General features: G+C 72.3%; 50 protein-coding genes (1 of these 50 cut by a window edge). 20 read left to right on the top strand and 30 right to left on the bottom strand.

The genetic code is table 11. The annotated features are described in order from the left end of the window. Positions 1 to 570 precede the first annotated feature (570 nt). On the top strand, positions 571 to 1608 hold the full coding sequence (trpS, locus tag AOQ37_RS36115; RefSeq protein WP_062651097.1) for a tryptophan--tRNA ligase: 1038 nt from the start codon (positions 571 to 573) through the stop codon (positions 1606 to 1608). On the opposite strand, the gene AOQ37_RS36120 is transcribed toward trpS, so the two are convergent. Next, complete coding sequence (locus tag AOQ37_RS36120) at positions 1536 to 2546, bottom strand: GlxA family transcriptional regulator (protein ID WP_062651099.1); 1011 nt, start codon at positions 2544 to 2546, stop codon at positions 1536 to 1538. The genes trpS and AOQ37_RS36120 overlap by 73 nt on opposite strands. A 75-nt stretch (positions 2547 to 2621) precedes the next feature. On the opposite strand from AOQ37_RS36120, the gene AOQ37_RS36125 reads away from it, so the two are divergent. Next, complete coding sequence (locus tag AOQ37_RS36125) at positions 2622 to 3209, top strand: cysteine hydrolase family protein (protein ID WP_062651101.1); 588 nt, start codon at positions 2622 to 2624, stop codon at positions 3207 to 3209. Between the two features lie 14 nt (positions 3210 to 3223). Here AOQ37_RS36125 and proC read toward each other — a convergent pair whose 3' ends face one another. From proC to AOQ37_RS36140, 3 genes are all read right to left on the bottom strand, one after another. Beyond that, a complete protein-coding gene (gene proC / locus AOQ37_RS36130; protein ID WP_062651104.1) occupies positions 3224 to 4036 on the bottom strand; it encodes a pyrroline-5-carboxylate reductase in 813 nt (270 codons plus the stop codon). A gap of 275 nt (positions 4037 to 4311) precedes the next feature. After that, entirely contained in the window at positions 4312 to 5151 is an 840-nt protein-coding gene (locus AOQ37_RS36135; protein WP_107085392.1) for an ABC transporter permease, read from the bottom strand. Beyond that, on the bottom strand, positions 5148 to 6062 hold the full coding sequence (locus AOQ37_RS36140; RefSeq protein ID WP_062651107.1) for an ABC transporter ATP-binding protein: 915 nt from the start codon (positions 6060 to 6062) through the stop codon (positions 5148 to 5150). Before AOQ37_RS36140 ends, AOQ37_RS36135 begins: the two co-directional genes overlap by 4 nt. A 553-nt stretch (positions 6063 to 6615) precedes the next feature. Between AOQ37_RS36140 and AOQ37_RS36145 the strand changes: the two genes are divergently transcribed. Then, entirely contained in the window at positions 6616 to 8079 is a 1464-nt protein-coding gene (locus AOQ37_RS36145; protein ID WP_078890560.1) for a SulP family inorganic anion transporter, read from the top strand. Here the strand turns inward: AOQ37_RS36145 and AOQ37_RS36150 are convergent. From AOQ37_RS36150 to AOQ37_RS36160, 3 genes are all read right to left on the bottom strand, one after another. Then, positions 8043 to 8891: a class I SAM-dependent methyltransferase gene (locus AOQ37_RS36150; protein WP_062651109.1), complete on the bottom strand. Its 849-nt coding sequence runs from the start codon at positions 8889 to 8891 to the stop codon at positions 8043 to 8045. The genes AOQ37_RS36145 and AOQ37_RS36150 overlap by 37 nt on opposite strands. Positions 8892 to 9120: 229 nt before the next feature. Further along, complete coding sequence (locus AOQ37_RS36155) at positions 9121 to 9705, bottom strand: hypothetical protein (RefSeq protein ID WP_062651111.1); 585 nt, start codon at positions 9703 to 9705, stop codon at positions 9121 to 9123. An 826-nt stretch (positions 9706 to 10531) separates the two neighbouring features. After that, positions 10532 to 10852, bottom strand: a complete 321-nt coding sequence (locus tag AOQ37_RS36160; RefSeq protein WP_062651113.1) for an SH3 domain-containing protein — start codon at positions 10850 to 10852, stop codon at positions 10532 to 10534. 182 nt (positions 10853 to 11034) lie between these two features. Between AOQ37_RS36160 and AOQ37_RS36165 the strand changes: the two genes are divergently transcribed. Continuing rightward, the gene (locus tag AOQ37_RS36165) at positions 11035 to 13218 is read left to right on the top strand and encodes a serine/threonine-protein kinase (protein ID WP_062651115.1); all 2184 of its coding nucleotides are present in this window, start codon (positions 11035 to 11037) and stop codon (positions 13216 to 13218) included. 108 nt (positions 13219 to 13326) lie between these two features. Here AOQ37_RS36165 and ilvD read toward each other — a convergent pair whose 3' ends face one another. The 4 genes from ilvD to AOQ37_RS36185 form a co-directional block, all read right to left on the bottom strand. Further along, positions 13327 to 15180, bottom strand: coding sequence for a dihydroxy-acid dehydratase (gene ilvD, locus AOQ37_RS36170; RefSeq protein WP_062651118.1), 1854 nt, complete (start codon positions 15178 to 15180; stop codon positions 13327 to 13329). 260 nt (positions 15181 to 15440) lie between these two features. Then, positions 15441 to 16046: a TetR/AcrR family transcriptional regulator gene (locus AOQ37_RS36175; protein ID WP_062651119.1), complete on the bottom strand. Its 606-nt coding sequence runs from the start codon at positions 16044 to 16046 to the stop codon at positions 15441 to 15443. Continuing rightward, positions 16043 to 16924: a sugar phosphate isomerase/epimerase family protein gene (locus AOQ37_RS36180; protein ID WP_062651121.1), complete on the bottom strand. Its 882-nt coding sequence runs from the start codon at positions 16922 to 16924 to the stop codon at positions 16043 to 16045. The genes AOQ37_RS36175 and AOQ37_RS36180 overlap by 4 nt, the downstream gene beginning before the upstream one ends. 326 nt (positions 16925 to 17250) lie before the next feature. Continuing rightward, a complete protein-coding gene (locus tag AOQ37_RS36185) occupies positions 17251 to 18183 on the bottom strand; it encodes a Ppx/GppA family phosphatase (protein WP_062651123.1) in 933 nt (310 codons plus the stop codon). Between the two features lie 71 nt (positions 18184 to 18254). Here AOQ37_RS36185 and AOQ37_RS36190 point away from each other — a divergent pair, with 71 nt between their 5' ends. Then, positions 18255 to 19139, top strand: coding sequence for a DUF3109 family protein (locus AOQ37_RS36190; RefSeq protein ID WP_078890552.1), 885 nt, complete (start codon positions 18255 to 18257; stop codon positions 19137 to 19139). Positions 19140 to 19255: 116 nt separating this feature from the next. Here the strand turns inward: AOQ37_RS36190 and AOQ37_RS36195 are convergent, their stop codons facing one another. Beyond that, positions 19256 to 21127: a BACON domain-containing protein gene (locus tag AOQ37_RS36195; RefSeq protein ID WP_063781228.1), complete on the bottom strand. Its 1872-nt coding sequence runs from the start codon at positions 21125 to 21127 to the stop codon at positions 19256 to 19258. Between the two features lie 277 nt (positions 21128 to 21404). Here AOQ37_RS36195 and radA point away from each other — a divergent pair, with 277 nt between their 5' ends. Beyond that, complete coding sequence (gene radA / locus AOQ37_RS36200) at positions 21405 to 22814, top strand: DNA repair protein RadA (RefSeq protein WP_062651127.1); 1410 nt, start codon at positions 21405 to 21407, stop codon at positions 22812 to 22814. Between the two features lie 80 nt (positions 22815 to 22894). After that, on the top strand, positions 22895 to 24019 hold the full coding sequence (disA, locus tag AOQ37_RS36205) for a DNA integrity scanning diadenylate cyclase DisA (RefSeq protein ID WP_062651129.1): 1125 nt from the start codon (positions 22895 to 22897) through the stop codon (positions 24017 to 24019). 297 nt (positions 24020 to 24316) lie between these two features. Here the strand turns inward: disA and AOQ37_RS36210 are convergent, their stop codons facing one another. Next, positions 24317 to 25159: a hypothetical protein gene (locus tag AOQ37_RS36210; RefSeq protein ID WP_199825144.1), complete on the bottom strand. Its 843-nt coding sequence runs from the start codon at positions 25157 to 25159 to the stop codon at positions 24317 to 24319. A 271-nt stretch (positions 25160 to 25430) separates the two neighbouring features. On the opposite strand from AOQ37_RS36210, the gene AOQ37_RS36215 reads away from it, so the two are divergent. From AOQ37_RS36215 to cseC, 5 genes are all read left to right on the top strand, one after another. Then, positions 25431 to 26363: an HhH-GPD family protein gene (locus tag AOQ37_RS36215; protein ID WP_062651131.1), complete on the top strand. Its 933-nt coding sequence runs from the start codon at positions 25431 to 25433 to the stop codon at positions 26361 to 26363. A gap of 299 nt (positions 26364 to 26662) precedes the next feature. Then, positions 26663 to 27205 carry a SigE family RNA polymerase sigma factor gene (locus AOQ37_RS36220; RefSeq protein ID WP_062651133.1) on the top strand — a complete coding sequence of 181 codons (543 nt, stop codon included), beginning with the start codon at positions 26663 to 26665 and terminating at the stop codon, positions 27203 to 27205. Beyond that, positions 27190 to 27855, top strand: a complete 666-nt coding sequence (locus tag AOQ37_RS36225; RefSeq protein WP_062651135.1) for a hypothetical protein — start codon at positions 27190 to 27192, stop codon at positions 27853 to 27855. The genes AOQ37_RS36220 and AOQ37_RS36225 overlap by 16 nt, the downstream gene beginning before the upstream one ends. Positions 27856 to 28306: 451 nt before the next feature. Next, the gene (gene cseB / locus AOQ37_RS36230) at positions 28307 to 29008 is read left to right on the top strand and encodes a two-component system response regulator CseB (protein WP_062651137.1); all 702 of its coding nucleotides are present in this window, start codon (positions 28307 to 28309) and stop codon (positions 29006 to 29008) included. Positions 29009 to 29042: 34 nt separating this feature from the next. After that, entirely contained in the window at positions 29043 to 30383 is a 1341-nt protein-coding gene (cseC, locus tag AOQ37_RS36235) for a two-component system sensor histidine kinase CseC (RefSeq protein WP_107085393.1), read from the top strand. A 155-nt stretch (positions 30384 to 30538) separates the two neighbouring features. Here cseC and AOQ37_RS36240 read toward each other — a convergent pair whose 3' ends face one another. Further along, positions 30539 to 32125: an MDR family MFS transporter gene (locus AOQ37_RS36240; RefSeq protein WP_062651256.1), complete on the bottom strand. Its 1587-nt coding sequence runs from the start codon at positions 32123 to 32125 to the stop codon at positions 30539 to 30541. Positions 32126 to 32291: 166 nt separating this feature from the next. Here AOQ37_RS36240 and AOQ37_RS36245 point away from each other — a divergent pair, with 166 nt between their 5' ends. Further along, positions 32292 to 32879: a TetR/AcrR family transcriptional regulator gene (locus AOQ37_RS36245; protein ID WP_062651142.1), complete on the top strand. Its 588-nt coding sequence runs from the start codon at positions 32292 to 32294 to the stop codon at positions 32877 to 32879. A gap of 11 nt (positions 32880 to 32890) precedes the next feature. On the opposite strand, the gene AOQ37_RS36250 is transcribed toward AOQ37_RS36245, so the two are convergent. Beyond that, positions 32891 to 33475: a M23 family metallopeptidase gene (locus tag AOQ37_RS36250; RefSeq protein ID WP_062651144.1), complete on the bottom strand. Its 585-nt coding sequence runs from the start codon at positions 33473 to 33475 to the stop codon at positions 32891 to 32893. Positions 33476 to 33991: 516 nt separating this feature from the next. Here AOQ37_RS36250 and AOQ37_RS36255 point away from each other — a divergent pair. Next, complete coding sequence (locus AOQ37_RS36255) at positions 33992 to 34657, top strand: HAD family acid phosphatase (protein WP_062651146.1); 666 nt, start codon at positions 33992 to 33994, stop codon at positions 34655 to 34657. Positions 34658 to 34775: 118 nt separating this feature from the next. On the opposite strand, the gene AOQ37_RS36260 is transcribed toward AOQ37_RS36255, so the two are convergent. Next, positions 34776 to 37301, bottom strand: coding sequence for an ATP-dependent Clp protease ATP-binding subunit (locus tag AOQ37_RS36260; RefSeq protein WP_062651148.1), 2526 nt, complete (start codon positions 37299 to 37301; stop codon positions 34776 to 34778). 430 nt (positions 37302 to 37731) lie between these two features. Between AOQ37_RS36260 and AOQ37_RS36265 the strand changes: the two genes are divergently transcribed. Then, positions 37732 to 38418: an SCO3374 family protein gene (locus AOQ37_RS36265; RefSeq protein WP_199825145.1), complete on the top strand. Its 687-nt coding sequence runs from the start codon at positions 37732 to 37734 to the stop codon at positions 38416 to 38418. On the opposite strand, the gene AOQ37_RS36270 is transcribed toward AOQ37_RS36265, so the two are convergent. The 10 genes from AOQ37_RS36270 to AOQ37_RS36315 all read right to left on the bottom strand — a co-directional run bounded on the left by AOQ37_RS36270 (position 38397) and on the right by AOQ37_RS36315 (position 46731). Then, positions 38397 to 38732, bottom strand: coding sequence for a histone-like nucleoid-structuring protein Lsr2 (locus AOQ37_RS36270; RefSeq protein WP_020132476.1), 336 nt, complete (start codon positions 38730 to 38732; stop codon positions 38397 to 38399). The two genes, AOQ37_RS36265 and AOQ37_RS36270, sit on opposite strands and share 22 nt — an antisense overlap. Positions 38733 to 38958: 226 nt before the next feature. Next, positions 38959 to 39507: an amino-acid N-acetyltransferase gene (locus AOQ37_RS36275; RefSeq protein WP_062651150.1), complete on the bottom strand. Its 549-nt coding sequence runs from the start codon at positions 39505 to 39507 to the stop codon at positions 38959 to 38961. 9 nt (positions 39508 to 39516) lie between these two features. Further along, positions 39517 to 39966: a BlaI/MecI/CopY family transcriptional regulator gene (locus AOQ37_RS36280; RefSeq protein WP_267888030.1), complete on the bottom strand. Its 450-nt coding sequence runs from the start codon at positions 39964 to 39966 to the stop codon at positions 39517 to 39519. A 146-nt stretch (positions 39967 to 40112) separates the two neighbouring features. Next, complete coding sequence (locus AOQ37_RS36285; RefSeq protein WP_062651153.1) at positions 40113 to 40292, bottom strand: hypothetical protein; 180 nt, start codon at positions 40290 to 40292, stop codon at positions 40113 to 40115. Between the two features lie 52 nt (positions 40293 to 40344). Next, complete coding sequence (locus AOQ37_RS36290) at positions 40345 to 41034, bottom strand: hypothetical protein (protein WP_062651155.1); 690 nt, start codon at positions 41032 to 41034, stop codon at positions 40345 to 40347. A 206-nt stretch (positions 41035 to 41240) separates the two neighbouring features. Next, positions 41241 to 42038 carry a type III pantothenate kinase gene (locus tag AOQ37_RS36295; RefSeq protein ID WP_020132481.1) on the bottom strand — a complete coding sequence of 266 codons (798 nt, stop codon included), beginning with the start codon at positions 42036 to 42038 and terminating at the stop codon, positions 41241 to 41243. A gap of 16 nt (positions 42039 to 42054) precedes the next feature. Further along, complete coding sequence (gene nadC / locus AOQ37_RS36300) at positions 42055 to 43050, bottom strand: carboxylating nicotinate-nucleotide diphosphorylase (RefSeq protein ID WP_062651157.1); 996 nt, start codon at positions 43048 to 43050, stop codon at positions 42055 to 42057. A 5-nt stretch (positions 43051 to 43055) separates the two neighbouring features. Continuing rightward, the gene (locus AOQ37_RS36305) at positions 43056 to 44771 is read right to left on the bottom strand and encodes an L-aspartate oxidase (protein WP_062651159.1); all 1716 of its coding nucleotides are present in this window, start codon (positions 44769 to 44771) and stop codon (positions 43056 to 43058) included. Next, positions 44768 to 45769 carry a pantoate--beta-alanine ligase gene (gene panC, locus AOQ37_RS36310; RefSeq protein ID WP_062651161.1) on the bottom strand — a complete coding sequence of 334 codons (1002 nt, stop codon included), beginning with the start codon at positions 45767 to 45769 and terminating at the stop codon, positions 44768 to 44770. Before panC ends, AOQ37_RS36305 begins: the two co-directional genes overlap by 4 nt. Beyond that, positions 45766 to 46731 carry a Rossmann-like and DUF2520 domain-containing protein gene (locus AOQ37_RS36315; protein WP_062651163.1) on the bottom strand — a complete coding sequence of 322 codons (966 nt, stop codon included), beginning with the start codon at positions 46729 to 46731 and terminating at the stop codon, positions 45766 to 45768. The genes panC and AOQ37_RS36315 overlap by 4 nt, the downstream gene beginning before the upstream one ends. Before the next feature lie 290 nt (positions 46732 to 47021). Between AOQ37_RS36315 and AOQ37_RS36320 the strand changes: the two genes are divergently transcribed. Both AOQ37_RS36320 and AOQ37_RS36325 read left to right on the top strand, forming a co-directional pair. Further along, positions 47022 to 48200, top strand: coding sequence for a threonine aldolase family protein (locus AOQ37_RS36320; RefSeq protein ID WP_062651165.1), 1179 nt, complete (start codon positions 47022 to 47024; stop codon positions 48198 to 48200). A 125-nt stretch (positions 48201 to 48325) separates the two neighbouring features. Further along, positions 48326 to 49432, top strand: coding sequence for a DUF5937 family protein (locus AOQ37_RS36325; protein ID WP_062651167.1), 1107 nt, complete (start codon positions 48326 to 48328; stop codon positions 49430 to 49432). A 15-nt stretch (positions 49433 to 49447) separates the two neighbouring features. On the opposite strand, the gene AOQ37_RS36330 is transcribed toward AOQ37_RS36325, so the two are convergent. After that, the gene (locus AOQ37_RS36330) at positions 49448 to 50119 is read right to left on the bottom strand and encodes a response regulator (protein WP_062651259.1); all 672 of its coding nucleotides are present in this window, start codon (positions 50117 to 50119) and stop codon (positions 49448 to 49450) included. Between the two features lie 88 nt (positions 50120 to 50207). Continuing rightward, complete coding sequence (locus AOQ37_RS36335; protein ID WP_062651168.1) at positions 50208 to 51410, bottom strand: sensor histidine kinase; 1203 nt, start codon at positions 51408 to 51410, stop codon at positions 50208 to 50210. A gap of 118 nt (positions 51411 to 51528) precedes the next feature. Between AOQ37_RS36335 and AOQ37_RS36340 the strand changes: the two genes are divergently transcribed. After that, entirely contained in the window at positions 51529 to 52590 is a 1062-nt protein-coding gene (locus AOQ37_RS36340) for an SAM-dependent methyltransferase (protein ID WP_062651170.1), read from the top strand. Positions 52591 to 52617: 27 nt separating this feature from the next. Here AOQ37_RS36340 and AOQ37_RS36345 read toward each other — a convergent pair whose 3' ends face one another. Next, entirely contained in the window at positions 52618 to 53769 is a 1152-nt protein-coding gene (locus AOQ37_RS36345; protein WP_062651172.1) for an NADH-quinone oxidoreductase subunit D, read from the bottom strand. A 43-nt stretch (positions 53770 to 53812) separates the two neighbouring features. Between AOQ37_RS36345 and AOQ37_RS36350 the strand changes: the two genes are divergently transcribed. Beyond that, the gene (locus tag AOQ37_RS36350) at positions 53813 to 54316 is read left to right on the top strand and encodes a PH domain-containing protein (RefSeq protein WP_062651174.1); all 504 of its coding nucleotides are present in this window, start codon (positions 53813 to 53815) and stop codon (positions 54314 to 54316) included. A 308-nt stretch (positions 54317 to 54624) separates the two neighbouring features. Continuing rightward, on the top strand, positions 54625 to 55899 hold the full coding sequence (locus tag AOQ37_RS36355) for a PH domain-containing protein (protein WP_063781230.1): 1275 nt from the start codon (positions 54625 to 54627) through the stop codon (positions 55897 to 55899). Positions 55900 to 55944: 45 nt separating this feature from the next. Here the strand turns inward: AOQ37_RS36355 and AOQ37_RS36360 are convergent, their stop codons facing one another. Continuing rightward, positions 55945 to 56869 carry the 3' portion of a hypothetical protein gene (locus AOQ37_RS36360; protein WP_062651176.1) on the bottom strand. It continues 779 nt past the right edge of the window, so only the last 925 of its 1704 coding nucleotides appear in the window; its start codon lies off the right edge, out of view — the gene reads right to left on this strand; it ends in the stop codon at positions 55945 to 55947.

Genomic DNA, 56869 nt, shown 5'->3' on the forward strand with positions numbered 1-56869 from the left:
TCGATCCGATTTCCTCGGTGCTTTCCAGGTTCTCGCTTTCGCGTTTCCCTTTCCGGCGGTTCCGACTCTATCAGATCCTTTCGGGCCTGATTCCCAGTCAGCGGGGGTTTGTCTTCCCGGCCGTTGGGCCGTTCCGACGAGTGAGACTTTAGCGGATTCCCGCCCACCGAAGCCAATCGGGGGCTGCGTCCTTTCGAACGCGGATTCTCATTCGCGAATACACATGCCAACAACACGACGGCAGACGAATCGACTGCCTGTCGAGAGGTGGTGGGTACCTGCGGAATGGCTGTCCGGGGACCGACCGGGGTCGGCGCTCACGTCGAACAACTCGGAGAACACTACGTAGCCGGTCGGGGTGTGTCAACTCATGCCCCTCGGGCACCCCTGAGGCGTACGCTGACGGACATGACTACGCGTACGTGCACCCAGCTGTGGTGGGCCGCCTGACGGCGGCCGCACTCACGTATGCACTCAACGGCCGCCGCTTCGGCGGCCGTTCTCGTTTCTCCCTCCAGGGTCACAGGGGGTCGGCCGGCGGATCGGCGGTCCCGACCAGGAGGTGGAGAGATGAAGCGGGTCTTCAGCGGGGTCAAGCCGACCGGGCATCTGACGCTGGGGAACTACCTGGGAGCTCTGCGACAGTGGGCCGAGGTCGACCAGCACCGGGCGGACTCGCTCTTCTGCGTCGTCGATCTGCACGCGCTGACCGTGGACCACGATCCGGCGCGGGTGCGCCGGCTGAGTCGGCAGGCGGCGACGCTGCTGTTGGCGGCGGGACTGGATCCCCGGCTGTGCACCGTGTTCGTACAGAGTCATGTGGACGAACACGCGCGGTTGTCGTATCTGCTGGAGTGCGTGGCCACGGACGGCGAGATGCGGCGGATGATCCAGTACAAGGAGAAATCCGGGCGGGAGCGGGAGCGCGGGGGTGGTGTGCGGCTGTCGTTGCTGACCTATCCCGTGCTGATGGCGGCGGACATCCTCGCGTACGGGTCCGACGAGGTGCCGGTCGGTGACGACCAGGCTCAGCACGTCGAGCTGACGCGCGATCTCGCGGTGCGGTTCAACCAGCGGTACGGGCACACGTTCGTGGTGCCGAAGGCGACGCATCCGGCGGTGGCTGCGCGGGTCATGAACCTCCAGCGGCCGACGTCGAAGATGGGCAAGAGCGACGACTTCGGGCCGGGGATCGTCTATCTGCTGGACGAGCCCGAGGCGGTGCGCAAGAAGGTCATGCGGGCCGTCACCGACAGCGGGCGGGAGGTCGTCTACGACCGGGAGGAGCGGCCGGGGCTCGCCAATCTGCTGGAGATCCTCGCCGCGTGCACGGGCGGCGAGCCGGAGGCGCTGGCCGACGCCTACGGGTCGTACGGGGCGTTGAAGAGGGACACGGCCGACGCGGTGGTCGAGGTGCTGCGGCCGCTCCAGGCCAGGCACCGGGAGCTGTGCGCGGACCCCGTCCATGTGGACGAGGTGCTGCGGGACGGGGCGGCGAGGGCCCGGGCGATGGCGCGGCCGGTCGTGGACAGCGCCTATCGCGCGATCGGGCTGCTGCCGCCCGCGACGGAGCCGGTCGCCGACCGGGTGCTGAACGCGGTGCGGTAGGCGCGTGGGCTGGTGGCGAGGCGCGATGCGAAGTGCTGGCGCATCGTGACCTCGCTGCCGAAGCCGGCGCGGCGGGCCACCTCGGGCATGGGGAGGTCGGTGCGTTCGAGGAGTTTCTGGGCCGCGGCGATGCGCTGGTCGAGGAGCCAGCGCAGCGGGGTGGCGCCGGTCTCCGCCGTGAAGTGGCGGGCGAAGCTGCGGGCGGACATGCCGGCCCGCGCCGCCAGGTCGGCGACGGTGAGTGGTTCGTGCAGGTGGCGCAGGGCGTGTTCGCGTACGGCGGCGAGGGTGTCGGCGTCGCGGTCGGTGCGGGGCGTCGGGTGCTCGATGAACTGGGCCTGGGTGCCGGTGCGGAAGGGGGCGGTGACCATCGAGCGGGCGATGGTGGCGGCCGCTTCGGCGCCGTGGGAGCGGCGGACCAGGTGGAGGCAGAGGTCGATGCCGGCTGCCGTGCCGGCGGCGGTCCAGATGTTGTCGTCCTCGATGAAGAGGGCGTCGGGGACGACGTTCACCCGGGGATGGTGGGTGCGGAGGAGGTCGATCAGGCCCCAGTGGGTGATCGCCCGCCGGTCGTCGAGGAGGCCGGCCTGGGCGAGGGTGAAGGCGCCGCCGCACAGGGCCGCGAGGGTGGTGCCACGGGCGTGGGCGCGTCGGAGGGCGTCCAGGACGGGGGCGGGTGCGGGGGTGAGGTGGTCGTCGAGGCCGGGGACCAGGATCAGGTCGGCCCGGGAGAGCCAGCTCAGGGTGCGGTCGGGCAGGAGGGCCAGCCCTCCGCGCATGGGGATGGGGGTGGTGCGGTCGGTGGCGGCTCTGCGCAGGTCGAAGGCGGGGGCGCCGCGGTCGGTGCGGTCGGTGCCCCAGACCTCGGTGATCACGGAGACGTCGAAGGCGCGGATGCCGGGGAAGGCGACGAGGGCGACCCGGTACGCAGGCTTCATGGGTGGCAGTAAATCATCGATCGCTGTCTTCCGGCCTGCTGGGGCGCGAGTGCCTGCGGCGGCAGGATCGACGGCATGGATATCGCGGAGAACGCAGCGCTGGTGGTCGTCGATGTGCAGAAGGGCTTCGAGGAGCTGGACTTCTGGGGGGCGCGGAACAATCCCGGGGCGGACGACAACATCGCCGCCCTCGTCGACGTATGGCAGGGGACGGGGCGGCCGGTCGTGTTCGTGCGGCACGACTCGGTGAAGCCGGGGTCGCCGTTGCGGCTGGGGTACGAGGGGAACGAGTTCAAGGAGTACGTGGAGGAGCGGCGCGGGAAGGGCGCCGGGGCCGAGCTGTTCGTCACGAAGACGGTGAACTCGGCGTTCCTCGGCACGCCGGATCTCGGGGCCTGGCTGACCGCCGAGGGGATCTCGCAGATCGTGGTCGCCGGGATCCAGACCAACATGTGCGCGGAGACGACGGCGCGGATGGGCGGCAATCTCGGGTACGACGTGCTGTTCGCGTACGACGCGACGTACACGTTCGACCTGGAGGGTCCGTTCGGCTGGCGGCGGAGTGCGGAGGAGATCGCGCAGGCGTCGGCGGTGTCCCTGCACGGGGGTGGGTTCGCGCGGGTGGTGACGACCGAGGATCTCGTGGGGGCGGCCGGTGCCTGACCGCCCCGGCGGCGTCAGTCCTTCTTGCCCGAGGCCAGTTCGCGGCTGCGGTCGCGGGCGGCCTCGAGGGCGGCGATCAGGGCGGCTCGTACGCCGTGGTTCTCGAGTTCGCGGATGGCGTTGATGGTGGTGCCGGCGGGCGACGTGACGTTCTCACGGAGTTTGACCGGGTGTTCGCCGCTGTCGCGGAGCATCGTCGCGGCGCCGATCGCGGACTGGACGATGAGGTCGTGGGCCTTGTCGCGGGGCAGGCCGAGCAGGATGCCGGCGTCCGTCATCGCTTCGACCAGGTAGAAGAAGTACGCCGGGCCGGAGCCGGAGAGGGCGGTGCAGGCGTCCTGCTGGGACTCGGGGACGCGCAGGGTCTTGCCGACGGCGCCGAAGATCTCCTCGGTGTGGGCGAGGTGGGCGGCGGTGGCGTGGGTGCCGGCGGAGATGACGGACATGGCCTCGTCCACGAGGGCCGGGGTGTTCGTCATGACGCGGACGACCGGGGTGCCGTCGGCGAGGCGTTCCTCCAGGGAGGCGGTGGTGATGCCGGCGGCTCCGCTGATGATCAGGCGGTCGGCGGGGACGTGCGGGGCGAGCTCGTCGAGGAGGGTGCCCATGTCCTGCGGTTTGACCGTGAGGATCAGGGTGTCCGCGGTCTTGGCGGCCTCGGCGTTGGTGACCGGGGTGACTCCGTAGCGGGTGCGGAGTTCTTCGGCGCGTTCCGGGCGGCGGGCGGTGACGAGGAGGTCGGCGGGGGGCCAGCCGCCTCGGATCATGCCGCTGAGGAGGGCTTCGCCGATCTTGCCGGTGCCGAGGACTGCGACTTTCTGGGTCATGGCTGGAGGGTCCTCCGGAGGTGTGCGTCGTCCGTCGTCCTCGGCCATCCTCGCACCGGGGATGGGGGGTCGGTCCGCGTGTCCGGTGGGCGGACTGCGGGTCTGTCGCCCCTGCCGCCCCTGCCGCCCCTTCCCTTCCCGTCCCATCGCGTCCTGTCCCTTCCTTCCCGTCCTGTCCCTTCCTTCCCGTCCTGTCCTGTTCCTGGGGGCCGCGCCCCCGGCCCCCCGCCTTTGGCCGGACGGCTCGGTCCTCCAGCGCCGGACGGGTCCGGTGGTCATGCCGTGCGGCGGCGGAGGGTCGCCGCGCCCAGGCACAGGACCAGGAGGGCGCAGCCGCCGACGATGAGGACGTCCCGTACGAAGGTCGCCGTCATGTCGGTGTGGGTGAGGACCTCGTTCATGCCGTCGACCGCGTACGACATCGGAAGGACGTCGGAGACGGCCTCCAGGGCGGGGTGCATGGTGTCGCGGGGCGCGAAGAGGCCGCAGAGGAGGAGCTGCGGGAAGATCACCGCCGGCATGAACTGGACGGCCTGGAACTCCGAGGCCGCGAAGGCGGAGACGAAGAGGCCGAGGGCGGTGCCGAGGAGCGCGTCGAGGAGGGCGACCAGGAGGAGGAGCCAGGGGCTGCCCGTGACGTCCAGGTCGAGGAACCAGACCGCCAGGCCGGTGGCCAGGGCCGACTGGATGATCGCGAGGGTGCCGAAGGCGAGGGCGTAGCCGGCGATCAGGTCGCCCTTGCCGAGGGGCAGGGCGAGGAGGCGCTCGAGGGTGCCCGAGGTGCGTTCGCGCAGGGTCGCGATGGAGGTGACCAGGAACATCGTGATCAGCGGGAAGATGCCCAGGAGGGACGCGCCGATGTTGTCGAACGTGCGCGGGCTGCCGTCGAAGACGTAGCGGAGCAGGAACAGCATCACGCAGGGGATGAGGACCAGCAGCGCGATGGTGCGGGGGTCGTGGCGCAGCTGGCGCAGGACCCTGGCCGCCGTGGCGGTGGTGCGGGAGACGCTCAGGGCGCTGGTGGGGGCGGGGGCAGGGGGCTGAGCGGGGGTGGCGGCGGCGGTGGTGGACTTGGCTGTGGGCGCGGGTGCCGGTGTGGGCGTGGGCCTGGTCATCGGGTGGTCTCCTTCGTGCGGGTCTCGTTCGTGCCGGAACCCTGCGTGCCGGTCTCCTTCGTGCGGGCCGCCTGCGTCGCCTCGTCCACCAGGTGCAGGAACGCCGACTCGACCGTGTCGGCTCCGGTGCGGGTGCGCAGGGCCTCGGGGGTGGCGTCGGCGAGGATCTCGCCCTCGCGCATGAGGAGCAGGCGGTGGCAGCGCTCGGCCTCGTCCATGACGTGGGAGGAGATGAGCAGGGTCGCGCCCCGGGTGGCGGCGATGTCGTGGAAGAGGTTCCACAGGTCGCGGCGCAGGACCGGGTCCAGGCCGACGGTGGGTTCGTCGAGGACCAGGAGCTCCGGGGTGCCCAGGAGGGCCACGGCCAGTGAGACGCGGTTGCGCTGGCCGCCGGAGAGGTTGCCGGCGAGGGCGTCGGCGTGGGTGGTGAGGTCCACGTCGGCGATGGCCCGGGTGACGTTCTCGTGGCGGCGGTCCGCCGCCGCGCGGCCCGGGTCGAGGATCGCGGCGAAGTAGTCGAGGTTCTGGCGGATCGTCAGGTCGTCGTAGACGGAGGGAGCCTGGGTGACGTAGCCGATGCGGGTGCGGAGGGTGGGGTGGCCCGCGGGGTGGCCGAGGACGTCGAGGGTGCCGGTGACCTTGTCCTGGGTGCCGACGATCGCGCGCATGAGGGTCGACTTTCCGCAGCCGGACGGGCCCAGCAGGCCGGTGATCTGGCCACGGGGGACGGTGAAGTCGAGGGTGCGCAGGACCGTGCGGGGACCTCGGACGACGGTCAGCTTCTCGGCTCGAACGGCGGGCGCGGAGGGTTCGGCGAGTCCGGAGGGTTCGGTGGGTTCGGTGGTTCCGACAGGCGGGGCCTGGGTCGTGGCCTCGCCGGGTGGGCGGGACTCCGGCTTGGAATTCATCATGCGATGAATAATGCTCCGGGGGGTGTCGGGGCGTCAAGGGGGGTGGAAGGGAGGGGGTGCGAGGGTGCCCCGGCGGGGCGGGGTCACGGGGATGGCGCGGGGGCCACGGGGGGGCGGGGTAGTGCGGGGCCACCGGGGCGGCGCGGGGTCACGGGATGGCGCGGGGTCGTGGAGGTGGCACGGCGGCGCGGAGTCGTGGAGGTGGCACGGCGGCGCGGGGTCGTGGAGGTGGCACGGCGGCGCGGAGTCGCGAGGGTGGCGCCGGGTCATGGGGGTGGTGCGGGGGCGCGCCGGTGGCGCGGGGGTGCGGGGTGGTGTTGGAAGCGGAGGTTTCGGTTCTTTCGCTTCCGTGTTCACCGGGTCACCACAGGAACCTCCCGCCCGGGCCGTCATTTCGACGGACAATGGCATCGACCGACAATGAAATTCATGCGCTGCCCGAGCGTCGGCCCCGCTCTCGCTCCGGTCCGCGCAGCTTCGTCGCCGTGCCCTCCCCCGGTGCGGCGCGCCCGCGCATCTCCCGTTTCCTTCCGGAGGTGCCGCTTTGTTTGCCGTGTTGCTCCGTGGTGTCCGTAAAGCCGATCTGTTCGCTTCCTTCACCGTGTTCCTCGTCGCGCTCCCCCTCTGTACGGGCATCGCCGTGGCCTCCGGTGTGCCCGCCGAGCTGGGGCTGGTCACCGGCATCGTCGGTGGGCTGGTCGTCGGGGCGCTGCCCGGCGGCAGTCTTCGGGTGAGCGGGCCGGCGGCCGGGCTGACCGTGCTCGTCCACGAAGCCGTACAGCGGTACGGCCTTCCGGCGCTCGGGGTGCTCGTCCTCACCGCCGGGCTGGTGCAGTGGGGGCTCGGTGCGCTGCGGCTGGGGCGATGGTTCCGGGCCGTGTCGGTGGCCGTCGCGCGCGGGATGCTCGCCGGGATCGGGCTGGTGCTGGTCGCCGGGCAGGTGTACGCCCTCGGGGACGTGGCCGCGCCGGCGGACGGTCCCGGTCGCCTCACCGGGTTGGTGTCACTGCCCGGGCGGGTGGATCCGGTGGCGTTGTCAGTGGGGGCTGCCACCATGGTCGTGTTGCTGCTGTGGGGGCGTTGGCGGCGCGGTGCGCGGCTGGTTCCGGCGCCGTTGGTCGCGGTGGCGTCCGCGGCGGGCGTCACATGGGTGTTCGACCTGGAGGTGCGGCGGGTCCAGGTGCAGGGGGTGTGGGATGCCGTGCGGGTGCCGGAGGCGGCGGCCCTCGGACGGCTGACGGAAGTGGGGGTGATCGGGACCGTGGCGGCGTTCGCGCTGATCGCGTCGGCGGAGTCGCTGTTCGGCGCGGCGGCGGAGGACCGGCTGCCCGAGGGACGGGGGACGGACTACGACCGGGAGTTGATGACCCAGGGCGCGGGCAACGTCGTGTGCGGGGTGCTGGGGGCGTTGCCGATGACGACCTTCCTCGTGCGCAGTGCGGTCGCGGGAGCCGGGGGTGCCGTCCGCGCGGGGGCGGGGGCGGGCGCGCGGACCAGGGCGGCGCGGGTGCTGCACGGGGTGTGGCTGCTGCTGTTCGCGGCCGCGCTGCCCGGGGTGCTCGGAGCCGTTCCGGTCGCGGCGTTGGCCGGGCTGCTGATGTACGTCGGCGGCGGGCTGGTGCCCTGGCGGGAGGCACGGAAGCTGTGGCGCGGACAGCGGGCGGAGGCCGTCGTGCTCGGGGTGACGGCGGTGTCGATCGTGGTGGGGAACCTGTTCGAGGGGGTGTTGGTCGGGCTGGCGCTGGCCGTGGCGAAGACGGCGTGGGAGATCAGCCATGTGCACGTCGAGACGGAGGACCGGGGAGACGCCGGGCTCGTCGTGCGGGTGCGGGGGCACGCGACGTTCCTGCGGCTGCCGAAACTGCTGGACGCATTGGACGCGCTGCCCCGCGACCGCGCGGTGCGGCTGGAGTTGGGCGGGCTGCGGCACGTGGATCACGCGTGTGCGGCGGCGCTGGAGGACTGGGCCGCCGCGCGCGGTCAGGCTCTGGTCGCGAGCAGCAGGATGACGTCGTAGACCTCTTCGACGTAGCCGTCGGGGAAGGCCCGCATCAGGTGGTCGCGCTCCTCGGCGAGGAAGGCGGTGCTCGCCTCCTCGCCGTGGACCAGGAACAGCGAGTGGCTGCCGAGGTTGGCCAGGTGCGTGTCTACGGGGACGCGGCGGCTCCAGCGGACCTCACGGCGGGTCAGTCCGAGGCGGCCGGTGGGGTCGACGACGCGGACGTCCACGTTCCTGGTGTGTGCGGGGATGCTCTCCCCGAAGCGCCGGTCGATGCGCCGGGCCGCCTCCGCCAGCCAGGGCACGTCGAGGGCGCCGGTGTTCCACCACAGCGCCAGCGCGCCGCCCGGGCGCAGGACCCGCAGGGCCTCCGGGACCGACTGGACCGGGTCGGTCCAGTGCCAGGACTGGGCGTAGGTGAGGAAGTCGAGGGAGGCGGTGGCCAGGGGGAGGCGGTTGCCGTCGCCCCGGACGAGCGGCACGCCGGGGAGGCCGCGGCGGAACTGTGCGGCCATGCCGTCCCCGGGCTCGACGGCGATGACGTCGGCGCCGCGGGCGTGCAGGAGGGCGGTCGCTAGGCCGGTGCCCGCCCCGACGTCCGCGACCCGCGCCCCGGCGAGGGGTCGGCCGGCGAGGTCCTCGATCGTCTCCAGGAGGGCGGTCGGGTAGGAGGGGCGGTTGGCGGCGTATTGCGCAGCGGCGGAGTTGAAGGAGAAGGCTCGGGTGGCGTGGGAGGGGCTGTGAGAGGGGGTGGGGGAGGCTGCGTCGGAGGGGGTGGGGGAGGGGCGCTGGGAGGAGGCATCGGACGAGGGCTGGGGGGAGGCCGTCATGGGGCCATGGTGGAGGGAGAGGGACGGGGAGAGAAAGGGGGGACGGGTCGCCTGGTCTGTGGACAGGGGCCAGGGTCCGCGGGTCACGAGCCGGGTGCCACCAGCCACGGGCCACGGAGCGGATCTGGTGCCATCGGGGCGGATCCGCAGGTCATGGCGGTCGCGGGGCGTCGGTGCTTGTCGTTCGTGTCCCGCTCCCCCGGGCGGCGTCGGGTCCGGGCGGGGGAGGTCAGCCGCGGCGGCGTTTCTTCGACGGGTTGCCGGTGCGGCGGGTGGAGCGGCGTTCGTACTGTTCGCGAGCCGTGTCGTACTCCTCGCGGTGGAGCCTCTCACCGGGTGCCTCGGTGAAGGTGCGGAAGAAGTACGCGAGCAGCGAGCCGACGAAACCGACGGCCAGCAGACCGCGCAGGGAGGCCTGGCGGTCGGGGTCGGGTCGCTTGGTGAAGCCTTCCCAGGTGTGGCGGAAGGCGAGTGCGGTGCAGACCGCGAACATGACGACGACCAGGAGCGTCACGAAGCTGCCCAGGTCGGCGATCGCGATGCCCTCGTAGGCGAAGCGGAGTACGAGGCAGGAAGCGGCGACGGCGGCCAGGGAGCCGACGGCCACGGCGATGCGGCGGACCGCGTAGCCCTGGCGGCCGGGGTCGTGGTCCACCCAGGTGGTGCCGAAGAAGCGGAGGGGCTCCGGGCGGGGGCCTGCGCCGGCGGAGCTTCCCGGTCGGCCGGTGCCGCTGCCGGTGGGGGTGCCCGCCGCGCCGGTCGGGGTGTCCCCGGAGCCGGCCGAGGTGTCCGGGGTGCCGTTTTCGTCGCTCACGGGACGATTATGGCTCCGGCCGGGGGCGGGCTTCCGGGTGGGCCGCCCCGGGGCGGCCGGCGGTGGATCCGAGGCCGGTCAGTGGGGCCGTCCGAGGCCAGACAGAGGGGTCGTCCCGGGGTGTGCCTCTGGTCTGATCCGGCGCGGGCGCGGTCCGGTGCGGCTCGGCTTGATGCGGTGCAACCCGGCCTCGTCCGGCCCGGCCCGGTCCGGTCCGGTGCAACCCCGCGCGGTGCGGTGCCACGCGGACCCGTTCGGCACGGCCCGGCCCGGTCCGGTGCGGTGCCACCCGACCTGGTGGCCCGGCCTCGTCCGGCGCGACCCGGCCTCGTCCGGCGCGACCCGGCCTCGTCCGGCGCGACCCGGCCTGGTGCGGCGCAACCCCGCGCCGTGCGATGCAACCCGGCCCCGTTCGGTACCGCCCGGCCCGGCGTCGTCCGGCGCAGGGCAGCTCGGTGCAGTGCGAAATGGTCCGGCCGGGCGGGGATGCGGCCGAGGTCGGCGCACCGGGGTCGGGGCCGGTCCGAGTGAGCGCCCGGCCTGAATCCGCGTGCGATTCAGCTCCGAGCCCGAGCCCGAGCCGAGCGCGAGCCCGGCCCGGGGCGGCCCGAGTCCCTGTCGGCGTCCGAGCCAGTGCTCCGGGTCGGGCCGGGGTCCAAGCCCGCGCTTCGCCCCTCCCCCGCCCCGGCCCTTCCCCCGTCCCTGGACCCAAACCCCTAACCCGACCCAAAGCCCTACCCCGACCCGGGCCCTCCCCCGGCCCCGGCCCCGGTGTGAACACCTGCCCCGAACCCCTGTCCGGGCCCGGCGCCCGGCCGGTCGGAGCTCAGGCGCAGCGGGCGGCGACGTAGCCGTCGCTGCCTGTCCTGACGTAGGCGTCCGAGACGAACTGGCTGTCGGCGATGTTGTCCCAGATGTTCGTCGTGCCGTACGGGCCGCTCACCGAGGTGCCCGGGGTCTGGCAGAAGATCGGCACCTTGGTGCCCTCGGCCAGGACCCTGACGACCGGGTAGCTCGTACCGGGGCCGCTGCGGACGTTCAGCCGGACGCCCGGAGCGATCGGGTAGTAGGTGAGAGCCGCCGCGGCCGTCGTGACGGCCTCCGCCGGCTCGCCGCTCGCGACCTCTTCCACGCGGTCAACAGACATGAAAAAACCTCCCCCGTCGAACCCCATGACTGCCATGGGGTCACGTTGATTCCCCTAAACCACGCAATGAAACACATGTGCAGAATTCGCACACGGAGGCTAGCAAGTCGCCTCGGTCCCGTACGAGTCATCGACTAGGCTCCGTGCGTCGCGCGCGCGGTTGAACAGCACGGGGGTGGTCCATGACGCCACAGCGCAACACCGGGGCGGGCGCGGAAGCGGAACTTCCGGAGTACGCCGGCCACTACCGCCTGGAGGAGCGTCTGGGCTCCGGTGGCATGGGCGTGGTGCACCTGGCCCGGAGCACCTCCGGGATGAAGGTCGCGGTGAAGGTCGTCCATGCCCAATTCGCCCTGGATCCCGAGTTCAGGGGCCGTTTCCGCCAGGAGGTGGCCGCCGCTCGACGGGTGAGCGGGGCGTTCACCGCACCCGTCGTCGACGCGGATCCGGAGGCCGAACGACCCTGGATGGCCACCCTGTTCATCCCCGGCGCGACGCTCGCCGAGCAGGTGAAGCGGAACGGACCCATGCGCGCGGGCGAGTTGCGGCGGCTGATGGCCGGGCTCGCGGAGGCGCTGCGGGACATCCACCGGGTCGGGGTGGTGCACCGGGATCTGAAGCCGAGCAACGTCCTGCTGGCCGAGGACGGACCGAAGGTCATCGACTTCGGCATCTCCCGGCCGAAGGACAGCGAACTGCGCACCGAGACAGGCAAGTTGATCGGCACGCCGCCGTTCATGGCACCGGAGCAGTTCCGGCGGCCGCGCGAGGTGGGACCGGCCGCCGACATCTTCGCGCTCGGGTCGGTGATGGTGCACGCGGCGACGGGACGCGGGCCGTTCGACTCCGACAGCCCGTACGTCGTCGCGTACCAGGTCGTGCACGACGAACCGGATCTGACCGGCGTCCCGGGGAACCTCGCGCCGCTGGTGGTGCGTTGTCTGGCCAAGGAGCCCGAGGACCGTCCCACACCGGACGAGTTGATGCGGGAACTGCGCTCGGTGGCGGCCTCGTACGACACCCAGGCGTTCATACCGTCCCAGCGGGCGCTGGAGGAGGCCGGAGCAGGGACGGAGGAGACCGCCGGGCGCGCTGAGCGGCCCCCGGGGGCCGGGGAGGCCTCGCGGGCGCCGGGCCAGGCGGGAGTACGGGCGGGCGGGCGGCGTCGCCGGGTGGCGCTCGCGGTCGGTGCGCTGGTCGTCGTCCTGTCGGGTGGCGCGCTCCTCGCCACGCAGCTGCCCGGCGCGGCCGACCCGGGCCGGGACGCACGGGGTGACGCGGGCGCGCGGTCCACGTCGCCGGCCTTCGCTCCCTGGAGCACGCGGCCGGTGAAGGGCAGCACCGGCGCGGGGACCGGTGCGGGCACGGGCGGCATGCCCCAGTGCGCCTACGACGCTCAGCGGCTGCTCTGCGTCCAGTCGGGGCTGGTGTCGGCGCTGGACGCGTCCGACGGCCGGGTGCTGTGGCGGCATGTCCTCACCGACGACGACGGGCCGAGTCAGGCGCCGGTGCTCGCGGGCGGCCTGGCCCAGGTGATCACGCACTCGGGCAAGCGGCTGGAGGCGCTCGACCCGGCGACGGGCGCCACCCGCTGGCAGCGCGACCTGTCGGACTACCCGGGTGTCCGCACCGTCGGCGGCACCCTGTTGCTGACGGCGGCCGACGGCACGGTGACCGGGGTGGACGCCGCGACGGGCGAGCCGTTGTGGAGCCGGCGCATCCCGGGGCTGAGCGAGCCGTACTTCACGGCGTTGCCGAAGGATCCGCTGGCGTACGCGTCGAGCACTTCGGACGACGGGCACACCCGGATCACGGCCGTGGATCCCACGACCGGGAAGGTGCGGTGGGACGAGCGGCTCAGCGGCACGCTGGATCTCGTGGGCACCGCGGACGGCAGCCTCGTCCTGCTGTCCCAGGGCGACGACTACGGCACCGTCGACGCCGTGGTCCGCTACTCGCCGCGGGACAAGGTGTCGCTGCGGGTGAAGCTGGGCGTCGAGCTCCTGGAGGCGGTCGCCACCGTGCAGGGCGACCGGGTCTACCTCCTGGCCTTCGACGGATCACTCGTGGCCGTCGACACGGGTCTGGGCAAGCAGGTGTGGTCCCTGCAGACGGCGGTGAGCCGGGGTTCGGTGCCCGCCGCCGACGGTGAGCACGTGTACTTCAGCGCGGCCGACGGACGGCTCCTCGCCGTGGACGCCGAGCGGGGCAAGCTCGTCGGGCAGACCGCGCTGCGGCTGGGCGCGAACTCGGACGAGGTGGTGGCGACCCTGCCCGCGCCCGAGGCGGTCGACGGCCATGTCTACGCCGGCGCCCCCGACGGAACCGTCTTCGCCGTGGACGGCCGGGACCCCGCGGGCTGGTGAGACACGGCCGGGACCCGGCGGGCTGGTGAGACACGTCGAGGGCCGCCTCCGTACCGCGGAGACGGCCCTCGCGTCAGCGTTCGCCCCTGAAGGGGTCGCCGGATGGCGTCAGCCCAGCTTCGACACGTCCCGCACCGCGCCCTTGTCGGCGCTCGTCGCCATCGCCGCGTAGGCCCGCAGCGCGGCGGACACCTTGCGCTCGCGGTTCTTCGGGGCGTAGACGCCGCCGAGGGCCGCCTCGCGCCGCGCCAGTTCGGCGTCGTCGACGAGGAGCTCGATGGTGCGGTGGGGGATGTCGATGCGGATGCGGTCGCCGTCCTCGACGAGGGCGATGGTGCCGCCGGAGGCCGCCTCGGGCGAGGCGTGGCCGATGGACAGGCCCGAGGTGCCGCCGGAGAACCGGCCGTCGGTGATCAGGGCGCAGGTCTTGCCGAGGCCGCGGCCCTTGAGGAAGGACGTCGGGTAGAGCATCTCCTGCATGCCGGGACCGCCCTTGGGACCCTCGTAGCGGATGACGACGACATCGCCGTGCGTCACCTGCTTGTTGAGGATCTTCTCGACGGCCTCCTCCTGCGACTCGCAGACGACGGCCGGGCCCTCGAAGGTCCAGATCGACTCGTCGACGCCGGCCGTCTTGACCACGCAGCCGTCGACGGCGATGTTGCCGCGCAGGACCGCGAGGCCGCCGTCCTTGCTGTAGGCGTGCTCGGCGGAGCGGATGCAGCCGCCCTCGGCGTCCACGTCCAGCGCCTCCCAGCGCTCGGACTGGGAGAAGGCCTCGGCGGAGCGGACGCAGCCGGGGGCCGCGTGCCACAGTTCGACCGCCTCGGGCGAGGGGGAGCCGCCGCGGACGTCCCAGGTCTTCAGCCAGTCCGCCAGGGACGGGCTGTGGACCGAGTACACGTCCTCGTTGAGCAGGCCCGCGCGGTGCAGCTCGCCGAGCAGGGCGGGGATGCCGCCGGCGCGGTGCACGTCCTCCATGTAGTACGTGCGGTCCTTCGCGACGTTCGGCGCGACCTTGGCCAGGCAGGGCACGCGGCGCGAGACCTCGTTGATCTCCTCCAGGCCGAACGGGACGCCCGCCTCCTGGGCGGCGGCGAGGAGGTGCAGGATCGTGTTGGTCGAGCCGCCCATCGCGATGTCGAGGGCCATCGCGTTCTCGAAAGCCGCCATGGTGGCGATGTTGCGGGGCAGGACGGTCTCGTCGTCCTGCTCGTAGTAGCGGCGGGTGATGTCCATCACCGTGCGCCCCGCGTTCTCGTACAGCGCCTTGCGGGCCGTGTGGGTGGCCAGCACCGAGCCGTTGCCGGGGAGCGAGAGACCGATGGCCTCGGTCAGGCAGTTCATCGAGTTGGCGGTGAACATGCCGGAACAGCTGCCGCAGGTCGGACAGGCGTTCTCCTCGATCCGGAGGATGTCCTCGTCCGAGATCTTGTCGTTGACGGCGTCGGAGATCGCGTCGACCAGGTCGAGCGTGCGGACGGTGCCGTCGACCAGGGTGGCTCGGCCGGACTCCATCGGGCCGCCGGAGACGAAGACCGTGGGGATGTTCAGGCGCAGGGCCGCGTTCAGCATGCCCGGGGTGATCTTGTCGCAGTTGGAGATGCAGATCAGGGCGTCGGCGCAGTGCGCCTCGACCATGTACTCCACACTGTCCGCGATCAGGTCGCGGGAGGGCAGGCTGTAGAGCATGCCGCCGTGGCCCATGGCGATGCCGTCGTCGACGGCGATCGTGTTGAACTCGCGCGGGATGCCGCCGGCCGCGGTGATGGCCTCGCTGACGATCCGGCCGACCGGCTGGAGGTGCGTGTGGCCGGGCACGAACTCGGTGAAGCTGTTCGCCACCGCGATGATCGGCTTCCGGCCGATGTCCGCACCGGGTACACCGGAGGCGCGCATAAGGGCGCGGGCGCCCGCCATGTTGCGGCCGTGGGTGACTGTGCGGGACCTCAGCTCGGGCATCGTCGCTCGCTCCTTCAGAGACTGCGATCAGAGACTTCTGACTGCTAACGAGCGTACGCCGGTCATCCAGGGGTCGGACACGGTGTCCGTATATCGGGACGGATGTCTCACCTCCGAGCCCGCGCCAGGAGCCCGGGCGGGCCCTCGTCCGGATACCGTCCGGCTCTCGTCGGACCCGCGTCAGGACCTCGGACGGGCCTCGTCGGGCCCGCGTCCGGCTCGCTTCGGGTCCGAGCCGGAACCCGGACCGGGGCCGCGTCTCACGGCCCGGTCAGGTGTCCCTGCACGACCGGTGCCACGCGCGCGATGATCAGCTCCAGGTCCACCGAGGCCAGCGGCTCCACCTTGATCACGTACCGCAGCATCGCGCAGCCCACCAGCTGCGCGGCGGCCAGTTCGGCGCGCAGCTCGGCGTCCGGCAGGTCGAGCCGGCCGGCGATCCGGCGCAGCACCTGGGAGGCGACCAGGCGGCGGAAGACGGCGGCCGCGGTCTCGTTGTTCACGGCGGAGCGGACGATCGCCAGCAGGGGCTTACGGGTCGTGGGGTTCTCCCACACGCCGAGGACGAAGCGGGCGAGCCGCTCGCCGACCTGGTCCAGCGGGCCGTCGGCGATCGCCTCCGGGGCGCCCAGCGTGGGGGCGAAGGCGACCTCGATGGCGGCCTCGAAGATCTGCTCCTTGGTGCCGAAGTAGTGGTGCACCAGCGCCGGGTCCACCCCGGCCGCCTTCGCGATGCCGCGTACGGACGTCTTGTCGTAGCCACGCTCGGAGAACTCCTCGCGGGCGACCGTCAGGATGCGGTCCCGGGTGTCCGCCGACTCCGTACGAGGGGGGCGACCGCGCCTGCGGGCCGTGACGCCGGTCATCGGCGGGGCACCTTCGTCCCGGGGGACGGGGTCGGGTTCGTCCCGGGGGACGGGGTCGAGGAGGCCGACGACGAGGCGGAGGCCAGGTGCAGGCGCGTGAAGGCGAGCGCCTCCGCCAGGTCGGCCTCACGTTCGGCGCTCGACATCGCGCGCCGCGTGTTGACCTCGATGACGACATGCCCGTCGAAGCCGGTCAGCGCGAGCCGTTCCAGCAGCTCGGCGCAGGGCTGGGCGCCCCGGCCGGGGACCAGGTGCTCGTCCTTCGCCGAACCGTTTCCGTCGGCGAGGTGGACGTGGCCCAGGCGGTCGCCCATGCGGTCGATCATCTGCATCGCGTCCGCGCGGGCCGTGGAGGCATGGCTGAGGTCGATCGTGAAGTGCCGGTAGTCGTCCTTCGTGACGTCCCAGTCGGGCGCGTAGGCGAGCATCTCGCGGTCGCGGTAGCGCCACGGGTACATGTTCTCGACGGCGAACCGTACGTCCGTCTCGTCCGCCATCCGCCAGATGCCCGTGACGAAGTCCCGCGCGTACTGGCGCTGCCAGCGGAACGGCGGGTGGACGACGACCGTGCTCGCGCCGAGCTTCTCCGCCGCCGCGCGGGCCCGCTGGAGCTTGGTCCACGGGTCGGTCGACCACACCCGCTGCGTGATGAGCAGGCAGGGAGCGTGGACGGCGAGGATCGGGATCCGGTGGTAGTCGCTGAGTCTGCGCAGCGCGTCGATGTCCTGGCTGACGGGGTCGTTCCAGACCATGACCTCGACGCCGTCGTAGCCGAGGCGCGCGGCGATCTCGAAGGCCGTCGCCGTCGACTCCGGGTAGACCGAGGCCGTCGACAGGGCGACCTTCGCTTCCGGGATCCGCACGACTGGCTCTGCCATGGGGGACAGGTTACGGGGTGCGGTCACCCGGGTGCCGGGCCCCCGGCCGCCGTTGTGGTGTTCGCCACGGAGGGGCGGGCGTGCGTCCCGGCCGCTCGCGCCCGCGCGGCGAGGCCGGCCCTGTCACGTCCACGCGCGCCCCGCACGCCCCGCGCGCCCCGCACGCCGTCACCGCGCTCACCCCGCGTCCATCACCGCGAGCGTCCCGCGTCCATCACCACGCGCGTCCGCGCTCGTCCCGCGTCCTCCCCACGACCGTCCGCGCCCGTCACCGCGACCGTCCCGCGTCCATCACCGCGACCGTGCCGCGCCCGTCATCGGGCTCGTCACTCCGACGCCATGTGATCGAGTTTGCGCAGGATGACGCCCTCCCTGAGCGCCCAGGGGCAGATCTCCAGCTCCTCCACGCCGAAGAGGTCCATCGCGCCCTCCGCGACGAGCGCGCCCGCGAGGAGTTGGTTGGCGCGCCCCGCGGAGACGCCCGGCAGTTCCGCCCGCTGGGCGGTCGTCATGCCGGCCAGCCGGGGCACCCAGGCCTCGAGCGACTCGCGCTTGAGCTGCCGCTCGACGTAGGGGCCGTCGACCGAGCGCGCGGCGCCGGCGATACGGGCGAGCTGTTTGAACGTCTTCGACGTGGCGACGACGTGGTCGGGGGCGCCGAAGCGCTTGAACTCCCCGACCGTGCGGGCGATCTGCGCGCGGGCGTGACGGCGCACGGCCCGTATGTCCTCAGGGTCGGGCGGGTCGCCGGGCAGCCAGCCCGCGGTGAGCCGGCCGGCGCCGAGCGGCAGCGAGACGGCCGCGTCGGGCTCCTCGTCGATGCCGTAGGCGATCTCCAGGGAGCCGCCGCCGATGTCCAGGACCAGCAGCTTTCCGGCGGACCAGCCGAACCAGCGGCGGGCGGCGAGGAAGGTGAGCCGGGCCTCCTCGGCGCCGGTGAGCACCTGGAGCTCGACGCCGGTCTCGGCCTGCACGCGCGCGAGGACGTCGTCGGCGTTGCTGGCCTCGCGCACGGCGGAGGTCGCGAACGGCAGCAGGTCCTCCACGCCCTTGTCCTCGGCGGCCTGGAGCGCCTCCTGGATCACGGCGATCAGTTTGTCGATGCCCTCGGGGCCGATCGCGCCGTCGTCGTCGAGGAGTTGGGCAAGGCGGAGTTCCGCCTTGTGCGAGTGCGCGGGCAGGGGGCACGCGCCGGGGTGCGCGTCCACCACCAGCAGATGCACCGTGTTCGATCCCACGTCGAGGACACCGAGTCTCATGTAGGGAACGCTACTGCCCAGAGCGCCCCTGGCCGTCCCCGAAGCGGCGCCGGGCGACTTACCCTGGACGAGTGCCAAAGACGAACAAGGCGAAAACCGACAAATCTACCGACGGTTCTTCGCGGGCGAAGCCGGTGAAGCCATCGAAGAGGTCGAACAAGGCCCAGGCCGCGGATGCGAAGGCCCTGGCGGCGGAAGCTCTGGCCGCGGACGAGAAGGGTCTGGACTTCGCGCGCGCGTGGGTGGAGTTCCCCGACCCCGCGGACGACGAACAGATCTTCCGGTGCGACCTGACCTGGCTGACCTCCCGCTGGAACTGCATCTTCGGCAGCGGCTGCCAGGGCATCCAGCCGGGCCGCGCGGCCGACGGCTGCTGCACCCTGGGCGCCCACTTCTCCGACGAGGACGACGAGAAGCGCGTCGCCGGACACGTGGCGCGGCTGACGCCGGACATCTGGCAGCACCACGACGAGGGCGTCCGGGACGGCTGGGTCTCGGAGGACGAAGAGGGCTCGCGCCAGACCCGCCCGTTCAACGGCTCGTGCATCTTCCAGAACCGCCCCGGCTTCGCGGGCGGCGCGGGCTGCTCGCTGCACATCCTGGCGCTCAAGGAGGGACGCGAGCCGCTGGAGACCAAGCCGGACGTCTGCTGGCAGCTGCCGGTCCGCCGGACGTACGACTGGATCGACCGGCCCGACGACACCCGCGTGCTCCAGGTGTCGATCGGCGAGTACGACCGCCGCGGCTGGGGGCCGGGCGGTCATGACCTGCACTGGTGGTGCACGTCCGCGACCTCGGCACACGGCGCGGGCGACCCGGTGTACGTCTCGTATCGTCCGGAGCTGACCGAGCTGATGGGCAAGGCCGGCTACGACCGTCTGGTCGAGCTGTGCGAACAGCGCCTGGCCTCGCAGCTCCCGCTGGTGGCCCCGCACCCGGCGGACCCGACACGCTGAGGAGCACCCGGTACGGCGACGCCGGCCGCCGGGTTTCCGGGTTCCGGGCCGCCCGCCAGGCGCCGACCTGACGGGCGTCCGGCCGACCCCTACTGCCCTTACGGCCCCTGCGGCCCCTACGACGTCTCCGGGCTCGGGGGGTCGCTGTCGTCGGGCGGTGCGGGCGGGCCGTCCGAGGCCGTCGGGGACGGGTCGCCCGGCGTGGGCTCCGGGTCGGCGGAGGACGGCGGATCGGTCGGGGCGGGGTCCGGGGACGACGGCGCCGTGGGCGTCGGCTCCGGGCCGGACGACGTGGGCGGACCGCCGGGACGGCCCGGGCCGGGGCCGTTGCCCGGGTCCGAGGGGCCGGGCGCGCTGCCGTAGCCCTCGATGGTGACGACGGCGCCCGCCGGAGCGACGGCCACGCGCGCGTGCCAGCGCCCGGAGGGCTCGCGCAGATGATCGACGAACACCTTGATCGTCACCGACTCGCCGGGCTTCAGCGTGCCCGTGGAGCGGCTCAGATAGAGCCAGGAGGACGCGGTGGTGGCCGACCAGCGGAGCGGGCCGTCGCCGTCGGCGGCCGCGGTGAGGGTGATGAGGGTGGTGTCGCCGCTGTTGGCGGCCGTCACCGAGAGCTTTCCCGCGCCCCGGCCGAGCCCCGTGACGCTGACGACCTCCACGGAGACGTCCGGTCCGCCGGCCTTGGGAAGGCCGGTGCCGGGGCGGGTGCTGGCGTTGCCCGCGTTCTCGTAGCCGCCGACCGTCTCGCCGTCGAGACTGTCGGAGCCGTGCGCCTCACTGGCGCTGGCCGAGCGGCCCTCGGCCCCCTCCCCCGTCGGCGTCCCCCGGTAGGCCGCCCACAGGGCGAGCACGGGAGCGGCGACGACGGTGGCGACGACGGTCGTGGTGACGGCACGCGCGCGGAGCCGCTCCCGGCGGGCGGCCCGGTCCTTGGGGTCCATCGGGAAGCCGCGCCGGTCGTAGCGCGGTGCGGCGGCGCCCCGCGCGCGCGGGAGGTGGCTCATGGCCATGTGCAGCTCCGCGCGGGGTGCCGACAGGACGGGCAGCTCGGCGGGGGTGACACCGGCGCCGGGCCAGCGGCCGGGGACGGCGCGTTCGGCGGCCCGGCGGCAGTGCGGGCAGTCGTCGACATGGCGGACGAGCTCACGGCGCAGGGCGGCGTTGAGCACGAGCCGGCGCTCGCCGGTGAGACGGGTCACACCGGGACAGCCGCCGGTCTCGACGACGGCGAGCGCCGCGCGGGTCCGCTCGACCTCGCAGGCGGCGGAGGCGAGCAGCTCGCGGGCCGCGGCGAGGTCCTTGCCGAGGACGGCGGCCACCTCGTGGGGGGCGAGGTGGTGGCGTACGGCGAGTTCGAGCGCCTCGCGCTGTTCCGGGGTGGTGCCGGCGGCTTCCGGCCAGGCGAGCTGGGTCAGTTCGTGCCGCCGCCGCTCCCCGGCCTCGTCGGCGACGGGCGGGCCGGGCGGGCCGGGCGGGCCGGGCGGGCCGGGCGGGCCGGGCGGGCCGGGCGGTGTACTTCCGCCCGTGGCGTCGGAGGCGCCGGTGGCACTGATGGCACTCGCGGCCGTCCCGGGCTTGGTGCCGGGCTGCCGGTGGGCGCCGTCGCGGGCCGCGGCGTGCGTGCCCTGACGTTTCTGCGCGCCCCGCAGTCTCTGCGCGCCCTGACGTTTCTGCTTGGCCTCGGTGAGCTTGCGCAGACACGCCCAGCGGGCCAGCGCGTACAGCCAGGCCCGGCGGTCGCCCTCCGCGTCGGGACCGCGCTGGCCACGCCGTTCGGCGAACGTGAGGACGTCACCGAGAGCGGCGGTGGCCGCTTCGTGATCGCACAGGACGGACAGGCAATAGGTGAACAGGCCGTCCAGGTAGGGCTCGTAGCGTGCGGGGGGTCGCTGCGCGAGCGTGCGCGCCGCGGCGCCGTCGCGCGCCTCCCGGTGCGCCCGGTGTGCACCGGTCGTGCGGGTCGAGGTTTCCGGGCTGCTGCTCATCACCCGTGCGACCGTAGGCGGCCCGGAACCAGGTCTTCTTGTCCCTTGAGTCCTTTTAATCCGTACGGGTGAAACGATCCCTCATAAGGGGACAGCGGAGGGGGGTCCCATGGCTCGTTCGTGACGGGGCGTGGCCGGAACCCAAGGGGTGCCTGCCCTCTCCGGGAGGGCGCGGGTCCGCGCGGAGCTGCGAAAAGGCACGCGGGACGGGCGTCCGGCGAGGCCGCTCGTCCACAGGCGCGTCCGGTTGTCGGTGGCGGCGGCTACGGTTTCCCCCATGGCTGCCCGTACGAAGACCACCAAGGACCGTCCGTCCTACCGCTGCACCGAATGCGGCTGGCAGACGGCCAAGTGGCTCGGCCGCTGCCCCGAGTGCCAGGCCTGGGGGACGGTCGAGGAGTACGGCACGCCCGCGGTCCGTACGACGGCACCGGGCCGCGTCACCACGTCCGCCCTGCCCATCGGCGAGGTCGACGGGCGGACGGCCACCGCCCGCCCCACCGGCGTGCCCGAGCTGGACCGCGTCCTCGGCGGCGGACTCGTACCGGGCGCGGTCGTCCTGCTGGCCGGCGAGCCGGGCGTGGGCAAGTCGACCCTCCTGCTGGACGTGGCGGCCAAGTCGGCGAGCGACGAACACCGCACGCTGTACGTGACCGGTGAGGAATCCGCCTCCCAGGTCCGCATGCGCGCCGACCGCATCGGCGCCATCGACGACCACCTGTATCTGGCCGCCGAGACCGATCTCGCGGCCGTCCTCGGACACTTGGACGCGGTGAAGCCGTCCCTGCTGATCATGGACTCCGTGCAGACCGTGGCCTCCCCGGAGATCGACGGGGCGCCCGGCGGCATGGCGCAGGTCCGCGAGGTCGCCGGCGCCCTGATCCGCGCCTCCAAGGAACGCGGCATGTCCACGCTTCTGGTGGGCCATGTCACCAAGGACGGCGCGATCGCCGGCCCCCGCCTCCTCGAACACCTCGTGGACGTCGTGCTGAGCTTCGAGGGGGACCGCCACGCGCGCCTGCGCCTGGTGCGCGGCGTCAAGAACCGTTACGGCGCCACCGACGAGGTCGGCTGCTTCGAGCTGCACGACGAGGGCATCACGGGCCTCGCCGACCCGAGCGGACTCTTCCTGACCCGACGTGACGAACCGGTCCCGGGCACCTGTCTGACGGTCACCCTCGAGGGCCGGCGTCCCCTGGTCGCCGAAGTGCAGGCCCTCACGGTCGACTCGCAGATCCCCTCACCCCGCCGCACGACGTCCGGCCTGGAGACCTCCCGGGTCTCGATGATGCTGGCCGTCCTGGAGCAGCGCGGCAAGATCAGCGCCCTGGGCAAGCGGGACATCTACTCGGCGACGGTGGGCGGCGTGAAGCTCTCGGAGCCCGCCGCCGACCTGGCGATCGCCCTCGCCCTGGCCTCCGCCGCGAGCGACACCCCGCTGCCGAAGAACCTGGTCGCGATCGGCGAAGTCGGCCTCGCGGGCGAGGTCAGGCGCGTCACGGGTGTCCAGCGCAGGCTCTCCGAGGCGCACCGCCTGGGCTTCACGCACGCGCTCGTGCCGGGCGACCCCGGCAAGATCCCCGCGGGCATGAAGGTCCTGGAAGTCGCGGACATAGGGGACGCTCTGCGGGTGCTGCCGCGTTCCCGTCGGCGAGACGCCCCACGGGAGGCGGAGGAGCGCCGGTAGACTTTGCCCTGGTCTCGCCCGTCCGTACGAAACGAGTGCGCGGAACGGGAGCGTCCCAGACCTGTGACCGGAGGAGTGCAGTGGCAGCCAACGACCGGGCGGCAGCTCCCGGAAAGTCCGGTGGGAGTTCCGGTGCAGACGGCCTGATGCGTGCCGCGCTGAGCGCGGTGGCTCCCGGCACGGCCCTGCGCGACGGCCTGGAGCGGATCCTTCGCGGCAACACCGGCGGGCTCATCGTGCTGGGCTCCGACAAGACCGTCGAGGCGATGTGCACGGGCGGATTCGTCCTGGACGTGGAGTTCGCGGCCACCCGCCTGCGTGAGCTGTGCAAGCTCGACGGCGGCATCGTGGTCTCCTCCGACCTGTCGAAGATCCTGCGGGCGGGCGTCCAGCTGGTGCCGGACCCCACGATCCCCACCGAGGAGACCGGCACCCGGCACCGCACGGCGGACCGGGTCAGCAAGCAGGTCGGCTTCCCGATCGTCTCGGTCTCCCAGTCCATGCGGCTGATCGCCCTGTACGTCGACGGCCAGCGCCGCGTCCTGGAGGACTCCGCGGCGATCCTGTCCCGCGCGAACCAGGCACTGGCGACCCTGGAGCGCTACAAGCTCCGCCTGGACGAGGTCGCGGGAACGTTGTCAGCGCTGGAGATCGAGGACCTGGTGACGGTCCGGGACGTCTCCGCGGTGGCCCAGCGCCTGGAGATGGTGCGCCGCATCGCCACCGAAATCGCCGAATACGTGGTCGAACTGGGTACGGACGGGCGACTGCTCGCCCTCCAGCTCGACGAGTTGATCGCGGGCGTGGAGCCGGAGCGCGAGCTGGTGGTCCGGGACTACGTGCCCGAGCCCACGGCGAAGCGCTCCCGCACGGTCGACGAGGCGCTGTACGAGCTGAACGCCCTCAGCCACGCCGAACTCCTGGAAATGTCCACCGTGGCCCGCGCGTTGGGCTACACCGGTTCGCCCGAGGCACTCGACTCGGCGGTCTCTCCCCGCGGCTTCCGCCTGCTGGCGAAGGTGCCGCGACTGCCCGGCGCCATCATCGACCGCCTCGTCGAGCACTTCGGCGGTCTCCAGAAGCTCCTCGCCGCGAGCGTCGACGACCTCCAGACGGTCGACGGCGTGGGCGAGGCACGGGCCCGCAGCGTCCGCGAGGGCCTGTCACGACTGGCGGAGTCGTCGATCCTGGAGCGGTACGTCTAGGACCCGTCCGGCCGGTCCGGGAGCGCCGGGTTCAGACGGGCCCGGGAGCACCGGGTCCGGGAGCCTCGGGTTTCGCCGGTCGATCCGGCGGCTGGTCAGGCAGGTCGATCCGGTCGCGGCCGTCGGCACGACGCACCATGCCGGCTCCCCTGTGTCCGCGCCGGCTCCCCCGTGCCCGCAGCCTGGACCCGCAGCCGCTGGGCCAGCAACCCCTGGGCCCACAGCCGTGGCCCCATAGCCGCGGCCCATAGCCCTGGGCCGGCAGCCCGCTGGGCCGCTCGACAGGTACAGGTCTGTCTAGTCGGCCTTCAGCACGAACGACGTCTGTGCCTTGGCAAAGCCCGGAGCCTTCGCCTCCAGCAGATACGTACCCGCTCCGGCCGCGCCCGCCGGAGGAGTCGCGCACTGCGGGGCGCTCGGCTTGCGGTCCCACTTCACGGTGTAGGTGAAGCTGTCCCCGGCCGGCACCCGGTACAGCAGGCTCCCGGCGGACCTGGGGCAGTCGGCGGACGACCAGTACGCGTCGTCCTCGCCCGCCTGAGTGATCGTCAACACCGCTGCCTTCGGGCCGAGATCGACCTTGCAGTCGCTCCCGGAGGCGTTCTTCGCGGTCAGCTGGAAGGTGGGTGTCTGGAGCGGCGAGTAGGTGTTCTGGACGCTGCGCAGGGTCAACGTGACCACGCCCGGCGTGCAGTTGGGCACGGTCGTCCCGGCCGGGAGCGTCGTCCCGGTACCGCTGCCGCCGCCACTGCCACCGCTGCCGCTGCCGTTGGCGCCGTCGTCGAGGTCACCGGCACCCGCCGAGTCACCGCCCGAGCCACCTGAGCCGGTGCCGCCGTCCGCGCCGGAGCCGGACCCCGTGCCGGAGCCGGACCCGCTGGAGCCCCCGTCGCCCGACTCGTCGCGCCCACCCGGGTTTTGGCTGATCGCGGGCCCCGATCCGGACGGTCCCGGTGTGATGGAGGAGGCGGGATTCTTGCCCCCGCCGCCGTCGGCGCCGTTCTTCTTGCCGCCCCCGCCCGAGGTCACCACCCACAGGGTCAGCATCGCCAACAGGGCGAACACGGACAGCAGTACGACCCTCCGACGCCAGTAGATGGAGGAGGGAAGCGGCCCGACCGGATTGCGCAGTGATCCCACGGCGCAAACTGTACGAGAGATCGACCGGTTCGCTGGCCCCACCCGCCGCCCTGGGCACAACTTTTCCGGATCATCATTCCGGAAACCGTTTCCAGCGCCTCCGACTTCGCCCCGCGCCGCCGCCCCTCCTTGACGATCACACCCGTTGCACCTCTGGCCATGAACCCCGCCGCCGGGTCGTCACGCGCGCGTGCGGCGCCCGCGGGGGCCCGCCCGGCCGAGTGGCGGTACGCGCGCGTGCCCCGGTCCGCATGGCAGGATCGGAAGGGCCATGACTGCGCCCACGAAGCCCCCGCACCGTTCCCCCGCCCGCCCCGACGTCGACTCCACCGCGACGGACCTGCACTCCCCGGTGATCGACTGGTTCGACGAGAACGCCCGTGACCTGCCCTGGCGGCGCCCCGAGGCCGGCGCGTGGGGCGTGATGGTCAGCGAGTTCATGCTCCAGCAGACACCGGTCAGCCGTGTCCTGCCGGTCTACGAGCAGTGGATCGCCCGCTGGCCGCGCCCCGCCGACCTGGCCGCGGAGGCCCCGGGCGAGGCCGTACGCGCGTGGGGGCGGCTCGGCTACCCGCGCCGCGCCCTGCGGCTGCACGGCGCGGCGGTGGCGATAACGGAACGGCACGGCGGCGACGTACCGTCCGCCCACGCGCAGCTTCTCGCGCTGCCCGGTGTCGGCGAGTACACGGCCGCGGCCGTGGCCTCCTTCGCCTACGGGCAGCGGCACGCCGTCCTGGACACCAACGTCCGCCGTGTCTTCGCGCGCGCCGTCACGGGCGTGCGGTACCCGCCGAACGCCACCACGGCCGCCGAGCGCAAGCTGGCCCGCACCCTGCTGCCCGAGGACGAGCCGACCGCCGCGCGCTGGGCCGCCGCGTCCATGGAACTCGGCGCGCTCGTCTGCACGGCGAAGAACGAGACGTGTGCGCGCTGCCCGATCTCCGCGCAGTGCGCCTGGCGGCTCGCGGGGAAGCCGGAGCACGACGGCCCGCCGCGCCGGGGCCAGACGTACGCGGGCACCGACCGCCAGGTCAGGGGCAAGCTGCTGGCCGTCCTGCGGGAGGCGCACACCCCGGTGCCGCAGGCCGCCCTGGAACGGGTGTGGCACGAGCCGGTGCAACGCGCGCGTGCCCTGGACGGTCTCGTGGCGGACGGACTGGTCGAGCCGCTCCCGGGCGGGCTGTACCGCCTGCCGCTGACCTGACGCACGGTCATTTCACAGGTGTGCGGCTTCGTCACAGCCGTCGCCGGGCTTCTGTCACGACCGACGGCCGTGCAAATCGCCCCATAACCGGGTCATACGGTCACTGTCTCTACCCCGAACCTCGTTCCGTTACACAACCGACGGACAGCTGAGCGCTGGCCGCAGGCTGCCTCGGACAACGCCGTGACAACACCTCCGTAGCTTCATTCGCGTACCCCGCAGGACCACGGGGCCACAGACCACAGGCAGTGAACCGGCGGCGGCAGTCCGCCGGTACGGGGAATCGGAGGCGGTTGACCATGGCACAGGGCGAGGTGCTCGAGTTCGAGGAATACGTCCGCACGCGGCAGGACGCGCTGCTGCGCAGCGCCCGGCGCCTGGTCCCGGACCCGGTCGACGCGCAGGACCTCCTCCAGACGGCGCTGGCCCGGACGTACGGCCGCTGGGACGGCATCGCCGACAAGCGGCTCGCGGACGCCTACCTGCGCCGGGTCATGATCAACACGCGTACCGAGTGGTGGCGGGCCCGCAAGCTCGAGGAGGTCCCGACCGAGCAGCTGCCCGACGCCTGCGTGGACGACGCCACCGAGCAGCACGCCGACCGCGCCCTGCTGATGGACGCGATGAAGGTGCTCGCTCCGAAGCAGCGCAGTGTCGTGGTGCTGCGACACTGGGAGCAGATGTCCACGGAGGAGACGGCCGCCGCCCTCGGCATGTCGGCGGGTACGGTCAAGAGCACGCTGCACCGGGCGCTCGCCCGGCTCCGCGAGGAGCTGGAAGCCCGCGATCTGGACGCACGCGCGCTGGAGCGTGAGGAGCGGGAGCGTTGCGCGGCGGCCTGACCGAGGCCGGGCCCACACCGGCCCGCAGCACCATCCAGGCGGCGATCACGGCGATGTCCGTGCTCGCCGCCCTCGCCCTTTGCGTCTCCGCCTGCGCCACCGGCGGCACCGGCGCCCGTGACGAGGGTCCGGCTCACTCCGACGCGGTGGTGGGCGCCACCACCGTCCCGTCGTCCGCCTCCACCGGCCCCCCCGACCGGACGGAGGCGGTCCGGCTGATCCAGGACGACCCCCAGGTGTCCGCCGAGGTCAAGCGCGAGCTGAAGCCCTGCGTCGGCGACGAGTACCCGGTCGACGTGTCGTACGGCGAGCTCACCGGCGGCTCCGGCGACGACATCATCGTCAACGTGCTCACCTGCGGTGACATCGTCGGCGTGGGCTCGTACGTGTACCGGAAGGACGCCGCGGGCGGCAGCTACCGGAACGTGTTCCGGGCCGAGGAACCGCCCGTCTACGCGGAGATGGACCGGGGTGACCTGGTGGTGACCGAGCAGGTGTACGAGAAGGGCGACCCGGTCTCCGACCCGTCCGGTGAGAACGTGATCACGTACCGCTGGACGTCGGGCCGCTTCGTGAAGGAGTACAGCTGGCACAACGACTACAGCAGCGTCGTCGGTGACGAACCGACGATGCCGCCGGAAACCGGCTGACCTGCCCCGACGCGGCCGCCCGAAAAAAATTCTCCGACCGTGAGAACCGATCGGGCCGCTCGTTCCGATCAATGGGTGGACAGGCAGAGGGCGGCGGCGAGGGGCGGGGGCGGACAGCGATGCGCAAGGGCGGACCTCACGGACGGACACGAACCGCGCGGACACGGCCCGCACGGACGCGGCTCGCGCCGGACGCGGACCGCACGAACGCGAGCCGCGCGGACGGGGACCGCACGGGCACGCACCACGCGGACGACGGACAGGGATCGTGCGCGAACTGAACGCTCGCCGCGCTCCACGCGTCCAAGCAAGGGGCGCACCCCACAGCTCACCGACAGGCGGGCGACAGGAGGCGGGCGGAGATCCGTCCGGCGCGGGCCCGTCAGACCGGCGGCCCGCGCACACGGCCCGCACACACACGAGACCGCATACGAGAACTGAGAGCACCGGGATGGCAGACCAGACCCACGTCCTGTTCGTCGAGGACGACGACGTCATCCGCGAGGCCACCCAGCTCGCCCTCGAGCGGGACGGCTTCGTGGTCACCGCGATGCCCGACGGCCTGTCGGGACTGGAGGCGTTCCGTGCCGACCGCCCCGACATCGCGCTGCTGGACGTCATGGTGCCCGGCCTGGACGGCGTGAGCCTGTGCCGGCGCATCCGGGACGAGTCCACCGTGCCGGTGATCATGCTGTCCGCACGCGCCGACTCCATCGACGTCGTCCTCGGCCTGGAGGCCGGCGCCGACGACTACGTGACCAAGCCCTTCGACGGCGCCGTGCTGGTCGCCCGGATCCGGGCGGTGCTGCGGCGCTTCGGTCACGCGGGCGGCGGCGACCGCACGGAGCCCGCCACCTCCACGGCCGGCGGTGTGCTGTCGTTCGGCGATCTGGAGATCGACACGGAGGGGATGGAGGTGCGCCGGGCCGGGCAGCCGGTGGCGCTGACCCCTACCGAGATGCGCCTGCTGCTGGAGTTCTCCTCCGCTCCGGGCACGGTCCTCTCACGGGACAAACTGCTGGAGCGGGTGTGGGACTACGGCTGGGGCGGCGACACCCGGGTCGTCGACGTCCATGTGCAGCGGCTGCGGACGAAGATCGGCCAGGACCGTATCGAGACGGTCCGCGGTTTCGGCTACAAGTTGAAGGCCTGAGCGGGGCAGGGGCGGGGGCAGGAGGATGCGGGGGATGATCCGGCAGCTGGTTCCGGCTCACAGAGCACGCGTGGGCATCCGTACGGGGCTGCGGTGGAAGCTGAGCGCGGCGATCGCGCTGGTCGGCGCGCTGGTGGCGATCGCGCTCAGTCTGGTCGTGCACAACGCCGCCCGCGTGTCCATGTTGGACAACGCGCGCGACCTCGCCGACGAGCGCGTCCAGATCGCCCAGCGCAACTACGAGCAGTCGGGGCGGCTGAAGCCCTACTTCCCCAACATCAAGATCGACGACTCCAGCCTGCCGTCGGCGTTGCGGGAGAAGGTCCAGGACGGCCGCCGGGCCACCTTCGTCTCCGACCGCACCGGCGGGGCCCCGGACATCTGGGCGGCCGTGCCGGTCAAGGACGGGCACGTGCTGTCCCTGCACACCGGCTTCACCGACCGCAGCACGGACATCCTCAACGATCTCGACCAGGCCCTGGTGATCGGCTCCATCGCGGTCGTGCTCGGCGGCAGCGCGCTCGGCGTGCTCATCGGCGGGCAGCTCTCGCGTCGGCTGCGCAAGGCGGCGGCCGCGGCGAACCAGGTCGCCGGCGGCGAGTCGGACGTACGGGTGCGGGACGCCATCGGCGGAGTCGTACGGGACGAGACCGACGATCTGGCCAGCGCGGTGGACGCCATGGCGGACACGCTCCAGCAGCGGCTGGAGGCCGAGCGCCGGGTCACCGCCGACATCGCCCACGAACTGCGCACCCCGGTGACGGGACTGCTGACGGCCGCCGAGCTGCTGCCGCCCGGCCGGCCCACCGAACTGGTCCTGGACCGGGCCAAGGCGATGCGCACCCTGGTCGAGGACGTGCTGGAGGTGGCCCGGCTCGACGGTGCCTCGGAGCGCGCCGAACTTCAGGACATCGTGCTGGGCGAGTTCGTGGCCCGCCGGATCGCCGCCAAGGACCCGGACGTCGAGGTGCGGGTGGTGCACGAGTCGATGGTGACGACCGACCCCCGGAGACTGGAGCGGGTGCTGTTCAACCTGCTGGCCAACGCCGCCCGGCACGGCAAGCCGCCGATCCAGGTCACCGTCGAGGGCCGGGTCATCCGGGTCCGCGACCACGGCCCCGGTTTCCCCGAGGACCTGCTCGCCGAGGGGCCCAGCCGTTTCCGCACCGGCAGCGCCGACCGGGCCGGGCACGGACACGGCCTCGGTCTGACCATCGCGGCGGGCCAGGCCCGGGTGCTCGGCGCCCGGCTGACGTTCCGCAACGTACGGCCCGCGGGGGCTCCTGAGCACATACCGGCCGAGGGGGCCGTCGCCGTGCTGTGGCTGCCCGAGCACGCGCCGACGAACACGGGGAGCTACCCGGTGATGCCCTGACGGCTGCCCCTGGGCGGACCTTGCGCCGGGTCACAGCGGGACGCCACTGGGCGGGTGGCGGGGCCGAAAGGCCGAGTTCCTCGCCGCCCCGGGCGCACCGAACAGGCCCCCCGGGGCGGACACCGCCGGGGGGCCTGCGTTCAGGGACAGCCGGGTCAGACGGCCTCGACCAGGGGAGGCTGAGCCGCGGACGTGCCGTCGGCCGACTCCTCGCCGTCCTTCTGCGGACCCGCTCCCTTGAGCGGGACCTCCTTGACGAACACCGCCGCCACCAGCGCGATCACCGCCACCACGGCTCCCAGCAGGAACGCCGAGTGGGTACCGGCCGAGACCGCGTGCTGGTAGGCCTCGCGGGCCGCGGCGGGCAGCTTGGCCAGGCTGGCCGCGTCCAACTGCGCGGACTGCTCGGTGATCTTCGACCCCAGCGCGCCGGCCCGCTCGGACATGACGTCCTGGACGCGGTTGTTGAACAGCGCGCCCATGATCGCGACACCGAAGGAGGAGCCGAGCGTACGGAAGAGGGTGGTGGACGAGGACGCGACGCCCATGTCCTTCATCTCGACGCTGTTCTGCGCGACCAGCATCGTGATCTGCATGAGGCAGCCCATGCCCAGACCGACGACGGCCATGAACACGCCGGAGGTGAGGCGGCTGGTCCCGGTGTCCATGGTGGACAGCAGGTACAGGCCGATGACCATCGCGATGCTGCCGATGAGCGGGAAGATCTTGTACTTGCCGCTGTTCGTGGTCACCCGGCCCGCCACCATCGAGGTGACCAGCATGGCGCCGAGCATCGGCAGGAGCAGCAGACCGGAGTTGGTCGCGGAGGCACCCTGCACCGACTGCTGGTACAGCGGCAGGAAGAGGGTGGCGCCGAACATCACGAAGCCGGTGACGAAGCCGATGAGCGACATCAGCGTGAAGTTGCGGCTGCGGAAGATGTGCAGCGGCACGATCGGCTCGGCGGCCCTGGTCTGCCAGAACACGAACCCGATGAGCGAGGCGACGCCGATCCCGATGAGCTCCATGATCCGCGCGGACGACCAGGCGTACTCCGAGCCGCCCCAGGTGGTGACGAGGACGATGGAGGTGATGCCGACGGTCAGCAGGGTGGCGCCCAGGTAGTCGATCCGCGACTGCGAGCGCTTCTTCGGCAGGTGCAGCACGGCGCTGATGAGGGCGAGCGACACCACGCCGAGCGGCAGGTTGATGTAGAAGGACCAGCGCCAGCCCCAGTTGTCGGTGATGGTGCCGCCGACCAGCGGTCCGCCGATCATCGCGAGCGCCATGACGCCGGCCATCATGCCCTGGTACTTGCCGCGCTCACGCGGCGGGATGAGGTCGCCGATGATCGCCATGACGCCGACCATCAGGCCACCGGCGCCGAGGCCCTGGATCGCGCGGAAGCCGATCAGTTCGCCCATGTTCTGGGCCATGCCGCTCAGCGCGGAGCCGATCAGGAAGATCACGATCGACGTCATGAAGGCGCCCTTGCGCCCGTACATGTCGCCGACCTTGCCCCAGATCGGGGTGGAGGCCGCGGTGGCGAGAGTGTACGCCGTCACGACCCATGAGAGGTGTTCGAGCCCACCGAGTTCACCGACGATCGTCGGCATCGCCGTGCCCACGATCATGTTGTCGAGCATCGCGAGCATCATCGTGATCATCAGCGCGAGCAGGACGACCCGCACGCTCCTGGGCGGTTTCTCCGCCTCGGTCCCAGCTGCCTTTGTGTCCGCCATGATCGCCACTCCCCTGGGCTTCCCCCCGGGCTGCCACTTACTTGCCGCCCGGCTAGTTCACTACACTGGGAAGGTAGACCTGCAACTAGCCGGGCGTCAAGTAAGTTTCCGCCTCTGACTAGCCGGACGGCAAGTAAGTTTCCGCGGAAGCGCGAGGACCACGAGAATGGACGTCACCATGGACGGCACCAAGCAGCAGCGACGCGGGAACACCCGCCAGCGCATCCAGGACGTCGCGCTCGAACTCTTCGCCGAGCAGGGCTACGAGAAGACCTCCCTCCGCGAGATCGCGGAGCGTCTGGAGGTCACGAAGGCGGCCCTGTACTACCACTTCAAGACCAAGGAAGAGATCATCGTCGGCATCTTCACGGATCTGACGAAGCCGATCGAGGACCTGATCGAGTGGGGCGGGAACCAGCCGCACACCCTGGAGACCAAGCAGGAACTCGTACGGCGTTACAGCCAGGCCCTCTCCGAGGCGACCCCGCTCTTCCGCTTCATGCAGGAGAACCAGGCGACGATGCGGGAGCTCCGGATCGGCGACTCGTTCAAGGACCGCATGCGAAGCCTGCGCGACATCATCATCGACCCGGACGCCCCGCTCACCGACCAGGTCCGCTGCGTGAGCGCCATCTTCACGCTGCACGCCGGCATGTTCTTCCTCCAGGACCTCGAAGGCGACCCCGAGGACAAGCGCGCAGCCGTCCTCGAGGTCGCCATCGATCTGGTGACGCAGGCGCACCAGGGCGCCTGATCACCTCGGCGTCAGACCTTCACGCCCTTGCTGTGCAGGAAGGTGACCGGGTTGATCGCCGAACCGTAGTTGGGGGTCGTACGGATCTCGAAGTGCAGGTGGGGGCCGCTGGAGTTGCCGGTGTTGCCGGACAGGGCGATCTTCTGGCCCGTCTTGACGACCTGGCCGACCTTGACGCTGATGTGCGACAGGTGGGCGTACTGCGAGTAGACGCCGTTGGCGTGCTTGATCACGATGGCGTTGCCGTAGGCGGGGCCGTCACCGGCGCCGTTGCCGCCGGCCTTGACCACGGTGCCGCCGTGCGCGGCCATGACCTTGGTGCCGCTCGGGACGGCGAAGTCCTGGCCGCTGTGGGTGGACTGCCACATCGCGCCGGCCTGGGCGTAGCCCGCGGACAGCGTGTACTTCTTCACCGGGTCGATCCAGGAAGCGGCCGAGGAGGCCGTCTTGGCGGCGGCGGGCGCGGCGGCAGGCGCGGCGGCGGACGCCACTCCGGTCCCCAGCACGACCGAGGCGCCCAGGGCGGCGGCGCCGACGGCCACACGAGTGCGGAGCTGGGACGTACGGGCAGAACGGAACGTGACGCGCTGGAACATGAAGACCTCATGGAGACGGGGACAGAAGAAACCACCCGGCGTGAACCTCCGCCGAAGTGGCCATCCCTTGGTAACCCCGAGGCGCACAGACCCCCAAACGTGTGATGTACGACGGAAGCTAGTACTTCACCCCAAAACTTCCCACTTCTTGACAGAAGCACCTTTACGGACACTGCGCGCACCCGCCCATATCGGAGGCCCGGGCAGAGATCGGAACCCGAGGGCATTTAGTCCGTTTTAGTCCGATTCAGGTTACGACTACCCCACGTAGTAGGGTCCGCGAAGCCTGTGCGCCATGTCACCGGCCGCCCCCTGCAAGGGACTTCGGAATGTGACGGCGACTACTCCCGTACTCCGCAGGGCACTTGTGACCCCGCTCACGTCACGTGCACGGGTCTGTGAGCGGGCTCTCATCCGCCTCTACCGTCCAGTAACCCGCTGGTTCCCCCCAGGCCACCCCCAGCGATCAGCATGCTCACGACACCGGCAGCGCAAGGACGCGAGAGGACCCCACACATGACCAGAGGCAGCTGGACGCGCCGCATCGCCATGACCGCCGTGGCGACGGCGGCCGTCACGGCGATGGCCGTACCGGTCGGCGCCCAGGCCGCGACGGCCACCGGCACCTCCACCGTCACCACCGCAGCCCCAGCCGCGGCCTCCGCCGCAGCCGCAGCCGCCGCGGAGGACGTCGACTACGCGACCTGGCAGCAGGACTGCCAGGCCGTGATGAACCAGGCCCTCCCGGCGCTGAAGCAGCGCATCGCCGCCACCGAGCCGGGTGAGAAGCAGGCGATCGTCCTCGACATCGACAACACGACCCTGGAGACCGACTTCGGCTTCAGCTACCCCCAGCCGGCCAACAAGCCGGTTCTCGACGTGGCCAGGTACGCCCAGGAGCACGGCGTCGCCCTGTTCTTCGTCACCGCCCGCCCGGGGATCATCTCCGGGGTGACCGACTACAACCTCAAGCACGTCGGCTACAAGGTCTCCGGCCTCTACGTACGCGGCTTCCTCGACCTGTTCAAGGACGTCGCCGCCTACAAGACCGCCCAGCGCGTCAGCATCGAGAACAAGGGCTACACGATCATCGCGAACATCGGCAACAGCGCCACCGACCTCTCGGGCGGCCACGCCGAGACGACGTACAAGCTGCCGGACTACGACGGCCAGCTGTCGTAGGTCCCGCACGGCCGCGCGACGCGTGGCGCGCTCGGGGCAGACGAGAGCGGCCCGAGACATGCGAGAGGGGCCGGTGCTGTGAAGCACCGGCCCCTCTACGCGCTCAGTCCCCGAAGGGTCAGGCGTCCTTGCTCAGGTTCGGTCCGGCACCGCCGGCCGCCTGCTCGATCGGCGGGACGTCGGGCAGAGCCGACTTCTCCTCGCCACGGAAGGTGAAGGTCTTGGTCTCACCCTCGCCCTCGGTGTCCACGACCACGATGTGACCGGGGCGCAGCTCGCCGAAGAGGATCTTCTCCGAGAGCGTGTCCTCGATCTCGCGCTGGATGGTGCGACGCAGCGGACGCGCACCCAGCACCGGGTCGTAGCCCTTGGTGGACAGCAGCTCCTTGGCGGACTGGGAGAGCTCGATGCCCATGTCCCGGTCCTTCAGGCGCTCGTCGACCTTGCCGATCATCAGGTCCACGATCCGGAGGATGTCGGCCTGGGTCAGCTGCGGGAAGACGACCACGTCGTCGACGCGGTTGAGGAACTCGGGGCGGAAGTGCTGCTTGAGCTCGTCCGAGACCTTGTTCTTCATGCGCTCGTAGTTGGACTTCTTGTCACCCGAGGCCGCGAAGCCCAGGTTGAAGCCCTTGGAGATGTCCCGGGTGCCGAGGTTGGTCGTCATGATGATGACCGTGTTCTTGAAGTCCACGACCCGGCCCTGGGAGTCGGTCAGACGACCGTCCTCCAGGATCTGGAGCAGCGAGTTGAAGATGTCCGGGTGGGCCTTCTCGACCTCGTCGAAGAGGACGACGGAGAACGGCTTGCGACGGACCTTCTCGGTCAGCTGGCCGCCCTCTTCGTAGCCCACGTATCCGGGGGGCGAACCGAAGAGCCGCGACACCGTGTGCTTCTCGCTGAACTCCGACATGTCGAGGGAGATCAGCGCGTCCTCGTCACCGAAGAGGAACTCGGCGAGCGCCTTGGACAGCTCGGTCTTACCGACACCGGACGGACCGGCGAAGATGAACGAACCACCGGGACGCTTCGGGTCCTTGAGGCCCGCACGCGTACGACGGATCGCCTTCGACAGCGCCTTGACGGCGTCGACCTGGCCGATGACCCGCTTGTGGAGCTCGTCCTCCATGCGCAGCAGGCGGCTCGACTCCTCCTCGGTCAGCTTGAAGACCGGGATGCCGGTGGCGGTCGCGAGGACCTCGGCGATCAGCTCGCCGTCGACCTCGGCGACGACGTCCATGTCGCCGGCCTTCCACTCCTTCTCCCGCTTGGCCTTGGCGGCCAGGAGCTGCTTCTCCTTGTCGCGGAGGGAGGCGGCCTTCTCGAAGTCCTGCGAGTCGATCGCGGACTCCTTGTCGCGGCGGACGCCGGCGATCTTCTCGTCGAACTCGCGCAGGTCCGGCGGCGCGGTCATCCGGCGGATGCGCATCCGGGAACCGGCCTCGTCGATCAGGTCGATCGCCTTGTCCGGCAGGAAGCGGTCCGAGATGTACCGGTCGGCCAGGGTGGCGGCCTGGACCAGCGCCTCGTCGGTGATCGAGACACGGTGGTGCGCCTCGTACCGGTCACGCAGACCCTTGAGGATCTCGATCGTGTGCGGCAGCGACGGCTCCGCGACCTGGATGGGCTGGAAGCGGCGCTCGAGGGCCGCGTCCTTCTCCAGGTGCTTGCGGTACTCGTCCAGCGTGGTCGCACCGATGGTCTGGAGCTCACCGCGGGCCAGCATCGGCTTCAGGATCGAAGCGGCGTCGATGGCGCCCTCGGCGGCACCCGCACCGACCAGCGTGTGCAGCTCGTCGATGAACAGGATGATGTCGCCGCGGGTGCGGATCTCCTTGAGGACCTTCTTCAGGCGCTCCTCGAAGTCACCGCGGTAGCGGGAACCGGCGACCAGGGCGCCGAGGTCCAGGGTGTAGAGGTGCTTGTCCTTGAGGGTCTCGGGCACCTCGCCCTTGACGATGGCCTGGGCGAGGCCCTCGACGACGGCGGTCTTGCCGACGCCCGGCTCACCGATCAGGACCGGGTTGTTCTTGGTACGGCGGGACAGCACCTGCATGACCCGCTCGATCTCCTTCTCGCGCCCGATGACCGGGTCGAGCTTGGACTCACGAGCGGCCTGGGTGAGGTTCCGGCCGAACTGGTCGAGGACCAGGGACGTCGAGGGCGTGCCCTCGGCAGGGCCGCCGGCGGTGGCGGTCTCCTTGCCCTGGTAACCGGAGAGCAGCTGGATGACCTGCTGCCGCACCCGGTTGAGATCAGCGCCCAGCTTGACGAGGACCTGGGCAGCGACGCCCTCGCCCTCGCGGATCAGGCCGAGCAGGATGTGCTCCGTGCCGATGTAGTTGTGTCCCAGCTGAAGGGCCTCGCGGAGCGACAGCTCCAGGACCTTCTTGGCACGGGGGGTGAAGGGGATGTGCCCGGACGGGGCCTGCTGGCCCTGGCCGATGATCTCCTCCACCTGCTGGCGGACCGCCTCGAGCGAAATCCCGAGGCTCTCAAGGGCCTTGGCGGCGACACCCTCACCCTCGTGGATCAGGCCCAGGAGGATGTGCTCGGTGCCGATGTAGTTGTGGTTGAGCATCCGGGCTTCTTCCTGAGCCAGGACGACAACCCGCCGCGCGCGGTCGGTGAACCTCTCGAACATCGTTAATCGCTCCTCAGAGCGGTCAGGCAGTGGGGGGAACTTCCCCTCCCTGTCCTTCCGCAGCTTAGTCCCGCAAGCGGGGACCGCTCATTCCAACTGCCGACACCGTCGATGGCCTCCTGACCCCGAACGCCGACATCTGCTCCAACCCGATGGTGCGAGACGATGTTCCCGCAGGCCAGGCAGTTACCCCAGTCGCCAGTACGCCGATGGCGAACGTGAGACGTCCTCTCCTGCGTGTCGCCCCCTCCCACTAGGGATGTCTTACCCGCTGCTACCGACAGTCCATGCCGTGGGCACCGGTCTCCTCCGCTACGGGCGAACAACCTTGTGCCGCCCGACGCCCCCGACCGCCCCGATTGTCGACACCGAGCGCATCCGTACAAACACCCAGCGTAACCCGGGGGCCTTCGGGACGGTTGCACTTGGCATGGTTGGCTCAGTCCCGCCGGCTGTCTGCTCGGCCGCCGCCGCGATCCTCATGCTCCCCCTCCCCCGCCGGCCGCTCGATCCGGGCGATCCGGCCGAGGCGGCGGACCCGTGCGGTCCGGGCGATCCGTCCGGACCTGCCGACCGGATCCGCGGCTGGTACGAGAACGAACTGGGCTGGCCGACGGTGCCCGGGGAACCGGTGCGACTTTCGGTGGGCGAGCGCTTCGACGTGTTGGACGTGCCGGCCGAGGCGGGCCTCGCGGCGCTGCGGCGGCTCGCGCCGGGCTCGCCGGTGGCCGTGCGGGGCGACCGGATGCTGCTGCTGGTCGCGGCGGGCGGCGCCGAGGAGGTGCCGGGGATCCTCCGGTGGCTGGAGTGGGGCACGCTGCCGCTCGATCTGACGGCGACCGGCGCGGGCGGACTCATCGAGGCCCCGCTGCCTCCCCCCGGCACGGACCAGGGTCGCGGTCGGGGACCGGACCACCCCGGGCCGGTGCAGGGGGCCGCTGTCTGGCTGCGGCCCCCCGTGGCAGGGCGCGAGGCCGAGGCCTCGCTGCCGACGATGTCGGCGCTGGGGGGCGTTGGGGGCGCCCCCGATCTCGTACGGCTGGTGGACACGCTGGCGACGCACTGTCACCGTGTCCGGCTGCGGCGCGCGAGCGCTCAGCCGTTGGCCTTCTCGTAAGCCTCGCGAATGGACGCCGGAACGCGGCCGCGGTCATTGACCTCGTGGCCGTTCTCCTTGGCCCACGCGCGGATCTGGGCGGTGTCCTGGCTGCCACCGGTGGCGGCGCGCGCCTTTCCGCGCCCACCAGAAGCACGGCCACCGGTACGACGGCCGCCCTTCACGTAGGGCTCGAGAAGTCCACGGAGCTTGTCCGCATTGGTAGTCGTGAGATCGATCTCGTAGGTCTTGCCGTCCAGCGCGAACGTCACGGTCTCGTCCGCCTCGCCGCCGTCGAGGTCGTCGACAAGAAGGACCTGAACCTTCTGTGCCACCGGATTTCCTTTCATCGAAAACGTGAGGGCCGGGGGTCCGCGGCGTCCGCCGTTTAGCCGCGCCCTGTTATATGCAGTACAGCAGTACGTCGGAAAGCAAACCGCTTTTGCTGGGAAAACACAAACCCCCGGCGGGAGCCCGCAGCCCGCTCCTCGCCCGGAAACGTGCGCGTTTCGGACATAGGGAACCCGGGCAAGGCGGGTCGGTGTGAATGGACCTCGACGATCACAGATGCAGAAGCATCCGGCTGTTGCCCAAGGTGTTCGGTTTCACTCGTTCGAGTCCGAGGAACTCCGCGACGCCCTCGTCATAGGAACGCAGCAGCTCCGCGTACACATCGGTGTCGACCGGCGTCTCACCGATCTCCACGAAGCCGTGCTTGCCGAAGAAGTCGACTTCGAAGGTCAGGCAGAAAACGCGTCGAACCCCGAGCCAGCGCGCGGTGTGGAGCAACTTCTCCAACAACTGGTGGCCGATGCCCGCGCCCTTGAGCCCGGGCTTCACCGCGAGAGTGCGGACTTCCGCCAGGTCTTCCCACATCACGTGCAGGGCGCCGCAGCCGACCACCTCGGCGTTGTCGTCGCGTTCGGCGACCCAGAACTCCTGGATGTCCTCGTAAAGCGTCACCGTCGCTTTGTCGAGCAGGATGCCGCCGCGGACGTGGGCGTCAAGGAGACGGCGCACGGCGGCGACATCGCCGGTCCGGGCCCGGCGGACGGTGATGGCTTTAGCGGTGACTTCGGGGTTCTCGGCCGAGGGACTCTCTGCTGACATGTGCGGACGCTATCGCCCGTCGGCCTCCGTCGCCGAGCCGGGGTTCTCACCGGCACTCCCCGTACTCCGCGTACTCTCCGGACTCCCCGCAGTCGCGGGTCCGGCAGTTTCCGGTCCCTGGACCATGCGTACGGCGTCGTTCAGCGCCTGCCGCTGTTCCTCGCTCATCATCCCGAAGAAGGCGACGAGAGCGGCGGCGGGGTTGTCGCTCTGCGCCCAGGCGTCGTTCATCAGGGCGGCCGCGTAGGCGGCCCGGGTCGAGACCGCCTCATATCGATAGGCCCGGCCTTCGGCTTCACGGCGCACCCAGCCCTTCTGATGGAGATTGTCCAAAACGGTCATCACCGTGGTGTAGGCGATGGACCGTTCCTGCTGAAGGTCTTCCAGGACTTCTCGAACGGTCACCGGGCGGTTCCACTTCCACACCCGCGTCATGACCGAGTCTTCGAGTTCTCCCAATGGGCGAGGCACAGCTCAGAACAATAGTGGGAGATCTCGCCAATCGCGTGCCGGACGTGCGCTTTCATCGGCAAACGGGAACAAAAAGGGCGTACGGCTCCGAAAGGAGCCGCACGCCCGGGCAGTGCGGAAGCGTCGCGGGACGGTCAGGCGTCGGGGCTCACGGCGGCCTGACGGGCGCCGTCCGCGCGCGCGAGGACGGCGTCGACGGCCGCGTCCTCCTTGGCCTTGTTGGCGCCGCCCTGGGTCTTCACGATCACCCTGATCACACCGACGAAGAACACGGCCATGACGACGGGAGGCACGAGCGCGGAGACGTAGTCCATGGATCCAGGGTAGCCAGGGCGGCGCGGGACATCGGGGCGGGGTCGCCCCGTGTCAGCCCGCCGCCAGCCGCCGCTCCTCCGGGCCGGCGGGCGGCGGGGCCGGCCTGCGGCGCGGGAAGACCTCGCCCGGCGTGGGGACGGGCCGCCGTCCGGGCTCGGGGGCGGGATCGGCCGGCACCGGACCGGGAGCAGGGGTGGCGGGCTTCCCGGCGGGCTTTTCGCGCGGCTCCCCTGCCGGCCGCCCGTCCTGATCGCCGGCGGCGAGGGCCGGGCGGGCGCAGCTGTCCGCGGAGAGCCCCCCGGGGAGGGCCAGGAGCCGGGTACGGGACGCCGGGACGGTGGGAGCGGCCTCCGGGGCCCTGCGGGTCGCACGGCGGGCCAGACGGGCGCGTACGTCGCGTTCGGCGAGCGTCTGGCAGCGGCGCAGGAGGGCGGCGGCCGTGGGGTTGCCGCGCAGGGCGCGCAGGGCGGCGAGGTCGTCGGGCTCGGGCCGGTAGCCGGCCGGCAGTACCTCCTCGAGGAGCGCGAGGTAGCCGGCCGCGGTGCCGGGGAGGGCGGCGCGGTACCGGGCGAGGTCGGCCACCAGGAAGGCCCGTAGTCGGGCCGCCTCGCGGGTCGCCTCGTCGAGGGACTCGGCGAGGCGATGGCAGTCCTGGATGTCCTCGGCGGAGACGGGGCCGGGGTGGAGGGCGAGGGCGAGGGCGCGGCGGAGCACGCGCAGCTCCTCCGCGCCGAACGCCATGCCGCCGCGGGATCCATAGGGCGTGGGCATGCCGCGACGATACGCGCTAATCAGACAAATTCGACATAAGGGACGGGTGTGGCGCGTCGGTGATCCACCCTGGTGACCCCACCTCCGCCCCTGCCTCCGCCCGCCTCACCCCGCCTCCCCTCGCCCACGAAGACGGGGCGGAGGCGAGGGCGAGAGCAGGGGCGGGGGCGGGGCGCTCACATGCGGGACACGTTCCGCTCGTAGACCAGGCGCAGCCCGATCAGCGTCAGCCACGGCTCGTGCTCGTCGATCACGGAGGACTCGCCGAGCACGGTCGGTGCCAGCCCGCCCGTCGCGATGACCGTGACCTCGTCCGGGTCGTCCGCCAGTTCGCGGGCCATCCGGGTCACCACGCCGTCGACCTGGCCGGCGAACCCGTAGACGATCCCGGACTGCATCGCCTCGACCGTGTTCTTGCCGATCACGCTCCGCGGCCGGGCCACCTCGATCTTGCGCAGCTGCGCGGCCTTGACGCCCAGCGCCTCCACGGAGATCTCGATGCCGGGGGCGATGACCCCGCCGACGTACTCCCCGCGCGCGCTGACCGCGTCGAACGTCGTCGCCGTGCCGAAGTCGACGACGATCGCCGGACCGCCGTAGAGCTCGTTCGCCGCGACCGCGTTGATGATGCGGTCGGCGCCGACCTCCTTGGGGTTGTCGAAGAGGATCGGCACACCCGTCTTCACGCCGGGTTCGACCAGCACGGCGGGCACGTCGCCGTAGTAGCGCCGGGTCACCTCGCGCAGTTCGTGCAGCACGGAGGGCACGGTCGCGCAGATGGCGATGCCGTCGATGCCGTCGCCCAGTTCCTCTCCGAGCAGCGGGTGCGTCCCCATCAGGCCTTGCAGGAGCACGGCCAGTTCGTCCGCGGTCCGGCGGGCGTCGGTGGAGATCCGCCAGTGCTCGACGATGTCCTCACCGTCGAACAGGCCGAGCACGGTGTGCGTGTTGCCCACGTCGATCGTCAGCAGCATGGCCGGTCCCCGTTCCCTACTCCGCCGCCCGCAGATCCAGACCGATGTCCAGGATCGGCGAGGAGTGCGTCAGGGCACCGACGGCGAGGAAGTCGACGCCGGTGTCGGCGTACGCCTTGGCGTTGACCAGGGTCAGCCGGCCCGACGCCTCCAGCAGTGCGCGCCCGCCGACGACACCGACGGCCTCCGCGCACTCCCCGGGCGTGAAGTTGTCCAGCAGGATGAGGTCGGCACCGGCGTCGACCACCTCCCGCAGCTGGTGCAGGGTGTCGACCTCGACCTCGATCGGCACGTCCGGGAACGTCTCCCGCACGGCCTCGAAGGCCTGGGCGACGCCACCCGCGGCGACCACGTGGTTGTCCTTGACCAGCGCCGCGTCGGACAGCGACATGCGGTGGTTGACGCCTCCGCCGCAGCGGACGGCGAACTTCTCCAGCGAACGCAGGCCCGGCGTCGTCTTGCGGGTGTCCCGCACGCGCGCCTTGGTGCCCTCCAGGACGTCCGCCCACGCGCGCGTGGCGGTGGCGATGCCCGACAGCCGGCACAGCAGGTTGAGCGCGCTGCGCTCGGCGGTGAGCAGGTCACGCGTGCGGGTGGTGACGGACAGCAGCTTCTGGCCCGCCTCGACCCGGTCGCCGTCCTCCACGTGCCGCTCGACCTCGAACTCGTCCGTGCAGACGACCGAGACGACCGCCTCGGCGATCCTGAGCCCCGCCACCACGCCCGCCTCGCGCGCGGTGAAGTCGGCGGTGGCGACCGCCTCCTCGGGGATGGTCGCGACGGTGGTCACGTCGACGCCGTGGGCCAGGTCCTCCTGGATGGCGACGTTGGCGATGTCCTCGACCTCCACGGGGTCGAGTCCGGCGTCGGACAGCAGCTGGGCGAGGGCGGGGTCGAGCCCGCACTCCGCGTACTCGGCGTAGCCCTCGCCGGCGAGGTCGGTGTCGGCGCCACAGGCACAGCCGTCGCCGCAGCCGCCGCTCTGGGCAAGGGGAAGGTCGGGGGTGCTCACGTCTGTCACTGCTCCTGGAGGTGCTGCCGGGTCGGGGGGAAGTCTGCGGTATCGGTGGTGTGCAGGGCGAGCGTGCGGTCCGGATTCAGCCGTACGACGATGTGCCGGCGCCAGTTCGCGTCGTCGCGGTCGGCGTGGTCCTCCCGCCAGTGGCAGCCGCGGGTCTCCTCGCGCTGCCGGGCCGCGGCGACCAGGACCCGCGCCACGCACAGGAGGTTGGTGGCCTCCCAGGTGTCGACGCCGGGCTCGGCCGTCTTGCCGTTCTCGTCGAGGGCGTCGCGGGCCTCGGCGTGCAGCCGCACCAGCTGGCCGGCCGCCTTCTCCAGCGACGCGGCGGAGCGCAGGACGCCCGCGCCGTCGCTCATGATCCGCTGGATGGCGAACCGGGCCTCCGGGGCGAGGAGCGGGTGTGCCGGCTTCTGCGGGTGGTCGACGGGCACGGGCACCCGCGCGGGCAGGCCGTCGTCCGGCCGGCCCTCCACGATGTCGGTGACGATGCGCTCGGCGTAGACGAGGCCCTCCAGGAGCGAGTTCGACGCCAGTCGGTTCGCGCCGTGCACCCCGGTGCAGGCCACCTCGCCGCACGCGTAGAGGCCCGGGACGGTCGTCCGGCCCCGGGAGTCCGTGCGCACGCCCCCGGAGGCGTAGTGGGCCGCCGGGGCGACCGGGACGGGCTCGGTGACGGGGTCGATGCCGTGGGCGCGGCAGGCGGCCAGGATCGTCGGGAAGCGGTGCTCCCACATGTCGGCGCCGAAGTGGCGGGCGTCGAGGAACATGTGCCCGGCGTCCTGCTCCTGCATACGGCGCATGATGCCCTTGGCGACGATGTCCCGGGGCGCCAGCTCGGCCAGCTCGTGCTGCCCGACCATGAAGCGCACACCGTCCGCGTCGACCAGGTGGGCGCCCTCGCCGCGCACCGCCTCGGAGACGAGGGGCTGCTGGCCCTCCGCGTCCGAGCCGAGGAACAGCACGGTCGGGTGGAACTGGACGAACTCCAGGTCGGAGACCTCGGCACCCGCGCGCAGGGCGAGCGCCACGCCGTCGCCGGTGGACACCGAGGGGTTGGTGGTGGCGGCGAACACCTGGCCCATGCCGCCGGTCGCGAGGACGACCGCGGGGGCGTGCACGGCTCCGACGCCGTCGTGCTGGCCCTCGCCCATGACGTGCAGGGTGACTCCGGCGGTGTGCCCGTCGGCGTCCAAGAGCAGATCCAGCACGAGCGCGTTCTCGATCGTGCGCAGGCCACGCGCGCGTACCGCCTCGACGAGCGCTCGGGAGATCTCCGCGCCGGTCGCGTCGCCGCCCGCGTGCGCGATACGGCGGCGGTGGTGGCCGCCCTCCCGGGTGAGCTCCAGGCCGCCTTCCTCCGACTCGTCGAAGTGGGCGCCGGTCTCGATCAGCCGGCGCACGGCGTCGGGGCCCTCGGTGACGAGGATGCGTACGGCTTCCTCGTCGCACAGGCCGACGCCCGCCACCAGTGTGTCGGCCAGGTGCTGTTCGGGTGTGTCGCCCTCGCCCAGGGCCGCGGCTATGCCGCCCTGCGCCCAGCGGGTGGAGCCGTCGTCGAGCCGGGCCTTGGTGACGACGACCGTCGTCAGGCCGGCGGCCTCGCAGCGCAGGGCCGCGGTGAGACCGGCGACGCCGGAGCCCACGACCACGACGTCCGCGGCGATGTTCCACCCGGGCGCGGGCGCGTGCAGTCGTATGCCTGTGCTGGTCACGAGGCGGCTCCGAAGGTCAGGGGGAGGTTGTCGATCAACCGGGTCGTGCCGACCCTGGCGGCGACGGCGAGGACGGCCTCGCCGGTGAAGTCGTCCTCGAGGTCGGTGATCTCCGTGAAGTCCGAGGGGTCGACCAGCGCGAGGTAGTCCAGTTCGAGCGGCGGGTCCAGCCGGGCGGCCTCGTCGAGGACCTGGCGGGCCGCCGCGCGGACGGCCGCCGGGTTGCCGGGGGCGGCCTTGGCGACGGCGTGCGCGTCGGCCGCGGCGCGGGACTCCCCCAGGGCGCTGAGCGCCTCGGCACGCGCGCGCGTGGCGGGCACCTGACGTGCGCGGGCCCGCAGTGCCTCCTGCGCGGCGTGCCGGTCACGGCCCGCGAACAGGGCCTGGGAGAGCGCCAGCGCGGTGCGCCGGCCCGCGGCGGACAGATAGCGGTTGCGGCTGGACAGGGCCAGCCCGTCCTCCTCGCGCACGGTGGGCACGCCGACGATCTCCACGCCGAAGTTCAGGTCCCGCGTCATGCGGCGGATCAGGGCGAGCTGCTGGGCGTCCTTCTGCCCGAAGAGGGCGGTGTCCGGCCGGGTGAGGTGCAGCAGCTTGGCGACGACGGTGAGCATGCCGTCGAAGTGCCCGGGCCGGGAGCTGCCCTCGAGGCGCTCCCCCATGGGGCCCGCGGTGATGCGGACCTGAGGCTCGCCGCCCGGGTAGACCTCGTCCACGGACGGGGCGAACACGACGTCCGCGCCGGCCTGCTCGGCGAGCTTGAGATCGGCGTCCAGGGTGCGCGGGTAGCGGTCGAGGTCCTCGCCCGCGCCGAACTGGAGCGGGTTGACGAAGACCGTGACGACGACCTCGCCGTGCGGTCCGGCGAGTTCCCGGGCCGTGCGGACGAGGGTGGCGTGTCCCTCGTGCAGGGCGCCCATGGTCATCACGACGGCCCGGCGGCCGGCACGCGCGCGTGCGTGCAGTTCGGCGGCGGTGCGCAGCAGGGTGGTGGTCATCCGGCATCTCCTTCGGTGCCGTGCGTGCCGGGGGCACCGGGGTGACCGGGGGTGCCGTGGCCTTCGTCGGCGAGTACCCCGAGGAGGTCCTCGGCGAGTTCGGGCTTGAGAAGCCCGTGGGCGAGCGCGCGGTCGGCGGTCGCGCGGGCCATCGCCAGGTAGCCGGCCACGGTCTGCGGGGCGTGCTCGCGCAGCTCGGCGACGTGCGCGGCGACCGTGCCCGCGTCGCCGCGCGCGACGGGGCCGGTGAGCGCGCCGTCACCGGAGCGCAGCGCGTTGTCGAGGGCCGCGCCGAGCAGCGGGCCGAGCATCCGGTCGGGGGCTTCGACACCGGCCGTCCGCAGCAGCTCCATGGACTGGGCGACCAGCGTGACCAGGTGGTTCGCGCCCAGGGCGAGGGCCGCGTGGTAGAGCGGCCGGCTCTCCTCGGCGATCCACTCCGGCTCGCCGCCCATCTCGATCACCAGGGCCTCGGCGGCCAGCCGCAACTCGTCGGGCGCGGTGACGCCGAAGGAGCAGCCCGCCAGGCGCTGGACGTCGACGGCACTGCCCGTGAAGGTCATCGCGGGGTGCAGGGCCAGCGGCAGCCCGCCCGCGCGCAGGGCCGGGTCGAGGACCTTCGTGCCGTACCGCCCCGAGGTGTGCACGATCAGCTGTCCCGGGCGGACGGCTCCGGTCTCGGCGAGGCCTTCCACGAGCCCGGGCAGCGCGTCGTCGGGGACGGTCAGCAGCACCAGGTCGGAGCGCTGGAGGACCTCGGCGGGCGGGAGGAGGGGCACGTCGGGCAGCAGCAGCGCGGCCCGCCGTCTGGAGGCGTCGGAGACACCGGAGACGGCGACCGGGCGGTGCCCGGCGAGCTGGAGGGACGCGGCCAGGGCGGGGCCCACCCGGCCGGCGCCGACGACGCCGACGGCGAGCCGCGCGGGGCGGTCCCTGGGGTCTGGCTGTTGGGCTGTACTCACGCGACGGAGGCCTTCCGTTCCAGTCCGCTCCGGGTACCGGACGATTTCTCGTCATGTTAACGCTATCCGTCCCGGGAGCGTCCGGTCGTCCACAGGCTGTGGGTAATCCCACCCGTTCCCGACCTGCGGCCCGGGAGCCGGGGCGGGGGCGGGGCGGGGGCGGGGCCGGAGCGGGGCACGGGCGGGGCCCGCAGCGAGGCCGGGGGCCGGGTCCGAAGCGGGGCGGGGGCGGGGCCCGGAGCCGGAAACGCCCGTGACCTCGCGGGCCGGCGCACGGCATCATCCGGGGCATGACGTACACGGCGGAACGCGACGAGGAGAAGTCGGCGCAGCAGCGCCTGCGGGAGCGGCGGGCGGCCGCCTACCGGGCGGCGGAACGCGTGCTGTCGCGCGACGGTGCCCGGGGCACGCTGCGGGACCGGCTCGCGCTGCTGCACGAGGCCGCGCCGCAGGTCCACGACCTGGACGAGCCCGCGGACCTCTACGGCGACGGGGTCGTGGCGGCCCTGGAGGAGCGGGTCGCCGGGCTGCTGGGCACGGAGGCCGCCGCGTTCTTCCCGACCGGCACGATGGCCCAGCAGGTCGCCCTGCGCTGCTGGGCGGGCCGCACCGGCAACCCGACCGTCGCGCTGCACGCGCTGAGCCATCCCGAGGTGTGGGAGCGGGGCGCGTTCCACGCCGTCAGCGGACTGCGCACGGTCCGGCTGACGCGTGAGCCCCGGCTGCCCACGGCCGACGAGGTGCGCGCCTTCGAGGAGCCCTTCGGGGCGCTGATGCTGGAACTGCCCCTCAGGGACGCCGGTTACGTGCTCCCCTCCTGGGAGGAGCTGACCGAGGTCGTGGAGGCGGCGCGCGAGCGGGACGCCGTGGTGCACTTCGACGGCGCGCGCCTGTGGGAGACGACCCACCACTTCGGCCGCCCGCTGCGGGAGATAGCGGACCTGGCCGACAGCGTCTACGTGTCGTTCTACAAGTCCCTCGACGGCTTCGGCGGCGCCGCGCTCGCCGGCCCGAAGACGCTGGTGGAGGAGGCGAAGACCTGGCGGCACCGCTACGGCGGGCTGGTCTTCCAGCAGTTCCCCACCGCCCTGGCGGCACTCGTCGGCCTGGAGCGCGAACTGCCCCGGCTGCCGCAGTACGTGGTCCACGCGCGCGTGGTGGCGGCCGCGCTGCGCGAGGGGTTCGCCGAAGCGGGCGTGCCGTGGGCCCGTGTGCACCCCGAGGTGCCGCACACGCACGAGTTCCAGGTCTGGCTGCCGTACGAGGCCGACGTGCTCTCGGAAGCGGCGACGCTCCAGGCCGAGCGGACGGGGACGATGCTGTTCGCGGGTGCCTGGAGCCGCGGCGGACCGGGCTTGTCGTACACCGAGGTCACGGTCGCCTCCGCCGGCCTGACGTGGACGGCGGACGACGTGCGCGCGGCGCTCGGGGACTTCGTCGACCGGGTGGCCGAGGTCGTCGGCAGGTAGTACGCGGGCGCGGCCGGCGGGAAAGAGTCAGCCGCAGCGCAGCCCCTGAGGCCCCGCGTCGCGTCGATTGACGGCGGCCGTCAATCGAGGACCGCGTTGTCGGTGGCGGGGTGCACCATGAGGTCATGAGCCTGAGCATCGACATCGCGGGGCTGCGGCCGGAGAGGGTCGCGGTCGTGCCCTCACCCCTGGCCGAGCTCGGCATGGCGCTGCACGCGCTGTCCGAGCCGGGGCACCATCCCGGCCTCCAGGGCTGGGTCACCGGCGTGACCGCCGGGCTCGACTCGCATCTGGCGGACCGGATGTGCGAGGCCGACTTCCTGTGGCGGACGACGTTCTCGGACATCTTCCTGCCGTACGCGGGCATCCCGGGCAGAAGCACGCTCCCCGGGGCCTCGCTCGCCGAGGAGCTCGACCTCCTGGACAAGCTGACGGACGAGCAGTTCGTGGACTCCGCGCTGGAGTTCACCTGCGCTCCCGGGTACGACGTGCCGAGCCCCAGTGTGCTCGCCGACCCGAAGCTGCGTCGCCGCGCCTTCGAACTGGCCGCCACGCGCGGGCCGCGGCAGGTGCGCTTCACCGAGCGGCTGCTCGACGACCCGCCCCGCGTGCGTGCCTGGCTGAGGCAGTTCCTGGAGGACTGCGACGAGGCGTTCTTCGCCGACGTCTGGGCCCGGGTGCGCCTCCCGCTCGCCACGGACGCCCGCTACAAGACGGATCTGCTGCGCCGCAAGGGCCTGGCGGAGGCCCTCGCCTCGGTGTCCTCCGCGGTGACGCTCGACGCGGACGCCGCGCGGATCACCGTGGACAAGCTCGTCCAGGGCCGCAGCGCCACCGGGGACGGCGGCCTGCTGCTGGTGCCGACGAGCCTGGGCTGGCCGCACCTGATGGTGCTGCACCGGTACGGCTGGCAGCCGGTGCTGCACTACCCGGTCGGCTCGCCGGAGCTGGCCTCACCGCCCTCGGTGGAGCAGCTCAGCCTGCGGATGACGGCGCTGTCCCACCCCGTGCGGATGCGGATCTGCCGCCTGCTGGCGCGCAGCGCGTACACCACGACCGAGCTGGCCCAGGTGCACGGCGTGACGGCCCCCGAGATATCCCGGCACCTCGCGGTCCTGAAGAAGGCGGGCCTGCTCACCACCCGCCGACGCGGCCGCTACGTGCTGCACCAGCTCGACGTGACGGTGGTGGCCCGGCTGGGCAGCGACTTCCTCGAAGGGATGCTCCGCTAGGACCTCTGCGGCGGGTCAGCCGTGGCCGCCGGCCCGGACGATCCCCGTCTCGTACGCGAGGACCACCACCTGGACCCGGTCGCGCAGCCCCAGCTTGGTCAGGATGCGGCCCACATGGGTCTTCACGGTCGCCTCGGACAGCACCAGCCGGGCCGCGATCTCGCCGTTGGACAGCCCCTGGGCGACCAGCACCATGACCTCGCGCTCCCGCTCCGTGAGCCGCTCCAGCTCCTTGTGGCGGGGCTCCTTGCCGGTGGTGGGCAGCATCGGTGCGAACCGGTCGAGGAGACGGCGGGTGGTGGAGGGGGCGACCACCGCGTCACCGCTGTGCACGGAACGGATGGCGGCGAGGAGCTCGCCCGGAGGCACGTCCTTGAGCATGAAGCCGGAGGCGCCCGCCTTCAGCCCGGAGAACGCGTACTCGTCCAGGTCGAAGGTGGTCAGGATCAGCACCTTCGGCGGTTCGGGCTCGGCGCAGATACGCCGGGTGGCCTCCACGCCGTCCAGCTTCGGCATGCGGACGTCCATGAGGACGACGTCGACCGCCGTGGAACGCACCACCTGGAGGGCCTCGACCCCGTCGCCCGCCTCCGCCACGACCTCCATGTCCGGCTGGGCGGCGAGCACCATCCGGAACCCGGTGCGCAGCAGCACCTGGTCGTCGACGAGCATCACGCGGATCGTCATCGAGTCCTCTTCCATCTCATCTGCTTCTTCTGTTGATGCGGTGGGCGCCCGGGGGCGTGACAGGTGTCACCAGGGGCGTGCGTCGGCGTCAGTGCGCGGGTTTGAGCGGCAGCAGCGCGCTGATGCGGAATCCTCCGCCGGGCCTCGGGCCCGCGTCCAGGGTGCCGCCCACCATGCCGACCCGTTCCCGCATGCCGATCAGGCCGTGGCCCGCGCCGTCGGCGCCGCCCTCCTCGTACAGCTCGTGCGGGGCGCCCTTGCCGTCGTCCTCGACGAGCAGGCCGAGGCCGTCGTCGAAGTAGACCAGGCGCACGCTCGCGCCCGTGTTGGGCCCCCCGTGCTTGCGCGTGTTGGTCAGCGCCTCCTGCACGATGCGGTACGCCGTCAGCTCGACGCCGCTGGGCAGCGGTCGCGGCGTGCCCTCGACCTTGAAGTCCACGGGCAGGCCCGAGCCGCGGCACTGCTCGACGAGGTCCTCGATCTGCTCGACGTCCGGCTGCGGCACGTACTCGCCGCTCTCCTGGTGCTCGCCGGTACGCAGCACGCCCAGCAGGCGGCGCATCTCGGCGAGGGCCTGGCGGCCCGTGGAGGAGATCGTCTCCAGGGCCTTCTTCGCCTGGTCGGGCGCGGCGTCGAGGACATAGGCGGCACCGTCGGCCTGGACCACCATCACGGACACGTTGTGCGCGACGACGTCATGCAGCTCCCGCGCGATGCGGGCGCGCTCGGCGGCGACCGCGACCTTCGCCTGCGCCTCGCGCTCCTTCTCCAGGCGGGCCGCGCGCTCCTCCAGCTGCGCGAAGTACGCGCGACGGGTGCGAATGGAGTCGCCCAGCACCCAGGCGAGGGCGAACGGCACCGTCTGGAAGACGATGACGGCGACCTGGCCCGGCACGCTGGCGTTCTCGTGCGGCCAGCGCAGCTGCGCCAGGGTGGCCGCGCTCAACGCCATGACCAGGGCGAGGCGGGAGGCCCAGCGGGCGCCGGTCGCGGCGACCGTGTAGACGATCACCAGCAGCGCAAAGTCGGCCGCCGTGACCCCGACGTTCAGCACCAGCTGAGCCACTCCGAGCGCCGCGGCGAGCACGAGCATCGGCTCGGGCATGCGCCGACGCAACGCGATGACCAGGCACAACAGGAACACCACCGGCACCAGCAGCGCCATGGAGTGGGTGCCGCCGCGGTCCTGGCCCGCGGTGCCGGCGGCCGCGGAGATCCCGAACAGGACGAGGGCCCAGAAGCCGTCGACCCCGGTCGGGTGTCTGCGGAGGAAGTCATAGAGGCGCTGCACGTAACCCAGAGTAGGGAAGGCCGATGCGTGCAGGGGTCAACCGGAGGGCCGATCCGGTCCGGGCGCGCGTACTCCGCAAGGTGGATGCCGTGATCACCTGTACGCCTAGTCTGATCGGGTGGTGGACAAGGCGACGGGCTCGGGCGGGTGGCGCGGCTGGCGGGCGGCGACGCGGGCGGCGCTGTACGGCGTGGACGGAACGGGCGGCTTCTACCGCCGCCCCGAGGGCCCGGCCGGGCACTTCCGTACCTCCGTGCACGCGTCGCCGCTGTTCGCCGGGGCCGTGGCCCGGCTGCTGTGCCGGGTCGACGAGGCGCTCGGCCGGCCCTCGTCGCTCGACTTCGTCGACATGGCCGCCGGACGGGGCGAGCTGGTCACCGCCGTGCTGGCCGCGCTCCCCGCCGATGTGGCGGCACGCACGCGCGCGTACGCCGTCGAGATCGCCGACCGCCCCGTCGGACTCGCTCGCCGGATCGAGTGGTTGTCCGAGCCGCCGCGACGGCTCACCGGCCTGCTGTTCGCCAACGAGTGGCTGGACAACGTGCCCGTCGAGGTCGCCGAGGTCGATTCCGCGGGGGTGCCCAGGCTGGTGCTCGTCCGGGACAGCGGGGTCGAGCGGCTCGGGGAGCGGGTGTCCGGCGCCGAGGCGGAGTGGCTCGCGCGGTGGTGGCCGACGGCGGACGAGGAGGGGCTGCGGGCGGAGATCGGGCTGCCCCGGGACACCGCGTGGGCGTCCGCCGTCTCCTGTGTGGAGGCCGGGCTCGCGGTGGCGGTGGACTACGCGCACTCGGCGGACGCGCGCCCCCCGTTCGGGACGCTCACCGGCTTCCGGGAGGGCCGCGAGACGGCACCCGTGCCGGACGGTTCCTGTGACATCACGTCCCACGTCGCGCTGGACGCGTGCGCGGAGGCCGGGGCGATCGCGGCAAGGAGCGCGGCGCGGGCACCCGCCGACGCGCGCCTGCTCACGCAGCGCGCCGCGCTGCGCGCCCTGGGCGTCACCGGCGGCCGCCCGCCGCTGTCACTGGCGTCCACGGACCCCTCCGCCTATGTGCGCGCCCTCGCGGGCGCCGGAGAGGCCGCGGAGCTCCTCGCGCCGGGCGGACTGGGCGACTTCGGATGGCTGTTCCAGCCGGTCGGTATCCCCCACCCGCTGGACCAGCCGCCCCAGACCGGCTGACCGCCGCCGCCCCCGCGGACCGCTCGCCTACTTGTCGATGTCCCCGACCACGAAGAACATCGAACCCAGGATGGCCACCATGTCCGAGACCAGCGTGCCCGGCAGCAGTTCGGTGAGGGCCTGGATGTTGTTGAACGAGGCCGAGCGGAGCTTCAGCCGGTACGGGGTCTTCTCGCCCTTGCTGACGAGGTAGTAGCCGTTGATGCCGAGCGGGTTCTCGGTCCACGCGTACGTGTGCCCCTCGGGCGCCTTGAGGACCTTCGGGAGCCGCTGGTTGATCGGACCGGGCGCCATCTCCGCGAGCCGGTCCAGGCAGGCGTCGGCGAGGTCGAGCGCGTTGTGCGTCTGCTCCAGGAGGCACTCGAAGCGGGCGAGACAGTCGCCCTCGGTCCGAGTCACCACCTTGAGGGTGTCGCGCAGCTCCCCGTACGCGAGATACGGCTCGTCCCGGCGCAGGTCGAAGTCGACGCCGGAGGCCCGCGCGATCGGCCCGCTCACGCCGTACGCGTGCGCGTGCTCCGCGGCGAGCGTTCCCACGTCCCGGGTGCGCCCCCGGAAGATCTCGTTGCCGAGCACCAGATCGTCGAAGACGTCCATGCGCGAGCGCACGGCGGCGACGGCTTCACGCGCGCGTGCGGCCCATCCGGCCGGCAGGTCCTCCTTGAGGCCGCCGACGCGGTTGAACATGTAGTGCATGCGTCCGCCGGAGACCTCCTCCATCACGTTCTGGAGCACTTCGCGCTCACGGAAGGCGTAGAAGACGGGGGTGATGCCGCCCAGCTCCAGGGGATAGGACCCCAGGAACATCAGGTGGTTCAGCACCCGGTTCAGCTCGGCGAGCAGGGTGCGGGTCCACACCGCGCGCGGGGGGACCTCCATGCCCAGCATCCGCTCCACCGCGAGGACCACGCCCAGCTCGTTCGAGAACGCCGACAGCCAGTCGTGGCGGTTGGCCAGCATGATGATCTGGCGGTAGTCGCGCGCCTCGAAGAGCTTCTCCGCGCCACGGTGCATATAGCCGATCACCGGCTCCGCCCGCCGGATGCGCTCACCGTCCAGGACGAGCCGAAGCCGCAGCACACCGTGGGTGGAGGGATGCTGGGGGCCGATGTTGAGCACCATGTCGGTGCTCTCCGCGGCACCGCCGATCCCGACCGTGGTCTCCGTCGTAGGAGTCATGCGCACAGTCTCCCCTACGCGCTCGCCTCCGTACGCTGACGGTATGGAAACGGGGAGCCCGGGTGGCGTGGGGACGACGGCGGCCGGTCCGGTGTGGATCGGACTGCCGCCGGGACTGCTGCGGATGCGCCGGCTGCTGCTGGTGGTGTGGCTGGGGTCGGCGGCCGTCGGCGCCGGGCTCCTGCTCGGGCTGCTCGTCGGCCCCGCGTGGGCGGCGTTCGCCCTGCTGCCCCTGGCCGGCATCGGGTGGGGCTGGGTGCTGCTCGGCCGCAACTGGCACTCCTGGCGGTACGCCGAGCGGGCCGACGACCTGCTGATCAGCCGGGGTGTGCTGTGGCGCGAGGAGACCGTCGTGCCGTACGGGCGCATGCAGCTCGTGGAGGTCACCTCCGGGCCCGTCGAACGGCACTTCGGGCTGGCCAGCGTCCAGCTGCACACCGCGGCCGCCGCGACCGACGCGACCATCCCGGGCCTGGACCCGGCCGAGGCGGAACGGCTGCGCGACCGGCTCACCCAGCTCGGCGAGGCCCGATCGGCCGGGCTGTGACGACCCGGGGCGTCGAGGACGGCGTACCCGAGGTTCCCGGTGTCCCCGGCGCTCCCGACGGACCCCCCGCAGCGGACACCGACACGGGCCCCACGGACGCCACGAGCACCGCGGACGCCACGAGCACCGCCGCCGCCACGAGCACCACGGACGCCACGAGCACCGAAGACGCCACGAGCACCGAAGACGCCACGGGCCCCGCCGCCGCCACGAGCACCGCGGACGCCACGGGCCCCGCGGACGCCACGGAACCGTCCGGCACCCGCCCCGGGCGGCCCGTCGCCGGACAGTACGTCACCGAGCGCCGGCTGCACCCCGTCACCCCGTTCCGGCGGGCGTGGGCGCCGATCGCGGTCCTCGTCGGGTGGGCCGTGCACGATCCGAACCAGGCGCAGGAGCAGCTGACCCGGCTGACCACCACGACCCTGCTGATCGCGCTCGCCGTCCTTGTTCCCGCCGCCTCCCTCTACGGCTTTCTGACCTGGTGGTTCACCCATTTCTCGGTGACCGAGAGCGAACTGCGCATCCGGACCGGGCTGTTGTTCCGGCGCGCCGCGCACATCCGGCTGGAACGCATCCAGGCGATCGACGTCAGCCGGCCGCTGCTCGCGCGGATCGCGGGCGTGGCGAAGCTCCGGCTCGACGTGGTCGGCGCCGAGAAGAAGGACGAACTGGCCTTCCTGGGCGAGGAGGAGGCCCGGGTGCTGCGGGCGGAGCTCCTCGCGCGGGCGGCGGGCTTCGCGCCGGAGACGGCGCACGAGGTGGGCGAGGCGCCCGCGCGTGAGCTGTTGCGCGTCCCGGCGCGCGAGCTGGCGATCGCACTGGTGCTGACGGGCGCGACCTGGGGCGCGCTGGTCGCCGCGCTCGTCGTGCCGCCGGTGCTGTGGCTTGCCACCCACAGTGTGTGGACCGTCCTCGCGACCGGTGTGCCATTGCTCGGCGCGGCGGGCGCGAGCAGCGTGGGACGGTTCGTCGGCGAGTACGACTGGACGGTCGGCGAGTCGCCGGACGGGCTGCGGATCGACCACGGCCTGCTGGACCGTACGCACGAGACGGTCCCGCCCGGGCGGGTGCAGACCGTGCGGATCGTGCGGCCGCTGCTGTGGCGGCGGCGCGGGTGGGTCCGGGTCGAGCTCGACGTGGCCGGTTCGGCCAACTCCGTACTGGTGCCGGTCGCCCCGCGCGAGGCCGCGGAGGCCGTGGTCGCGCGCGTGCTGCCCGGGGTGAGCGTGCCGGACGCGGCCGCGCTGTCGCGGCCGCCGCGACGGGCCGGGCGGTGTGTGCCGCTGTGGTGGCGGGGCTACGGGATCGCCGTCACGGACACGGTGTTCGCGACCCGGCACGGACTGCTGCGCCGCAGCCTGGCGCTCGTCCCGCACGCCAAGGTCCAGAGCGTGCGCCTGACGCAGGGGCCCTGGCAGCGTCTCTGGCGGCTCGCGGACGTCCATGTGGACACGGGGGCCGACAAGACCGTCACAGCCCGGCTGCGGGACGCGCAGGAGGCCGCGGAGCTGCTCCGCGGCCAGGCCGAACGGTCGAGGACCGGGCGTCTGGACGCCCGGCCCGACCGGTGGATGGCGTAGAACGCCCCCGAGGGGGCGTTCCAGGGACGCGTCGGAAGACGTGCCTCAGGAGACGGCGCTGCGCAGGCCCTGGAGGTCGATGTGCTCCGTCTCGTCGTGGGCGGTCAGGTCGATCACCTGGCCGACACCACGCGCCGCCTCGTCCAGCGGCTTGAACTCCGCCTCGGACTCGGCCTTGTGCAGCGCGAGGGCCTCCTGGCCGACGACATCGGCCAGGTCCTCGTTCTGCACCGCCTCCAGGGCGTGGGGCTCCGACGCGCTCTTCGTACCGAAGAAGTCGAAGCCTCCCTCGGCCGTCGGACGCCGTACGGGCTGCGCGGCCGGTACGACGGCCACGGCGGTCGGCACGGCGAAGTGGCCGGAGGGGCGGCGCTGCACGGCCCCGGCGGGCCGGGGGACGAGCGCACCGCCGCCGGACGCGGCCGGGGCGGAGGTGCCGGTGGTGTGCGTGCCCGTGGTGCGCGTACCCGTGGTGTGCGTGCCGCCGGTGCTCGTGCCGGTGGCGGTGCCGCCGGAGTACACCGGCGGCGCGGGCCGCACGGCCTCCGCCCGGTCGTCTCGCGCGCCGACGACGGCGGCAGCGGCGGCGGCTTCTTCCGAGGCCGCGAGTTCAGGTTCCGGTTCCGGTTGCGGTTCCGGGGCGTTGTCCACCGCGGCGTCCGGCGCCTGGCCCTGCGGGCTCCGGTCCTGCGAGACCGTGTCGGCCTCGGCGATCGTGTGGGGGGCGGTCGCGCGCGTGTGCTCGTCGACCGCCTCGGACTTCCCCTGTGCTTCGTCCTCCTGCGCGGCCTCCGTGTCGCCGCCGGCGGCTGCTGCGCCGACGTCCGCGGACGTCGCCCGCGCGGACTCCTCCTCGGCACCGTCCTCGGTACCGGCGGCCTCGACGCCCGGGGCGTCGAACCGGTCCAGGGCCGCCTGGGCCCGCAGGAACAGCTTGGAACCCTCGGGAGAGAAGACCGCCGACCCCGTC

Origin of the sequence: Streptomyces maremycinicus (genome assembly GCF_001184025.1) — a bacterium.
GTDB lineage: Bacteria > Actinomycetota > Actinomycetes > Streptomycetales > Streptomycetaceae > Streptomyces > Streptomyces maremycinicus.

Bases quoted from the DNA above. Each gene is read 5' to 3' on its own strand.
- trpS (WP_062651097.1), top strand. From the start codon at position 571: ATGAAGCGGGTCTTCAGCGGGGTCAAGCCGACCGGGCATCTGACGCTG.
- AOQ37_RS36120 (WP_062651099.1), bottom strand. From the start codon at position 2,546: ATGAAGCCTGCGTACCGGGTCGCCCTCGTCGCCTTCCCCGGCATCCGC.
- AOQ37_RS36125 (WP_062651101.1), top strand. From the start codon at position 2,622: ATGGATATCGCGGAGAACGCAGCGCTGGTGGTCGTCGATGTGCAGAAG.
- proC (WP_062651104.1), bottom strand. From the start codon at position 4,036: ATGACCCAGAAAGTCGCAGTCCTCGGCACCGGCAAGATCGGCGAAGCC.
- AOQ37_RS36135 (WP_107085392.1), bottom strand. From the start codon at position 5,151: ATGACCAGGCCCACGCCCACACCGGCACCCGCGCCCACAGCCAAGTCC.
- AOQ37_RS36140 (WP_062651107.1), bottom strand. From the start codon at position 6,062: ATGATGAATTCCAAGCCGGAGTCCCGCCCACCCGGCGAGGCCACGACC.
- AOQ37_RS36150 (WP_062651109.1), bottom strand. From the start codon at position 8,891: ATGACGGCCTCCCCCCAGCCCTCGTCCGATGCCTCCTCCCAGCGCCCC.
- AOQ37_RS36160 (WP_062651113.1), bottom strand. From the start codon at position 10,852: ATGTCTGTTGACCGCGTGGAAGAGGTCGCGAGCGGCGAGCCGGCGGAG.
- AOQ37_RS36165 (WP_062651115.1), top strand. From the start codon at position 11,035: ATGACGCCACAGCGCAACACCGGGGCGGGCGCGGAAGCGGAACTTCCG.
- ilvD (WP_062651118.1), bottom strand. From the start codon at position 15,180: ATGCCCGAGCTGAGGTCCCGCACAGTCACCCACGGCCGCAACATGGCG.
- AOQ37_RS36175 (WP_062651119.1), bottom strand. From the start codon at position 16,046: ATGACCGGCGTCACGGCCCGCAGGCGCGGTCGCCCCCCTCGTACGGAG.
- AOQ37_RS36180 (WP_062651121.1), bottom strand. From the start codon at position 16,924: ATGGCAGAGCCAGTCGTGCGGATCCCGGAAGCGAAGGTCGCCCTGTCG.
- AOQ37_RS36185 (WP_062651123.1), bottom strand. From the start codon at position 18,183: ATGAGACTCGGTGTCCTCGACGTGGGATCGAACACGGTGCATCTGCTG.
- AOQ37_RS36195 (WP_063781228.1), bottom strand. From the start codon at position 21,127: ATGAGCAGCAGCCCGGAAACCTCGACCCGCACGACCGGTGCACACCGG.
- radA (WP_062651127.1), top strand. From the start codon at position 21,405: ATGGCTGCCCGTACGAAGACCACCAAGGACCGTCCGTCCTACCGCTGC.
- AOQ37_RS36215 (WP_062651131.1), top strand. From the start codon at position 25,431: ATGACTGCGCCCACGAAGCCCCCGCACCGTTCCCCCGCCCGCCCCGAC.
- AOQ37_RS36220 (WP_062651133.1), top strand. From the start codon at position 26,663: ATGGCACAGGGCGAGGTGCTCGAGTTCGAGGAATACGTCCGCACGCGG.
- cseB (WP_062651137.1), top strand. From the start codon at position 28,307: ATGGCAGACCAGACCCACGTCCTGTTCGTCGAGGACGACGACGTCATC.
- cseC (WP_107085393.1), top strand. From the start codon at position 29,043: ATGATCCGGCAGCTGGTTCCGGCTCACAGAGCACGCGTGGGCATCCGT.
- AOQ37_RS36240 (WP_062651256.1), bottom strand. From the start codon at position 32,125: ATGGCGGACACAAAGGCAGCTGGGACCGAGGCGGAGAAACCGCCCAGG.
- AOQ37_RS36245 (WP_062651142.1), top strand. From the start codon at position 32,292: ATGGACGTCACCATGGACGGCACCAAGCAGCAGCGACGCGGGAACACC.
- AOQ37_RS36250 (WP_062651144.1), bottom strand. From the start codon at position 33,475: ATGTTCCAGCGCGTCACGTTCCGTTCTGCCCGTACGTCCCAGCTCCGC.
- AOQ37_RS36255 (WP_062651146.1), top strand. From the start codon at position 33,992: ATGACCAGAGGCAGCTGGACGCGCCGCATCGCCATGACCGCCGTGGCG.
- AOQ37_RS36260 (WP_062651148.1), bottom strand. From the start codon at position 37,301: ATGTTCGAGAGGTTCACCGACCGCGCGCGGCGGGTTGTCGTCCTGGCT.
- AOQ37_RS36265 (WP_199825145.1), top strand. From the start codon at position 37,732: ATGGTTGGCTCAGTCCCGCCGGCTGTCTGCTCGGCCGCCGCCGCGATC.
- AOQ37_RS36275 (WP_062651150.1), bottom strand. From the start codon at position 39,507: ATGTCAGCAGAGAGTCCCTCGGCCGAGAACCCCGAAGTCACCGCTAAA.
- AOQ37_RS36285 (WP_062651153.1), bottom strand. From the start codon at position 40,292: ATGGACTACGTCTCCGCGCTCGTGCCTCCCGTCGTCATGGCCGTGTTC.
- AOQ37_RS36290 (WP_062651155.1), bottom strand. From the start codon at position 41,034: ATGGCGTTCGGCGCGGAGGAGCTGCGCGTGCTCCGCCGCGCCCTCGCC.
- AOQ37_RS36295 (WP_020132481.1), bottom strand. From the start codon at position 42,038: ATGCTGCTGACGATCGACGTGGGCAACACGCACACCGTGCTCGGCCTG.
- panC (WP_062651161.1), bottom strand. From the start codon at position 45,769: ATGACCACCACCCTGCTGCGCACCGCCGCCGAACTGCACGCACGCGCG.
- AOQ37_RS36320 (WP_062651165.1), top strand. From the start codon at position 47,022: ATGACGTACACGGCGGAACGCGACGAGGAGAAGTCGGCGCAGCAGCGC.
- AOQ37_RS36325 (WP_062651167.1), top strand. From the start codon at position 48,326: ATGAGCCTGAGCATCGACATCGCGGGGCTGCGGCCGGAGAGGGTCGCG.
- AOQ37_RS36330 (WP_062651259.1), bottom strand. From the start codon at position 50,119: ATGACGATCCGCGTGATGCTCGTCGACGACCAGGTGCTGCTGCGCACC.
- AOQ37_RS36345 (WP_062651172.1), bottom strand. From the start codon at position 53,769: ATGACTCCTACGACGGAGACCACGGTCGGGATCGGCGGTGCCGCGGAG.
- AOQ37_RS36350 (WP_062651174.1), top strand. From the start codon at position 53,813: ATGGAAACGGGGAGCCCGGGTGGCGTGGGGACGACGGCGGCCGGTCCG.